The organism is Vampirovibrio sp., assembly GCF_041737375.1.
Lineage (GTDB): Bacteria > Cyanobacteriota > Vampirovibrionia > Vampirovibrionales > Vampirovibrionaceae > Vampirovibrio.
The window spans coordinates 55326-98771 of record NZ_JBGSRV010000002.1 but is presented as its reverse complement, the minus strand read 5'-3'; the positions used below and the strand labels follow the sequence as shown (position 1 = coordinate 98771).

39 protein-coding genes, 1 rRNA gene and 1 pseudogene (1 of these 41 cut by a window edge) are annotated in these 43446 nt (G+C 51.2%); 20 read left to right on the top strand and 21 right to left on the bottom strand.

Annotated features, from left to right (window positions below; genetic code table 11):
- Positions 1-93 (top strand): 5S ribosomal RNA (gene rrf / locus ACEW81_RS13865); the annotation flags it as partial.
- 99 nt (positions 94-192) lie between these two features.
- Here the strand turns inward: rrf and uvrC are convergent.
- Complete coding sequence (gene uvrC, locus ACEW81_RS00745; protein ID WP_373531045.1) at positions 193-2031, bottom strand: excinuclease ABC subunit UvrC; 1839 nt, start codon at positions 2029-2031, stop codon at positions 193-195.
- A gap of 438 nt (positions 2032-2469) precedes the next feature.
- Entirely contained in the window at positions 2470-2775 is a 306-nt protein-coding gene (locus ACEW81_RS00740) for a hypothetical protein (RefSeq protein ID WP_373531044.1), read from the bottom strand.
- A gap of 439 nt (positions 2776-3214) precedes the next feature.
- Here ACEW81_RS00740 and ACEW81_RS00735 point away from each other — a divergent pair, with 439 nt between their 5' ends.
- Positions 3215-3550 (top strand): DUF6812 domain-containing protein, encoded by a 336-nt coding sequence (locus ACEW81_RS00735; protein ID WP_373531043.1) that lies wholly within the window; start codon positions 3215-3217, stop codon positions 3548-3550.
- On the opposite strand, the gene ACEW81_RS00730 is transcribed toward ACEW81_RS00735, so the two are convergent.
- The 3 genes from ACEW81_RS00730 to ACEW81_RS00720 all read right to left on the bottom strand — a co-directional run bounded on the left by ACEW81_RS00730 (position 3481) and on the right by ACEW81_RS00720 (position 7024).
- Positions 3481-4356, bottom strand: a complete 876-nt coding sequence (locus tag ACEW81_RS00730) for an alpha/beta fold hydrolase (RefSeq protein WP_373531042.1) — start codon at positions 4354-4356, stop codon at positions 3481-3483. The genes ACEW81_RS00735 and ACEW81_RS00730 overlap by 70 nt on opposite strands.
- A 62-nt stretch (positions 4357-4418) precedes the next feature.
- A complete protein-coding gene (locus tag ACEW81_RS00725) occupies positions 4419-5261 on the bottom strand; it encodes a formyl transferase (protein WP_373531041.1) in 843 nt (280 codons plus the stop codon).
- A 260-nt stretch (positions 5262-5521) separates the two neighbouring features.
- Positions 5522-7024: a menaquinone biosynthesis decarboxylase gene (locus tag ACEW81_RS00720; protein WP_373531040.1), complete on the bottom strand. Its 1503-nt coding sequence runs from the start codon at positions 7022-7024 to the stop codon at positions 5522-5524.
- Positions 7025-7226: 202 nt separating this feature from the next.
- Between ACEW81_RS00720 and ACEW81_RS00715 the strand changes: the two genes are divergently transcribed.
- The 4 genes from ACEW81_RS00715 to ACEW81_RS00700 all read left to right on the top strand — a co-directional run bounded on the left by ACEW81_RS00715 (position 7227) and on the right by ACEW81_RS00700 (position 10042).
- Entirely contained in the window at positions 7227-7808 is a 582-nt protein-coding gene (locus ACEW81_RS00715) for a GerMN domain-containing protein (RefSeq protein ID WP_373531039.1), read from the top strand.
- A 252-nt stretch (positions 7809-8060) separates the two neighbouring features.
- Positions 8061-9056, top strand: coding sequence for a phosphoribosylformylglycinamidine synthase subunit PurS (gene purS / locus ACEW81_RS00710; RefSeq protein ID WP_373531038.1), 996 nt, complete (start codon positions 8061-8063; stop codon positions 9054-9056).
- Positions 9057-9066: 10 nt separating this feature from the next.
- The gene (gene purQ, locus ACEW81_RS00705; RefSeq protein ID WP_373531037.1) at positions 9067-9762 is read left to right on the top strand and encodes a phosphoribosylformylglycinamidine synthase subunit PurQ; all 696 of its coding nucleotides are present in this window, start codon (positions 9067-9069) and stop codon (positions 9760-9762) included.
- 136 nt (positions 9763-9898) lie between these two features.
- The gene (locus tag ACEW81_RS00700; RefSeq protein WP_373531036.1) at positions 9899-10042 is read left to right on the top strand and encodes a hypothetical protein; all 144 of its coding nucleotides are present in this window, start codon (positions 9899-9901) and stop codon (positions 10040-10042) included.
- Between the two features lie 6 nt (positions 10043-10048).
- Here ACEW81_RS00700 and gltX read toward each other — a convergent pair whose 3' ends face one another.
- Both gltX and ACEW81_RS00690 read right to left on the bottom strand, forming a co-directional pair.
- Positions 10049-11530, bottom strand: a complete 1482-nt coding sequence (gene gltX / locus ACEW81_RS00695) for a glutamate--tRNA ligase (protein ID WP_373531035.1) — start codon at positions 11528-11530, stop codon at positions 10049-10051.
- A 132-nt stretch (positions 11531-11662) separates the two neighbouring features.
- Positions 11663-12607 carry a septal ring lytic transglycosylase RlpA family protein gene (locus ACEW81_RS00690; protein WP_373531034.1) on the bottom strand — a complete coding sequence of 315 codons (945 nt, stop codon included), beginning with the start codon at positions 12605-12607 and terminating at the stop codon, positions 11663-11665.
- Between the two features lie 371 nt (positions 12608-12978).
- Between ACEW81_RS00690 and ACEW81_RS00685 the strand changes: the two genes are divergently transcribed.
- Positions 12979-13923 carry a cation diffusion facilitator family transporter gene (locus ACEW81_RS00685; RefSeq protein ID WP_373531033.1) on the top strand — a complete coding sequence of 315 codons (945 nt, stop codon included), beginning with the start codon at positions 12979-12981 and terminating at the stop codon, positions 13921-13923.
- Between the two features lie 119 nt (positions 13924-14042).
- On the opposite strand, the gene ACEW81_RS00680 is transcribed toward ACEW81_RS00685, so the two are convergent.
- Both ACEW81_RS00680 and ACEW81_RS00675 read right to left on the bottom strand, forming a co-directional pair.
- On the bottom strand, positions 14043-14822 hold the full coding sequence (locus ACEW81_RS00680; protein ID WP_373531032.1) for a hypothetical protein: 780 nt from the start codon (positions 14820-14822) through the stop codon (positions 14043-14045).
- Between the two features lie 317 nt (positions 14823-15139).
- Entirely contained in the window at positions 15140-15700 is a 561-nt protein-coding gene (locus ACEW81_RS00675) for a LysM peptidoglycan-binding domain-containing protein (RefSeq protein ID WP_373531031.1), read from the bottom strand.
- A 358-nt stretch (positions 15701-16058) separates the two neighbouring features.
- On the opposite strand from ACEW81_RS00675, the gene ACEW81_RS00670 reads away from it, so the two are divergent.
- Entirely contained in the window at positions 16059-18758 is a 2700-nt protein-coding gene (locus tag ACEW81_RS00670; protein WP_373531030.1) for a valine--tRNA ligase, read from the top strand.
- Between the two features lie 78 nt (positions 18759-18836).
- On the opposite strand, the gene ACEW81_RS00665 is transcribed toward ACEW81_RS00670, so the two are convergent.
- Together ACEW81_RS00665 and ACEW81_RS00660 are read right to left on the bottom strand one after the other, a co-directional pair.
- The gene (locus tag ACEW81_RS00665) at positions 18837-19085 is read right to left on the bottom strand and encodes a hypothetical protein (RefSeq protein WP_373531029.1); all 249 of its coding nucleotides are present in this window, start codon (positions 19083-19085) and stop codon (positions 18837-18839) included.
- Between the two features lie 242 nt (positions 19086-19327).
- The gene (locus ACEW81_RS00660; protein WP_373531028.1) at positions 19328-19495 is read right to left on the bottom strand and encodes a hypothetical protein; all 168 of its coding nucleotides are present in this window, start codon (positions 19493-19495) and stop codon (positions 19328-19330) included.
- 577 nt (positions 19496-20072) lie between these two features.
- Between ACEW81_RS00660 and ACEW81_RS00655 the strand changes: the two genes are divergently transcribed.
- The 3 genes from ACEW81_RS00655 (at position 20073) to ACEW81_RS00645 (ending at position 22850) form a co-directional block, all read left to right on the top strand.
- Positions 20073-20318 carry a FeoA family protein gene (locus ACEW81_RS00655; RefSeq protein WP_373531027.1) on the top strand — a complete coding sequence of 82 codons (246 nt, stop codon included), beginning with the start codon at positions 20073-20075 and terminating at the stop codon, positions 20316-20318.
- A gap of 2 nt (positions 20319-20320) precedes the next feature.
- Positions 20321-22180: a ferrous iron transport protein B gene (feoB, locus tag ACEW81_RS00650; protein WP_373531026.1), complete on the top strand. Its 1860-nt coding sequence runs from the start codon at positions 20321-20323 to the stop codon at positions 22178-22180.
- 166 nt (positions 22181-22346) lie between these two features.
- Positions 22347-22850 (top strand): EF-hand domain-containing protein, encoded by a 504-nt coding sequence (locus ACEW81_RS00645; protein ID WP_373531025.1) that lies wholly within the window; start codon positions 22347-22349, stop codon positions 22848-22850.
- A gap of 52 nt (positions 22851-22902) precedes the next feature.
- On the opposite strand, the gene ACEW81_RS00640 is transcribed toward ACEW81_RS00645, so the two are convergent.
- Positions 22903-23619, bottom strand: a complete 717-nt coding sequence (locus tag ACEW81_RS00640) for a ComF family protein (protein ID WP_373531024.1) — start codon at positions 23617-23619, stop codon at positions 22903-22905.
- 217 nt (positions 23620-23836) lie between these two features.
- On the opposite strand from ACEW81_RS00640, the gene ACEW81_RS00635 reads away from it, so the two are divergent.
- Positions 23837-24283 (top strand): hypothetical protein, encoded by a 447-nt coding sequence (locus ACEW81_RS00635; RefSeq protein WP_373531023.1) that lies wholly within the window; start codon positions 23837-23839, stop codon positions 24281-24283.
- Between the two features lie 18 nt (positions 24284-24301).
- On the opposite strand, the pseudogene ACEW81_RS00630 reads toward ACEW81_RS00635, so the two are convergent.
- The 3 genes and pseudogenes from ACEW81_RS00630 to ACEW81_RS00620 all read right to left on the bottom strand — a co-directional run.
- Positions 24302-24868 (bottom strand): annotated as a pseudogene (locus ACEW81_RS00630) (type II secretion system protein); the annotation flags it as partial.
- 123 nt (positions 24869-24991) lie between these two features.
- Positions 24992-25591, bottom strand: coding sequence for a type II secretion system protein (locus ACEW81_RS00625; protein WP_373531022.1), 600 nt, complete (start codon positions 25589-25591; stop codon positions 24992-24994).
- Positions 25592-25692: 101 nt separating this feature from the next.
- Complete coding sequence (locus tag ACEW81_RS00620; protein ID WP_373531021.1) at positions 25693-26022, bottom strand: hypothetical protein; 330 nt, start codon at positions 26020-26022, stop codon at positions 25693-25695.
- Between the two features lie 165 nt (positions 26023-26187).
- On the opposite strand from ACEW81_RS00620, the gene ACEW81_RS00615 reads away from it, so the two are divergent.
- The 4 genes from ACEW81_RS00615 (at position 26188) to ACEW81_RS00600 (ending at position 31945) form a co-directional block, all read left to right on the top strand.
- The gene (locus ACEW81_RS00615; protein WP_373531020.1) at positions 26188-27780 is read left to right on the top strand and encodes a peptide chain release factor 3; all 1593 of its coding nucleotides are present in this window, start codon (positions 26188-26190) and stop codon (positions 27778-27780) included.
- A gap of 226 nt (positions 27781-28006) precedes the next feature.
- Positions 28007-28957 (top strand): malectin domain-containing carbohydrate-binding protein, encoded by a 951-nt coding sequence (locus ACEW81_RS00610; RefSeq protein ID WP_373531019.1) that lies wholly within the window; start codon positions 28007-28009, stop codon positions 28955-28957.
- Positions 28958-28974: 17 nt separating this feature from the next.
- Positions 28975-30558, top strand: a complete 1584-nt coding sequence (locus ACEW81_RS00605) for a PulJ/GspJ family protein (RefSeq protein WP_373531018.1) — start codon at positions 28975-28977, stop codon at positions 30556-30558.
- A gap of 646 nt (positions 30559-31204) precedes the next feature.
- Positions 31205-31945, top strand: coding sequence for a hypothetical protein (locus tag ACEW81_RS00600; protein ID WP_373531017.1), 741 nt, complete (start codon positions 31205-31207; stop codon positions 31943-31945).
- A gap of 21 nt (positions 31946-31966) precedes the next feature.
- Here the strand turns inward: ACEW81_RS00600 and uvrA are convergent, their stop codons facing one another.
- Positions 31967-34873, bottom strand: coding sequence for an excinuclease ABC subunit UvrA (gene uvrA / locus ACEW81_RS00595; protein ID WP_373531016.1), 2907 nt, complete (start codon positions 34871-34873; stop codon positions 31967-31969).
- Between the two features lie 150 nt (positions 34874-35023).
- Here uvrA and ACEW81_RS00590 point away from each other — a divergent pair, with 150 nt between their 5' ends.
- A complete protein-coding gene (locus ACEW81_RS00590; RefSeq protein WP_373531015.1) occupies positions 35024-35890 on the top strand; it encodes a hypothetical protein in 867 nt (288 codons plus the stop codon).
- A 53-nt stretch (positions 35891-35943) separates the two neighbouring features.
- Positions 35944-37332, top strand: coding sequence for a tetratricopeptide repeat protein (locus tag ACEW81_RS00585; RefSeq protein ID WP_373531014.1), 1389 nt, complete (start codon positions 35944-35946; stop codon positions 37330-37332).
- Positions 37333-37414: 82 nt separating this feature from the next.
- Here the strand turns inward: ACEW81_RS00585 and ACEW81_RS00580 are convergent, their stop codons facing one another.
- Both ACEW81_RS00580 and ACEW81_RS00575 read right to left on the bottom strand, forming a co-directional pair.
- Positions 37415-38902: an MptA/MptB family glycosyltransferase gene (locus ACEW81_RS00580; RefSeq protein WP_373531013.1), complete on the bottom strand. Its 1488-nt coding sequence runs from the start codon at positions 38900-38902 to the stop codon at positions 37415-37417.
- The gene (locus ACEW81_RS00575; protein WP_373531012.1) at positions 38899-40173 is read right to left on the bottom strand and encodes an amidohydrolase family protein; all 1275 of its coding nucleotides are present in this window, start codon (positions 40171-40173) and stop codon (positions 38899-38901) included. Before ACEW81_RS00575 ends, ACEW81_RS00580 begins: the two co-directional genes overlap by 4 nt.
- 221 nt (positions 40174-40394) lie before the next feature.
- Here ACEW81_RS00575 and ACEW81_RS00570 point away from each other — a divergent pair, with 221 nt between their 5' ends.
- Together ACEW81_RS00570 and ACEW81_RS00565 are read left to right on the top strand one after the other, a co-directional pair.
- Positions 40395-40535: a hypothetical protein gene (locus ACEW81_RS00570; protein WP_373531011.1), complete on the top strand. Its 141-nt coding sequence runs from the start codon at positions 40395-40397 to the stop codon at positions 40533-40535.
- Positions 40536-40601: 66 nt separating this feature from the next.
- A complete protein-coding gene (locus tag ACEW81_RS00565; protein WP_373531010.1) occupies positions 40602-41915 on the top strand; it encodes a lysophospholipid acyltransferase family protein in 1314 nt (437 codons plus the stop codon).
- Positions 41916-41981: 66 nt separating this feature from the next.
- Here the strand turns inward: ACEW81_RS00565 and rpsI are convergent, their stop codons facing one another.
- The 3 genes in view from rpsI to truA are tightly spaced (each overlapping or abutting the next) and all read right to left on the bottom strand, a layout consistent with a single transcriptional unit that may run on beyond the window.
- Positions 41982-42389, bottom strand: a complete 408-nt coding sequence (rpsI, locus tag ACEW81_RS00560) for a 30S ribosomal protein S9 (RefSeq protein ID WP_373531009.1) — start codon at positions 42387-42389, stop codon at positions 41982-41984.
- Positions 42389-42835 carry a 50S ribosomal protein L13 gene (rplM, locus tag ACEW81_RS00550; RefSeq protein WP_472922799.1) on the bottom strand — a complete coding sequence of 149 codons (447 nt, stop codon included), beginning with the start codon at positions 42833-42835 and terminating at the stop codon, positions 42389-42391. Before rplM ends, rpsI begins: the two co-directional genes overlap by 1 nt.
- A protein-coding gene (truA, locus tag ACEW81_RS00545; RefSeq protein WP_373531008.1) for a tRNA pseudouridine(38-40) synthase TruA crosses the window boundary here: on the bottom strand, positions 42807-43446 show its 3' portion. It continues 278 nt past the right edge of the window; 640 of the gene's 918 nt are visible here — the last part of the coding sequence; the start codon falls outside the window, past its right edge; the stop codon is at positions 42807-42809. The genes rplM and truA overlap by 29 nt, the downstream gene beginning before the upstream one ends.

The window sequence follows — 43446 nt, the reverse complement described above, 5'->3', positions numbered from 1 at the left end:
ACTCCCGTTCCCATTCCGAACACGGCCGAAAAGACTGCTCACCGCCACAATACTCGGACTGTAAGGTCCCGGGAAGATAGCGCTCTGCCAAGGGTTTATTTGAAAAAAACGTCCGTTACTTCTCAGTAGCGGGCGTTTTTTGCGTGGGGAACATTTGTCTGTCCCGTTGGTGACCGATAGTGACCGGCAATGCTATTGGTGCAGGGCCTCATAAATGCTTTGGGCCACAGTGTCGTTGAATCCTGAGATAGCTGCCAATTCTTGGGCGCTGGCTGCTTTAATGTTGCTGATACTGCCAAAATGGCTCATCAATTTTTGTTTTCGCTTTTCTCCAATGCCTGGAATGTCATCCAGAACAGAGTGAGTGGCTCGTTTATCTCTTAAGCCACGGTGGTAGGTAATGGCAAAGCGGTGCGCTTCATCCCGAATTTGCTGGAGTAGAAACAGGGCGGCAGAATCTCTGGGCAAGAGGGTGGGACGGGATTCTCCCGGAAAATAAATTTCCTCAAACTTTTTTGCCAGAGAAATGATGGGTTGATCTTTAACCCCTAGAACGTCCAATGCCTCTGTGGCGGAAGAAAGCTGTCCTTTACCCCCGTCAATAATGACCAGATCCGGTTCTTCCCAGCCTGGTTCCTGTTGTATTGCCCGGTTGAAGCGCCTGCTAATCACTTCATGCATGCTGGCAAAGTCGTTGGGCTCTCCTTCGGCAATTTGGATTTTAAAACGCCGATAGGCTTTTCGATCGGGAACCCCGTTGGTAAAAACCACCATGGAAGCAACTGTTTGAGCGCCCTGAAAGTGTGAAATATCGTAGCATTCCATGCGAGCCGGAAAGACCGGCAGATTGAGGGCGCTTTGCAATTGAAGTAGGGCTTTGGCCGGATCGTTGCGATGACTCTTTTCGTCCTGACTTTGGGCCTGCTCCAGAGTTTCGGTGGCGTTTTTTATGCCTAAATCCAGTAAATCCCGCTTGATGCCTTTTTGGGGATGGGTGAGGGTGAGCTTTTTGCCCCGTTTTCGGTTGAGCCATTCCTGAAACAGGTTCTCGTCTTCCATGGGGTGATGCAAAATAATCTCATCGGGTAAATCTTCCGCTTCCTCATCCTGATAATACTGGCTGAGGAAAGCGTTATAAGCTTCTTCCGGGGTGGTTTGATGGGTGAGTAAAATTTCATGCGGTCTGCTGCCAATCAGTTTCCCACGGCGGATATTCAGCACCACAATGGCACAGCGTCTCGCATCATGGGACATGGCCACAATATCCTGACTGACGCTGGCATCCGGGTAATACATTTTTTGTTGGGCCACCACTTCCTGCACCGCCAGGTAGCGATCCCGCAGCTTGGCCGCCAGTTCAAAATTCATGGCCTCACTAGCCCGCTGCATTTCCTGCTCCAGGCGTTCCAGCAAATCATCGGCCTTGCCTTTCAGGAACAGTTCTACCTGTTTCACCACCTCACTATATTCCTTGGGTGTTACCAGCAACTGGCAAGGCCCGGAGCAGCTGCCAATGGAGTAGTTCATGCAGGGTCGGTTTTTAAACAATGGCTTTCGTCGTTGGCGCAGCGGAAAATGCTTGCGAATGACCTGCAATGTTTTGTACATGCTGCCACTATGGGCATAAGGGCCAAAAAAACGGCCTCGCCCGGTGGGGTCACGGGTAATGAACAGTCGGGGGTAGGGTTCCGCGCTAAGTCCAATCCAGGGGAATTTCTTGTCATCTCTGAGCAAAATGTTGTACTTGGGCCGGTGTTGCTTGATGAGATTATATTCCAGAATCAGCGCTTCAATTTCGGAGTCGGTCACTATGTAATCGAAACGGGTCACTTGCTGCATTAACGCCGCCACCTTGGGCGCTAGTCCGGCAGGATTCTGGAAATAGCTGCGCACCCTGTTTTTAAGCACCTTGGCTTTCCCTACATACAGTAAGGTGTTGTTGGCGCTATACATTCTATAAACACCCGGCTGATCAGGCAGACGGGCCAAGGCGGCTTTGAAATCAAAATTGGGATGGGTGGATGAAGGCATAATGATGGGCCACTTCAAGGCATTGTTCAGGTGTCGAGGTTGGGCATGACGATGGTTCTTTTCTATTATGACCGACTGTTAGGCGCTTGTCAGTGCGTAAGTTGTTTTTTAATTTGCTTCGCAAACGAAAGGGCGGTCCTCGACAGAGCGGGAACCGCTTCTTGGTAACTCTTTTAAAAACCCATTCTTAAGACACAGACAGCTAAAGGAGCCCGTCTGTTTTTGTTCTGTTTTTTGAGACCACTTGAACTGACATCCGCACAAAGAAAGCGAATGAATCAGCCCTGTTTGAAGTTAGAGCCGTTATTCGATTCGTTCCACTTGAACACTGTTTTACAAACGGTTTTTAGAAGCGCCATTTTTTCATGTGGCGTATTCCGGTTTCACCGTTATTTTTTCACGGTCATCCGCCGGGATAACCCCGATATCAGGCAGGGCTTATTCTAGAGAACCTGCCTGCACCAGCTTTTTGCTGACTTCAGGATTTAAGGCGGCTTGTGCGTCAGCGGCGCTCATTTGGCTCACATTGCTGATGATACCGGCAATGTCGGCGTTGGCTTTCTGCGGAGGGTTAGATACTTCCGCCAAGCGACCAAATTTAATTTCTACGGTATCAGCCGCAGGGCCTGTTTGAGCGGTAAAGCCAGCTTCCTGTTTAATCTTTTCAGCATCGGAGCCTTTAGTATTGATGCTTTTGCCACCAATCAGGTTGTTTAGTTTGGACTGAAATCTTCCGATATCCATATTAGCTCTCTCCTTTGGGTGTTTCTCTCTGGAAAATTTGGATAATTAAATATTTCTCTATCTATAAGCATAAAACCCGAATGTTGGGTTTTGATGTCAGTTTGAATCAAGTTTGTTTAAATAAGTTTACAAGTAAGCTGGATTGCCAGTCCGGACTGGATGGCATGAAATGATGGGGGTGGCCCATCCACTTTGGCAGCCCTGATCATAAGGGCTTCATCCTACGTCCGCAATTATAGAAGGGGGAATCTTTACGTTTGGGCCTACGCGCTCAAGGTTTATATCTTGGCTTGCGCGCATTTGCCCGAATAGCGGCTGTGCGCCTTGTTGTGAAATATTAGGGGCCTAATGGCTTGAAAACCCTGTTTTTGGGGGATACAGGCGTAGTCAAAAGCCTTCTACAATTAAAAGAAGGCAGCATGAGCAGTATTGGAGCCTAATGGTGAGCGATTTGATTCGAGCGGTTCAGTCTACTTCCGGCACGGTTCAGGCGTTGGTGGTGACCCGTTTTTTTAACCTGGAAGGGCGCATTCACTTCCCAAAGCTGGGCAAAGAAGGGCGCCGTCTCTCCAATATGCTGAATGGTACCCGCCGGTTCATTGCCATGACCGATGTTCAGATCACCCATCGGGCCGATGGGGTGAAAGATCCTAAGATTCACCCCTTTATTGAGATCAACGTAGAGGCCATTGAGTTTATTCAGCCTTACGGGGAGGATGCTTCGCCTGAGGATGGCGGCGGATCCAGCGATAGTAGCCATTTCAGGGTTTCCTGAGCCAGCCGGGGATGTTCCGCTTCAAACAGAACATCGTGATAGAAATCGGCGTATTCCAGCAAGTGTTTGGGGGTACTGCCCGGAATTTTACGATAGGCTTGCCGCATAATGTCCGGATCGCAAACAATATCCTGACCGGGAACCACCATCAGACAGGGGAGTTGCAGGGTGCTTATATTCTTCATGGCCCGGTTGCACAAATCTCGTACGCTTAGTAAAAAGCCGGGGGTCAACACCAGATTTAAGGCCCCCTTGTACTGAGGATCGTTCAATATGGTGGCATTGCCGGTCACTGCTTCAAGGCCGTAGGGGAGACAGGTGCGGGCTTTGGGGCCTAACAGCAAATGGCTCATGACGTTTCGCAAAATGTAAGCCACACTGAATGAACGTTTGTGGGGTTTAAAGGCTGGGGCAAGCAGGGTTAAGCTGGTGTATCGTTCCGGGTGCTGGGTGGCCAGTAAGGTGGCCAACACCCCACCCAGGCTAATGCCTGATAACGCCAAATGCGGATGGCCTGCCGGGGCAATCACCCCTTGATAAAACGCTTCCAGATCGCTGGCGATAATATCAGCCCGGAGCAAAGGGCTTTGGATGGGGTTGATGCCAAACCCCCGCAGGTCTGGGCTGTAAATGGGGCTGTATTCCGGTAGCAATAACTCTAAAAAGTGTAGCGCCCCTTTGACCGAGCCACCCAGCCCCGGCACAAATAAAAGCGCCTTGCCGGTATCCGGCTGATTGGGATTATAAAGCCGCCCGTATTTTAAGGGCGCACCATCGCTAGCGGTGTAGGATAGGATTTCAAACATAACCGTATCTTACGTTCACCACTCGGATCAGGGCAAGCTGTTTTAAAACACGCTTATAACCGTTAGGCTGGTAGTATTTCAAAAACAGAATGGGGTTGGCTTTCATACTGCTGGAGACAGTGGTAATAAGCCTCCCGATTGAGAATGGGAAAGCCTTTGGTGATTAGTTGCTCAAAATCTTCAGGCTGGGGCAGGGTGTAGTAGCCGCTTTCTGTTTCATTTTGAGGCTGATGGGGAGGCGTTTGCCCACTTCGGTAGTGGTCAATGGCTTTTAAAATGCTTTCTGCTGCGGGTAAGTAAAGGGCAACGGTATGCTCAAACAGGGAACTGCCCGCTTTTACCGCAAAACTGCGCCGATCCAGAATAGGCCCCGTGTCAATGGAGGCATCGGTAATGGCATGCAAGGTATAGCCGTATTCCAGGCGTTCATGCAGCAGGCTCCAGAAGGTGGCCAGAATGCCCCGGTATTCGGGCAATAAGCCAGAATGCAAATTGATGACCCCCTGCTTGGGCAGGCTTAGCACCTGCTGTTTAAAAATATGCCCAAAGCGAATGGAGACAATGAGATCCGGGGCGAATTTTTCAATGGCCGAAACCGTTTCAGGGTGATTGATATTTTGAATGACCTGCATGGGAAAGCCATAAAAATGGCTGAGCTGCTGAAATGTTTTAAAAACCCCCGTGCCATCCGCAGAACGGGCTTCCTGCTGCGGAAAAACATGCTCGTTTAGCAAATCCTGCTCGTAAAAGCGTAAATAGGTCAGGGCGGCCCCGGTGGCCCGATTTCCGGCCACGGATTCCGAGAAGAATACCTGGGCCTCATCATCCGGGGCCAGGGCTGGAAAAATTCGGTTTAAAGCAATGTTGGCGTAAATATCCCGGTTCACGCAAAACAGAATTTTCAAGGGAGAGAAGCCTTTCTAAGGATTGTCTGAGTTTGAGGATTGGGTCATCTTTTTATTCAAAAATCCCCAAGGCCAAAGCGTTTAGTGGAACATGGGGTCCATGCGGTAGCAAATCAGGGTTACGATAAAAATAACGGCGAATAACACTAAAATCGAAATCATAAGGCTCAATCTCCTGAAGTTGACATCTAATGGATATATTAGATTAAAGGTTCACGATGATTGAAAATTGCGGGCGGTATCCGATTATCGAAAAAAACTTATCGGCTCATCACGGGCGATGGGCTAAAGTACTCTTCCCAACGGGCATCCACCTTGGCTCTGATGTCAGCGTCCATTTCAATTTCATCGGGCCAATCCCGGTTAAAGCCTTCGGTGGCCCATTTTTTGGTGGCGTCAATGCCCACCTTACTGCCGTAAGCCCACAGCGGGGTGGCGTGATCCAGAATGTCCATGGGGCCATCGGCAAACATCATATCCCGCTTGGGATCGGTGTTATTAAACACATGCCATGCCACCTGGGAGGGATCATGCACGTTGACGTGCTTATCCACCACAATCACGTATTTGCTGAACATCATTTGCCCAAAGCCCCATACGCTGCTCATCACCTTTTTGGCGTGACCGGGATAGCGTTTATCAATGCTGAGAATGACGCAATTGTGGAACACCCCTTCCCAAGGCAGGTTCATATCCACAATTTCGGAAATAAACAGCTTCAGCAACGGCAGAAAAATGCGCTCGGTGGCCTTGCCTAAATAGCAGTCTTCTTGCGGGGGTTTGCCCACAATGGTGGTTTGGTAAATGGGATTTTTACGGTGGGTAATGGCGGTGACATGCAACACCGGAAAATTATCGGCCAGCGAATAATAGCCGGTGTGATCCCCAAATGGGCCTTCCCACCGAATTTCATCCAGCAACACATAGCCTTCCACCACCAGTTCGGCGTTGGCAGGCACTTCGTTGTCGATGGTTTTGCACTTCACCATTTTAACGGGCTCACTGTGCAAAAATCCGGCCAGAATCATCTCATCAATGCCCGGTGGCAAGGGGGCTGTGGCGCTATAGGTGACATGGGGCGCACAACCAAAGGCGGCGGCCACTTCTACCCGGTCTTTGCCCAATCGGCGGGCATTTTCGTAAATGCGGTTGCCGTCGTGGTGCTTGTGCCAGTGCATGCCGGTGGTGGTGTTGTCGTAGCGCTGCATGCGGTACATGCCTACATTGCGCTCACCGGTGGCCGGATCTTTTAAAAACACGCAGGGATAAGTCATAAACGGCCCCCCGTCATCGGGCCAGCAGGTAATCACCGGCACGGCATCTAGCATGGGTTGGCTCGGATCGGTAATCACCACCTCCTGGCAAGGGGCGGGGCCTTTGTGTTCACGGGGAATAAACCGGTTCAGCTCGGCCAGTTTGGGCAGCATCTGGATTTTTTCCCAAAAACTGCTGGGAATATCCGGCTTAATGAAAAACTCAATGCGCTTTTGAATTTCTTCGTAGCGCTCCACGCCCAGGGCCAGCATCATGCGGTTGTGAGAGCCCATGGCGTTAATTAGCACCGGCATATCGTATTGTTCGCCATTGGGGCCGTGCACGTTGGTAAACAACAGGGCCTTGTTCTGATTTTCTGGCGCTTTGCTCACCCGGTCCGCGATTTCCGTAATTTCCAAATGGGTGCATACGGGCGCTGAAATCTCTACCAACTCACCCGATTTTTTCAATAACGCAACATAGCCACGCAAATCCGTAAAACTGGGCATGGAACAGGCTCCTTTACAAACAGGGCAAGCATTAACGGGGTGGGTGGGATCACTATTTTCTGCTGCTAACCATAGCACAAACAGGGCTTGCCGCCGATGCTCCCCCGGTAAGCCCTATTTTTATATGTTGTGCGCTTCTGATAAAATATAAAAAAGAGTTGCAGATTGTTTTAGGGGAATTGTTGAATTGAAGGGATACCGTATGCCTGCCGCATCCAGCCAGAATCGTTTCACGTTTTATGACCGTTATTTAACGGCTGGCGTTCTTTTGCTTCTGCTCTCTGCCCCGTCCATGATGTTAAGCGGCTGCGGCTGGTTTAACCCGCCACCAGCGCCCAAGCCTCTGGAGCGCGCTGCGGTGGATCAGGCAGTTGTGGCCGTCTATTTCAGCAAATACCAGGGCAGCCGAAGCATTGTTGAGGATGTGATTCGCAAGGTGCCGGAAACCGCCAAGGCGGAGCAGCTTCAGTTTGCCTTGAGCGAACTGCTGAAAGGCCCCAGCGTGGAAGAGAAATCTCAGGGTTTTTATACGGAAATCCCGGCTGGTACCAAGTTAATTGCGGTTCATCAGGAGCCCAAGCGGGTTCGTATCAATTTGTCTCAGCCTTTTTCCGGCGGGGGTGGCTCCACCAGCATGACCCAGCGTTTAGAAGAATTGAAACGCACCGTGAAAGCAGTCGATGCCGAGCGGGAAGTGATTATTGAAGTGGACGGCAAGCCACTGGAATTGCTGGGCGGAGAAGGGCTGGAAGTCCCCGGCTCTATGCAGGGTGAGCCTCAATAGCAGCCCCGGCCAGTCTGTTTTGAATTTGAAATATTTGGCCTGCGTCCTGAATTTGCCCCCAATCTCTGAGTCGGTTGACCGGGTTTAGGCTTGCTTTGTTTATACTTCCTTGGTTTACACAGGGGAATTTTGTTTGTAGAGTGATTATCGGCAGGGTTTCAAGAAACTGAAGGCCCGCTTTCGGAAAGCCGAAACAGTGGATCGTTCCCCGCCTTGTTTTTTCGTGAAAGCCGAAGCAGACAAGGGGATTCCATGACTGTAGCAACTGATATTCTGGCGGAAGGTAAAACCAAAACCCTGCGCCCCACCAGCCAACCGGATGAACTGCGGGTGGCCTTTAAAGATGCCGCCACCGCCTTTAATGGCAAAAAATATCAGGAAATGCCGGGTAAAGGGGCTTTAAACGCCCGTATTTCGGCCTTGCTGTTTGAGCTGCTCGCCGCTCAGGGGATTCCAACCTGCTTTGTGCGTGCCGGTAGTGAGCCTACCGAATTGATTTACAAGCGCCTCACCATGATTCCTTTAGAAGTGGTGGTTCGCAATTTCGCTTATGGCAGCATTGTAAAACGTTTTGGCTTTGATGAGGGCATGCCCTTCAACAAGCCTCTGGTTGAGTTTTTCCATAAAACCAGCGATGACCCCCAGATTACGGAAGATCTGATTCTGGAGCTGAATCTGGTGCCCACTGCCGCTACGCTGGAGGCCATTAAGCGCTTGACCTTGCAAATTAATGAAATTTTTGTGGCCTTTTTTGAAGCCCGTGGCATTCGCTGCGGGGATTTCAAGCTGGAGTTCGGGCTAGACCCGGATGGCACCCTGTTGCTGGGCGATGAGTTAAGCCCCGATAACTTTCGGTTGCGGGATGCGCAAAGCGGGGCGGTGCTGGATAAGGATGTTTTCCGGCTGGATTTGGCGGATTTGGTGGAAACCTATCAAGGCCTATTGGCCCGCATGGAGCAGCCTGCCCCTGTCAGTGTCTCTGTGCCCTCTGCCAAGTTAAAAACCTATCAGGCTGAAGTGTGGGTGCATAGCCGTAAAAGCATTTTGAACCCGGAAAGCAAGGCCATTCTGGAAGGCATTCACACCCTGGGCTATGGCAACGTTCAGGCCTTGGGCGCTGGAAAACGCTTTACCTTAAAGGTAGCAGCCGCCAGTCTGGTGGAGGCGGAGCAAACCTTGAACCAGTTGGCCCAAACGGTTTTAAGCAATCCGGTGATTGAAGACTACGAACTGAAATTCAAGAATTGAGACTTGTCTGATGAAATTTGGCGTTGTTGTATTTCCTGGTTCCAACTGTGAAAAAGATATGGCCGATGCGGTCAGCCTTTATCTGAAAGAAGAAGTGGTGTTTTTGTGGCACCACGACGCCGATTTAAAAGGCGTGGACGCCGTGCTGTTGCCCGGTGGGTTTAGCTATGGCGATTATTTGCGCTCTGGGGCCATTGCCCGCTTTTCCCCGGTGATGGAAAGTGTGCGGGCCTTTGCCGATAAGGGCGGCCCGGTGCTGGGCGTTTGCAACGGGTTTCAGGTTTTAACGGAGGCCCATCTGTTGCCGGGTGCCTTAATGCGAAACCAGTCGCTCAAATTTCAGTGCCAGCAAGTGCAAGTGGTGGTGGAAACCACTCGAACCGTTTTTAGCGGTGCCTATCAGGCCGGGCAAACCCTGCAACTGCCCATCGCTCATGCTGATGGTAACTTTTTTGCCGACCCGGACGTGATTCGTCAATTAGAGGACAATCAGCAAGTGGTTTTGCGCTACACGCAAGAGGTTAACGGTTCAGTCAATCGTATTGCCGGTATCTGCAATGAAAAAGGTAATGTGGTGGGCATGATGCCCCACCCGGAACGCAATCTCTGGCCCACTAGCCCCACCCAGGGGGCCAACTGGAACGGGGATGGCCGTGGCGTCTTTGATTCCGTTTTAAGCTTGGGCTTGAGCTTGCTGAAGGCTTGAACTCGGTTCAGGGGTTCAGGCAGGCCCTGTTGAGCTGTTGAAATTCGTGGCGTTTGAAATGGGCTTACCTATCGGAACGTTGAACGGTCATTATGTTGCCAGACCAGCTATAAATTAGGGAAAGGGTTCATCCGCTGTGAATCGTCGATTTCGGATTTTGGTGTTTGCCGTGATTATGGGGTTTCTGGTTTTTAGCATGCTGTTTCAAATGATGTTTAAGGTGCAGCAAAACAAAAGAAGCAGCGTTCATCTGCCTGGTGCCGAACAAGAGGCCCGTTGAGCGGGTCTATGCGGGGCTGGCTGTGGTAAGGGTTAAGGCGCTATCTACTCGATGACTAACCACATCCTTGCCCAACAGGTGCATTGCTTTGGATAAATCAGCCCCGTGGGTGCGTCCGGTTACGGCCGCCCGAATGGTCCACATGACGGTTTTGGTTTTGAGGGGTTTCATGCTTTGGGTGAAGGCCTTCATGCCCTCTGCCAGGCTCTCGACCGAGCTGAAATCAGCGGCGGGCAGCCATTCGTTTTTAAAGGCTTGCAGCACTTGGGCTGGCTCTGGGCCGGTCAGGACGTCTCCCACCAATTGGGCGTCAATAATCACCATGCGACCAAAGAAGTAGCTGACCGCATCGGGCAAATCCGACAACACCGTAATGGGTTCCCGTACGGCGTCCAGCATTTGGTGCAGTTGCTCAGTGCTGTACTGGGTTAAATCAAAGGCGTGCAGATATGGGCGGGCCAGCGTTAATAAAACATCCAGCGGCAAGCTGCGAATGAGCTTGCTGTTGATAAAATTCAGCTTGTCCTTTTCAAAAATAGCGGGGCTGTGCGTAATGCGTCCCAGTTCAAACTGTTGGGCAAAGTGATCCAGGGTGCCAATTTCTTCGCCATCGGGCGGGGACCAGCCCAGCAGGGTTAAAAAATTGCAGAACGCTTCCGGCAAATAGCCCTCTTTAATGTAATCGGAAACGGCCACTGCCCCATGGCGCTTGGACAGTTTAGTGCGATCGGGGGCCAGAATCATGCCCACATGGGCAAATTCGGGTGGGGTAACCCCAAAGGCTTCGTAAAGCATGATTTGCCGGGGGGTGTTGGAAATGTGATCTTCGCCCCGAATGACGTGCGAGATCTTCATCAGCATGTCATCCACTACCACCGCAAAGTTATAGCTGGGGCTGCCGTCAGACTTCATGATCACAAAATCGCCCAGCAACTGGGTGTCAAAAGAGACCTCTCCACGCACGGCATCCTGAAAGCTTAAGGCGCCTCGATCATCGGGAATGCGAAACCGAACCGACGGTTTGCGAGGGCTGCCATCCTCGGCGGGCTGAGCGGCCAGAGCGTCTCTTTTTTGCGGGTCCCGGCAGGCGCCACTGTAAATGTAGGTTCTTTTTTCCGCTTGAGCCTTGGCTTTTTCGGCGTCCAGCTCGGCCTGGGTCAGGAAGCAGTGGTAGGCATGGCCTGAGGCCAGCAGTTTGTCCACCCACGCCTGATAGATTTCCGTCCGTTCTGATTGGGCGTAAGGGGTATAAGGGCCACCAATGTCCGGGCCTTCATCCCACTGGAGTCCCAGTGCTTTCAGGCTGTCAAAAATATTTTGGGTGTAAACCGCTTGAGAACGCTCCCGATCCGTATCCTCAATTCGCAAAATAAACTTGCCGCCGTGGCCCTTGGCATACAAAAAGTTGAAAAGGGCCGTACGGGCAGTGCCTACGTGTAAAAAACCGGTAGGGCTGGGGGCAATGCGAACGCGGATTTCGGAAGTCATTAGAAACTCTTTAACCATGAAAACGATTGGCATTATTATACCCGATACAAGGGGACAAATAAGACCAAAGCCCCTATTTCTTAACAGGGGCTTTGGTTGAAGCTGATTCAAAGGTTGAAATGGGGCCGGGTGTTAGCCGGGTTTGCGAACCACTTCCACGGAAACTTTGGCAACCCCGGAACCCAGCATGCCAATGTTGCTGGCCGCTTTGCGGGAAAGGTCGATAATGCGACCGTGAGCAAAAGGTCCCCGATCGGTGATTTTAACCATGCAGCTTTTGTGGGTGCGCTGGTTGACCACCCGAACCATGGTGCCAAAAGGCAGGGTGCGGTGGGCCGCAGTCAGGGCGAATTGGTTGAAACGACTTCCATCTGCGGCTTTACGCCCGTGGAAGTGAGGGCCGTACCAGGAGGCCATGCCGGTTTGCACTTTCCCGGTGCCTTTGTAAGTTGGGTTGGCGGCGGTGATTTGATCCAGCGCACTGTCATCTAAGCGCTTAACACCCAGTACTTGACGAGTGCGGTTGCTGTAAAGCAGTGAAAGCTTGAGCGGGGACTCGTGAGCGGCTTTGGCGGTTTCGGTATCCACGGTGGCCAGAATGGACGGTCCTGCCTGTATAACCGCTTGTCCGTTAACCAAGCCGGGGTGAATATCCTGAGCGGCTTTGGGGTTGCGTTCCAGCAGGGTGTTGAGTCTACTGGCAATGGTTTTAACCCGTGTGTAAGAGTCCATACCCGCGGCTTGACCGGAATAGCGTAAAACTTCGGTGCCATTGATAAACAGGCTGGTGGCGTCATCATCCTGAGGGAGGGTTTGAATGACGGTAGGCAGGGTGCCTGCGCCGTTGCCAATGGTGTACACATCGGGAATTTCAATCGGTGAATCCGTCTGGGCGTCTTCGGATTCAATTTTATTGAGGTGAGAACTGCCACCAATCACGGAGGCTAACTGAAGTGTTTCTTGCGAGTCAGAGGACGTTTGTTGGGCATCGGTTTGAGCGAATACGCCGCTCATTAAACCGGCTTGTCCTAGCATTACTGCTGATGCCAGCAGTGCCGCCAGTTTTTTATTCATCATACGAGTTGCTCGCTCCTGTTACTACATCAACGGGGTTTGAGAGGAATTGGGTTAGAATAAATTGCCTTACCACAATGGAACCACTCAACGTTTCAAGTTTCCCTGAGCGCTTCAAAACTTACACCGATTAAAACCTGTCTCGCAACCTCTGGGAACACCGTCTTTACATTTTGCTTATATTTTTTGAGGCTGTTTTTAATTTTTTGGTTTCAAAAGTATATAGTAATGAGTCTGATGGAATATCGAGAGTTGGATCAGTGTGGTGTGTTTAGTATATAAAAAGGGCAACTGCAAAAAATTTACACAAAATTGGCATTTTTTCTTTTTTTAGATCATATTTGTTACATTATTTTAGTTTGGATGTGATAACAATGTCTCAAGATTGCCATCACGGGCGTCAACATATACATCACCATCATCACCATGTTGGATTGGCTGAGGGGTTGACGCCAAAGTACGTTAAAAAGCTACAGTGGGTGATGGCTTTATCAATACTCTATCTGGTGATACAGAGTATTGGCGGGTTTTACTCAGGCAGTTTGGCCTTATGGGCCGATGCGGGGCATAAACTGGCCGATACTGCTTCTATTGGTTTGGCTTTAACTGCTGCCTGGTTTGCCAACTTATCTTCATCGCCTCGCAAAACCTTTGGCTTTTACCGTTTGGAGATTTTAGCGGCCCTGATCAACGCGCTGGGTCTGGTGTTTGTTTCCGGCTTTATTCTTTGGGAAGCGCTGCAGCGGTTATTTCACCAGGGACATGGCCATATTCATGGGGATGTCATGCTGGGGGTGGCGGTGCTGGGTTTGGTGATCAACCTGATTTCGGCCTATATTTTGTACCCTTCCCGAGAGTTCAATCTGAATGTGAAAGGCGCTTTGCTGCATATCCTGACGGATATCGCCAATTCGGTGGGAGAAATGGGCGCTGCCATCGCCATTTTGTGGTTTGGTTTTAACTGGATGGATGCCCTGATCAGCCTTTTAATCGCCATGTTGGTGCTTTATAACGCCTTGCGGGTAATGAAGGAGGCGCTGCATATTTTAATGGAGGCTGCCCCTTCTCGCTTGAGTGTGCCTCATATCCGCGATTTTATTTTGCGCCGCCCCGGTGTGCAGGATGTGCACGATCTTCATGTGTGGACCATTACCACCGGTAAAGAGGCATTGCTGGCCCACGTGCGGGTGGAAGAGTCTTTGTTTCACTATCAATCGGCCCAACAGCTTGAAAAAGAGTTGAGGGAAACCTTTGACTTGTGCCACATTACCGTTCAGTTAGAGCCTCCTGAGTTTAATGAGGCAGAAATTCCTTTTTAAACCTGTACATATAAAGAGGCAAAATTGAACCGCAACCAAGACCTTATAAAAAACATCCAGTCAAAAGACGCCCTATGAAGTCATAAGGCGTCTTTTTTAGATATTGGATGCCAATTAGTTTATGAAACGGCTTGGCCGTTCTGCGGTGCCGACATTAATTTTTCAATCATGGGTAAAATGGCCGCAATCATAGAAAAAAGGGCTTTTATAATATCGCCGTTGCCGGGTTGCTGACTGGTGGCGGCGGGGGGTGATGTCTCCTCCGTTGATGTCTCCATGGTAGAGGTGGCAGCCGGTTGAGTAACTGCCGGTGCTGCCACCGCCGCTGTTGTCGCCTGTGATGCGACCGGTGTCTGGCAGGCTGGCATTTCGGTCTGGTCGGCGGCTACTGGCGTTTGGGTCGCTGTTTGTGGCTTTCCTAAGGAGATTGCTTCCAAATCGGCCAGGGTAAAAGCCTTACCGCTTGCAACGAAGGCCTCCCCAAATGCGGCGCTGAAGTCTGCCACTGAAAGGGTTTCCGCATCCTCATCACCACGGGCTACCAAGGCCAGTTCATTAGGGCTAATGCCGCCGTCTTGGTCAACATCCGGGAAAAGGCCACTCCCGTTTTGTCCACCCATTACCATGGTGGCAAACAAACTGCCAATCCCCTGCATACCCGAAGAGGATTCCTGACTGAGGAGTTGGAACGAGGCTTTCGCCAGTTCCTGCTTATCCACAATGCCATCCAGATTATCATCCGCCATGATCAAGGCCTGACTGGCCGCGCTTAAACTCACCGAATCAATGCTGGTACTGTCATTACCCTCAGTGGTACTGTTTTTGGGCAATGCGCCGCTGGAAGTATAGTTGGAATAGCCGGATCCAGCCCCATAGCTTGAAGGATTGCTCTGTATCATGATGATTACCCTCTCTCCTACTCAACATTTCGCAAACGCATCCGCAAATTCAAATGCGTTTGAATGCGATTTTGCGATGTTTAAATCCTCACACCATATATAATTTTAAAAACAATTAATTGCTGGGAATTGCCTTTTTACCAAAAAAACATCCGGCCACCGGCGATAATTGAGTGGGCGCGGGGGCCGACTGCATTGGGTTTTCTTAATAAAAACCTCAAAAAAATTAAAGGTTCCCAATAAATCAGGAACCTTTAATCAGTGTTGTGCCTTGCCGTTCTTCTTTATATTAAAAAAGAGGGCAGGGTCGTCGAGGGTTAGTAATCTTTGGGGGGAATGATCAGCTTTTGATCCAGTTGTAACTTATCAGGGCTGCTCATATTGTTGGCCCGCTGGATTTTATCCAGATAGGTTGGGGCGCTGGTGCCGTAAACCTTTTCCGCGATTTTGCCCAGCGTATCACCGCTAACAACGGTGTAAGTGGTGCTTTTGCTAGCGGTTAAAGATTTGGGCTTTCCATCGGCCTTATCGCCAGCCGTTTCATCGCTGGTGGTGGCCGAGTCCGCACCGCCTTGCAGTGATTCCTCATTGGCGGGGGCCATCAAGCCATTGTCTCCGGTTTGCACCTGGGGGCGCATAACCAGCAACAGGAAAACGGCGGTGGTTAATACCGCGCCTACCAATAGCCCCGCCAAAAAAGAAATCAGCGGGTTTCGCTCTTCCTTATGATAGGGGCGAGCGTTGGACCATAACATGTCCAGTTCCTGTGGCAGTTCATTGTCGGCCCGAACGTAAACGCCCGGTGTTTTTTCTTGTGTATCAGAAGGCATTTCGTGATTTTCTCCGAAATCTTGTCCAAAATCTTTGGGCACCATCATATAAAACCTGTCCTTATTAATACGGCGAGCTTTCGTTCCTATATATAGAAGAGGAACCCAGACAACAGTGATGCTCCTTCAATACTGCTTCTGCCCTGTTTAAGGGGGTGTCAACTCTCTAACGAAACGCTTGGCGTAATAGGCGAACTACGGGTCGGGAAACAGGATTATTGCTGACAGTAACGGAATGATTGGCTCCCGACAGCCGATTTTGATATTGTACTATAACTTATTCCACCCTCTAACAGTCCTTAAGCAGTCGCCATACTTTTTTACACAATGTTCCGACCCGCTGAGCCTTTTGGCTGTCAGATCCTTGATAAAATGGTTGGCTCTATAAAAGACAGGAACTTCTCCCATGTCCTCCCAATCCCTTCCCAAGGCTTTTGAACCCAAAGATGTAGAAGCGCGCATGTATCAGTTCTGGGAAACCCAGAAATTGTTCAAGCCGGAAGCCAATGTGGCCCCCCACGGCAAATTCAGCCTGGTGATTCCTCCCCCCAATGTAACCGGGGTGTTGCACATGGGGCATGCGCTGGATTCCACCATTCAGGACATTCTGATTCGCTGGCACCGCATGTTGAACCACAAAACCTTGTGGATGCCGGGGATGGATCATGCCGGTATCGCCACCCAAAACGTGGTGGAGCGGAATTTGAGAGAGCAAGGCGGCCAAACCAAGGAAGACATGGGCCGGGATGCTTTTGTGTCTCACGTTTGGGATTGGGCCAACGCCCGCAAATCGGACATTGCCAACCAGTTCAAGCGCTTGGGCGTTTCCCCGGACTGGGAGCGGCAGCGCTTTACCCTGGATGATGGCCTGTCCAGAGCGGTTCGGCAGGCCTTTGTGCATTTGTATAATAAGGGTTTGATTTCTCAGGGCACTTATATTGTAAACTGGTGTCCCCGGTGCGTTTCGGCTATTTCTGATATTGAAACCGATTACGGGGATGAGGACAGCTTTTTATGGGAAATTTCCTATCCGCTGGCGGATGGCCATTCGGTGAGGGAGGCGGGGCATCCGGCCTTGGTGGTAGCCACCACCCGCCCGGAAACCATGTACGGGGATGTGGCCGTTGCGGTCAACCCAAAAGACTCCCGCTACAGCCAATACATTGGCCAAAAAGTAAAATTGCCGCTGACCTCTCGGGAAATTCCGATTATCGCCGATGAATATGTGGATGTGAGCTTTGGTACCGGAGCGCTGAAAATTACCCCCGCCCATGACCCCAATGACTTTAAAATTGCCCAGCAACACGGGTTGGATCCCTTGTGGGTGATTGACGAGCGGGGCCGCATGAAGTCTGAGGACTTTATGCCCGAGGAGATCCGGGGACTGGATCGCTTTGATGCCCGCAAGCGAACCGAAGCCTTGCTGGAGCAGCAAGGTTATTTGGTGCGTAAAAAGGAGCATTCTCATCGTGTGGGCCATTGCCAGCGTTGCAGCACCACCATTGAGCCTTTGTTGTCCAAGCAGTGGTTTGTAAAAACCAAGCCTTTGGCCGAGCGTTGCATTCAATCGCTGGAGGCGGGCGATATTCGCTTTATTCCAGAGCGGTGGACCAAAGATTATTTGCGCTGGCTGACCGATATTCAGGATTGGTGTATTTCTCGCCAGTTGTGGTGGGGGCATCAAATTCCGGCCTGGCATTGCCTCAGTTGCCGGGGGGTCACGGTGGCCATGGAGGATCCCACCCAATGCGCGCATTGCGGCGCTGCGGACATTGAGCAGGATACCGATGTGCTGGATACCTGGTTTTCCTCGGGCTTATGGCCATTTTCCACCATGGGCTGGCCCGATACCCAGGCTCAGGACTATAAGGATTTTTATCCCACCGATGTGTTGGTGACCGGTTTTGACATCATCTTTTTCTGGGTGGCCCGTATGACCATGTTTGGGCTGGAGCTGACCGATCAGTCTCCGTTCCACACCGTTTACATCCATGGCCTGATTCGGGATGAAAAAGGCCAGAAGATGAGCAAATCCAAGGGCAATACCGTGGATCCGGTGGAAGTGATTGACGAGATTGGATGCGACGGCTTCCGTTTTGGCCTGACTTCTCTCATTACTTACGGCGGTCAGGATATCAAGCTGAACAAGGAAAAGCTGGAGCAGGGCAAGCTGTTTGGCAACAAACTGTGGAACGCCTCTCGCTTTGTGCTGATGAATATTGATCCTGAAGCGGCGGAAGGCGTGGATGATCAGCCCATTGATATCCACAGCTTGTCTTTAATGGATCGCTGGATTTTAAGCCGTTACAACACGGCGGTTAGAGAGGCCAACCGCTTGCTGGGCGAGTACAAATTTGGCGAACTGGCCGATACCTTGTATGAGTTTATCTGGAATGGCTTTTGCGACTGGTATGTGGAATATGCCAAAAAGCAGATGCAAGATCCTCAGCTGCGGGCCAATACCCAGCGCATTCTGTTGCATGTGCTGAGTGGCATTTTGCGCCTGATGCACCCCATTATGCCCTATATCACCGAGGAAATTTTCCAGAAGCTGCCTCACCGCAAGCAGGCTTCCATTATGATTGCCCCTTACCCCCAGGCGGATGAGGCGCTGATTGATGAAGGCATTAGCCAGCGCATTGATTATGTGCTGGAAGTGGTACGGGCCTTGCGAAATATTCGCCAGCAGTACACCGTGCCGCATCAGCAGCCGGTGAAAGCCCATATCGTAACCACCGAAGCCATGGAAAAAGAGGCCATTCAAACCGGCCATGGCATCCTGAACCATTTCGTCAAACTGGAATCGCTGGATGTGCGTGACGTGGTGGATGCCCGTCAGGAGCATGTGGCGGTGAACGTGGTGGGCCACAGTCGCATTGTGGTTTCTCTGGAAGGGTTGATTGATATTACCCAGGAGCTGGATCGGGTGCGTAAAAAAATGGACGCCCTGATTAAAGAAAAAGAACAGCTGGATAAAATGATGATGAATTTTGAGTTTTTAGAGCGCGCCCCGGTGGCGGTGGTGGAAAAAAACAAGGCCCGCTTGCAGGAAGTAAACAAGCAAGTAAAAGCCCTGGAAGAACAACTGTCCAGCTTAGCCAACTGACCCCTGTTTTTTAAAACGCTAAAAAGCGGGATGGAAATTAATCCATCCCGCTTTTCATTGGATTGGGGTAGGGACCTTTTAAACGCCTGATTTGGGGCTGGGGCCAAACAATTCCCGAATTTTTTGACGGAGGAAGCTTTCCTCTGCAATGGCCGCTTCCGTCTTTTCAGCCATTTTAGGGGCTATTTTTGCGCCTGCCTTAAAACTATCTTGAGCGGGTGGTAAAAATAAGCGGGATTTCTGGAGTGTGGGTAAGGTGGTTGCCATAAGGCTTTTTTGAAGCAAAGGTGTGTGCAAATGCTTGATAGCGCCATTGATAATGGACATAATTTTAATTCCCCTTTATTTTAAATACGACTAAAACCGGCTACAGGTTTACAAGACCCCTCTTGTCTGTAGCGCCAATTGGCTGTTTTAAACCCAAATAACAACATACAGCGGACAAAGCTGTTTTCCAAGCCATTGGGTTAGATTGAGGTTTGGATGTTTAAGTAATGATGTTGAAGCAACAAGGAGGCAAACCGGTGTGGTTGCCTCCTTGAAAAGAGATAATATCGCTGTAGAAGCGATTATTTTTTGGATGCAGGATTAACCGATTTTTTAAAGGTATCTGCATTTAATTGTGGTTTCATGCCTACTTGAGGTTTTGCGGCCATGGCTTTTTGGGCCAAGGTTTTCGCGCCGCTAACAGCCTGCTTTGCGGAAGGTTGTGCACCACTAAAACTAATCACTTGCATGATTCTCCCTTCTAAACAAATAACGTGATGAATTGAATTGAGCGACAGACCCCTCGGTCGCTTTCCCAATTCCTGTCTGAACCTAAAATGAATATAACAATTTCAATTTACCGCACCCAAAATTGATGTAAAGCGCAGATTAGTGAGTGTTTATTAATTTTATGGTTTTTTTACTACTCACCATTGCAGGGTGCAGGCTTAGAAAGGGGTTAAAACCCCTTTGGTTAAAACTTAGCGTTCATTCAACACCATCAATTAAAAAACAGTATTGCTTTTAGGTAAATTTTTGTTAAGGCTCGGCGGGGAAACATGCCATTGTGCGGATTTTACCGATAAAAGGCTCAGATCGGAATTCAAAACCAGATTCTTTTTAAGTATTTTGTTTAATGCCACGGTTTAAATAAATCGCTAAAAAGTGAATGACCTTGGCAATGGAGGCGGGTGTGTTTTTTTAAATCGTATATGTACCAGGTAGACTCGATTTGAACAGGCGCTTTCAGGTTGGGCCTGCTTTTGATAAAATTTCTCAATAGCACCTCATTTTACGTCACACCGGTTAATGCCGTGGAAAAACAGAATGACAACTTCCTTCACCCTGGAGCAAGCCAAAGTGGGCCAGAAATTGCTCATTAAGGCGATTCTTGATGATGAAACCGCCACCATTGCCATGCGCCTGGGCGTTTCTGCGGGCGAATTGATTACAGTGGCCTCTAAAATTCCAGGTGGCCCCGTGGTCATTCGGCAAGGGGGTATGGAAATTGCCTTGGGTCGTGATTTATGCCGGGGTATTGAAGTGGAACCCTTTGAAGGGCCAAGGAGATGACGATGGCCGCCTTACCGGAACCCAATCTCATGCCAGTCACTCCGTCTAAAGCGCTGGCCGAAGCCGCCATGCGAAAAGTGGTCTTGGCGGGCAATCCCAATGTGGGCAAGTCTCTGTTTTTTAACGCTTATACCGGTATGTATGTCAACGTTTCCAACTTTCCGGGAACCACCATTGATGTGCCCAAAGGGCAAATGGATGACACCACCCGCCTGATGGATACCCCCGGCGTTTACGGGTTATCGGGCCTGAGTGAAGAAGAGCAGGTGGCTGAGAATGCCATTTTGGAAGCCGATATTATTATCAATGTGGTGAGCGCCATTAGCTTGAGCCGGGATTTGTTTCTGACCCAGCAAATGATTGATTACGGCAAGCCCCTGATTGTGGCCGTAAACCAGATGGATGAGGCGGAAGCCCGCCATTTAAGCGTAGATTTATCACGGTTGGAAAAATTGCTGGGTGTGCCGGTGCTGCCCACCATCGCAGTGCAGCAGCAGGGTTTGAATGAGGTTCGAGAAGCGTTGCGAACGGCCCGGTTGGGGAACGTCACCCCCGGCTCTCCTGCCCCTGAGGAAATTAAGGCGCTGGAAGCCAATATGGCCCACCGCATGAAAATTTATGGCCTGCGCCGTCAACATGTGAACGCCTTGGCTTTTCAGGTGGTGACAGACAATAGCCAGCCCGGCTCAGTCCGTCAGCTGCTATCCCAACGGGTAGGACAAGCCTTGTTGAATCCGCTGGTGGCTTTTTTGGCCATGCTGGTGGTGCTGTACGCCTTGTATCAGGTTATTGGCATTTGGGTGGCGGGCGATTTGGTTTCCCTGACCGAAGATGTGTTTATGCTGGGTCAAAACGCCGGAGCCTGGCCCGGTTTGATTCCGGTGCTACAGGGCTGGATCGCTCAGGTTTTTCCGACGGATAGTTTTTTATATACCGTTTTTGGCGGTGAATTTGGCGTACTGACCATGAGCATTCGCTATATTTTTGGGGTGCTTTTTCCGTTGGTACTGGGCTTTTATGTGTATATTTCCATTTTGGAAGATTGCGGTTACCTGCCCCGAGTGGCGGTGATTTCCGATGGGCTGTTAAACAAAATTGGGCTGAACGGGCGGGCGGTTATTCCGCTTATTCTGGGGTTGGGCTGCGTGACTATGGCCACGGTGTCTACCCGTGTGCTGACCTCGAATCGGGAGCGCACCATTGCCTCTACCATTTTGGCCATTACCATTCCGTGTTCGGCGCAATTAGGGGTCTTAATTGCCCTCATGGCCAAAGCCGGTGGGGTCAGGGCCTGGGCCGTCTACATTGCGGCCCTGTTTGCGGTGCTGATTGTAATGGGAACCATTTTAAACAACATGTTGCCGGGGCGTTCTTCCAGCTTAATTCTGGATTTGCCGCCCATGCGGATTCCCAATTTTAAAAATATTGCCCGTAAAACCTGGGTACGCACCGTGGTTTTTTTAAAGGAAGCCGCCCCCTTGTTTGTGCTGGGTTCTTTGCTGGTGGCGGTGTTGCAGGCCACCCATCTGCTGGAGGCTATTCAAAATGGCTTGGGGCCCGCCATTAAAGCCAGTTTGCACCTGCCTTACGAAACCGCTCAGGTGTTTGTGATGGGTCTGGTTCGCCGGGACTTTGGGGCCGCAGGCCTGTACCTGATGGCGGATCGCATGAGCGAGGCCCAGCTACTCACCTGCCTGATGGTGATTACGCTGTTTGTACCCTGCTTTGCCTCTGCCACCGTTATTTGGAAAGAGCGGGGCATTAAAGAGGGCTTGACTGTGCTGGCCGGTTCCTGGGTGATTGCTTTTGGGGTCGGGGCCTTGATTGCCCGCTTGCTGGAAATGTTTCCGGTTTTGGGCTAAGTCTTCTTTTTAGGCGAACCCTTCTTTTTAGGCGAACCCTGTTTGGCCTAATCCGGTTTTGTCGTTTTGCGGCGGCTTTCCGGAATCGGCTGTTCAGTGGAGGAAATGCCGGGTGGGCAGCGGTTACAGTGAAGGGGTGGAACAGAGAGTTTGATGGGGTATTTTTATGAACTTTGGAACTGCCGCTTCCGTGGGACTGGAATTGCTTCAAAACAACCCCAATACAGGGGCCGCTTTAAAGGGGTCCATGGGCGCTAGCAAGCTGGCTGGACAGGGTTTTTCTCAAATCGCCAAAAAACTGGGACTATCTGGCTCACTGGGACAGCAAGTGGGCCAAGCGCTGGAGCAACTGGCCGAGGGCGCTAAAAATACCGGGGGACAACAGGTGTTAAGCGGCTTGCAATATTTTGACGCCGATAAGAACGGGCAAATCAGCCGGGAAGAGTTAAGCCAGGGCTTGCAAAAATTACAGGATCTGGGCTTGTCCCAATCCGGGCCCAACCGCAAGTTGTATCAAATGGGCGATCAGATGCTGCAAAACTACAATCGGCTGGCCTTGCAGGATGGTAACGCAGCCGCCATCAGCTACAAGGATATGGGAACCCTGATGGCCAAAGATGGCAAGCAGGCCGCCTTGTCTCAGGCCGACTGGCACGGATTAAACCCTTGAGACAACCCTGAGAGCCATTGGGAACGGCTGGACTGACTCATTCATTAAGGGCCTAGTCCACTTCGGCGGTGCGAATTTGCGCCCCCAGCGGCACCCGTGCCACTGCCAGACAGACCACGTTGTGGCGTTCCGGCTGATGGTGGGCGGCTTCGTTACCAAAGGCCCTGCTTGCCTCCAGTAAGGTGGCCCCGGTGGTGGTAATGTCATCCACCACAATCACTTTTTCATAGCCGGACACAATGCCGCTTTTTAAATACAGGCTTTGGGCAATATTGGCCAAACGGGTCTGTTTATCGTGGATGCGATGCTGCGGTTTGACCTCCCGCATCCAGGTAAGGACATCGTGGCGGTAATCGTAGCCAAAATGGCGGGCAAACTGGCTGGCGAACATATCCACCCGGCTTGCCTCTCCCCCATGGGGAGGAATGGGAATGACCAGCACATTTTCGGGGTGAACCACCTGAAAGCCAACCCCCGGCGGGATGTTGTTCCAGTATTGCACCAACAGGGCCGCTAGTTGGGGAACATGCTCTACCTTGTTATGAAATTTATGGCCATACAAAACACGTTTAATATGGGGATTGAGGTTGGTGGCGGCATGAATGGCACAGTTGGGGGTGCTTAAAATGGGTTCTGGCTGGCGAATGCCCAGTTTTTCGTGACAACGGGCGCAGAATTTGGCTTGGGTGTGCAGTTTTTGCTGGCAAGCAGTGCAAGTTGGATTGCGTAAGGCAATTTTTACTTTGTCGATGAACGTATCAATAAACATGCGTTACTCACTCCAGCCCCCAACGTGGAGCCGACCTTGATTTTGACGATAACTGGGAATCTGACGATGACTACTGGGGATGAATGGGGTCTAACCGGTGGCAATAAACTTGATTATCACTCGTAACCAATACTTATACCACCGAAGTCATGCTGACTTTCTGAAAAAACTCAATATGATTTGAATATCAAAGTATGACACCTTGGGAGGTCCGTCAATGCTTGTTTTTAGTGTGTTTTTTTGGATAGTGCAGCGGGCGTTCTCCTGCAATCACCTCAGAACAACGGTGAACGAGGGCAAATGCTACTGCCCGGATTGCGGGCGGGGATTAATTTACCACTGGGTGGTTTTGCGCTGCGGGGGGTGTCGGGCTCGGCTGGACAGTCGTACCATTTTAAGGCAAGTGATGCCGTTGCATCGCTGCTGCCCTCAATGCGGGGAAAGCGCGACGCAAATGGATCGACTGGAATCGCCCGCCTATTTTCATTTGCACAAGGCGCAACTGATGGTGCAGGAGGAGGCGGATTACCTGCAATCTCGCTTTGGCTGGGGCTTGCGTAGCGTGGCAGAGGTGGTGCGCCAAACGGTTGCCGATACCTGGGTACTATTGCAACCCGCACACGCTCCCGTAAAAATGCTGGCCTGTTTCTCTACCGAGAGGTAAGGGCAAAAAGCTTTTCAATTACCAGCGAAACCAGGGCGGGTCTTGAGCCGGATCGGCTGCTACTGGCGCTCCGGCATAAAGCGTGCCTGCAGCAATTTCTCCTCTCGTACTAATCCGCCCATTGTAATAGATATAAAAAGTCACAGCTTTTCCAGGCCCATTGGTAGTGCCAGAATCTTGCCCATCCGGATCGACTGTGAACATAATTGCGTTTGTTAATGCTGTTCCCGAAAAGGCACCACTGCCGCAGCGAATTGCGGCCCCACTCGCTAAGCGTATACAAGGGTGAGAGGCCGCACAGGGTACAGAGCCTGTGGTTTGGTTGCTATCAATGGAACTGCCGCTTGTATCAACACTAACATAGTTTAAATACTGGGTAATGCTCCTTGCGCCGGTACTGGTTGTTAATAAGCCATTGAGCCGGTACTGCTCAATGGCCGCTGACATAGCGGCTGCCGCTTCTTTCGCAACGGCGTTGTTGCGCCCATCCTGCTGGGCGCTCAGTATTTTGGGAATGGTAAAGGTGGCAATCACGCCCAAAATGGCCAGAGCAATCAAAAGTTCGGCTAAGGTAAAGCCCTTATTGCGTTTCCGGGATTTCGGGGGGGGGGGGGGGCACTAAACCGCTCCTGTGGTCATAATGCTTGTTGAATGAATATCGACCCCCCTGCCAAAACCTTGAATAAGAAAGCTGATTGCAGGCGCATTCTACCAGCTAAACCAGGGCGGGTCTACAGTGGGGTCGGGGTTATAAGTACCGGGGTGATAATAGGTGCCGGTGGCTGCGGCGCCACGTGTGGTCAGGCGTCCGTTGTAATAAATGAAAAACTGAACCGACTTTCCGGGGCCGTTGGTGGTGCCATCGGTTACTCGTCCGTCTGGGTCCACGACAAAGGTGATGGCCTGTGTGGTTTGGGTTCCAGAAAATGAATACTGTCCAGTATAAACAGCAGCACCATTGGCAAGTTTGATGCAGGGGTGTGGGGCATCGCAAACAAGGGTGGTTGCGGTTTGGACGCTATCAATACTTAAAGAGCTATCGGCGCTTATACCAAGGTAATTGATGTATTGGTATAAATCAATGGCTGTGGTGCTGGTACTTAGCCTGCCGTTGAGTTTATGTTGCTCAAAAGCGGCAGAAAATGTGGCTGCCGTTTCTTTAACAATGGCGTTGTTACGCCCGTCCTGCTGGGCGTTCAGTATTTTGGGAATGGTAAAGGTGGCAATCTCCGCTAAAATGGCCAGCGCAATTAAAACTTCGGCCAGCGTAAAGCCCGCTTTGGATTGTAAGGGTTTCAAGCCCGGCATAAACGCTTTCCTTCACTGAGGCGAAACTCTACTTATTATAGTGTCGATTTATAATATCGACCCAAAGCCCACAAACTTGAGGAAAGCCATTGAGTACCCCGTTAACCAAAGGTTTTGAAGGAGAGCTCAATGTTTTTGTCGATGACTTTTTGCACGGCTTCAATTTCGGTTTGCACGGCCTGTTGCTGGGTATCCACCCGGCGCAGTTGTAATTCCAGCGATTTATCCAGCGATTGCAGGGCGTTGATACGCAGCTGAAGTTGCACCGCCTCCGTGGAGTCTGGCTCCAGGTTGCTGACGGAGGTGAACAGATTATTGGTGACATTGGCCAGTTGAAGCCGGGACTGGTTGATTTGCTGCCCGGTTAGTTCCAGATCGCTCTTGCGGGCGGTCAGGGCCAAAAATCTGGCTTGGCTTGCTCCTAAACCCAATGGATGTGTCCTTCTGCTTAAAAATAGGCGGGGTGCCTGTTTGGGTAATCGGCTGCCATGGGTTGAACCTTTAAAGATGTAAACGATTGTAACTTTTTAACAGGCCAGCAAAAGGCGCTTCGTGCTAGGATAAGGCCCTTATCCCCCCTTTAATTTGATTGTGGAATGCCCACCATGAGTTTTGCCAGCCAGGTTCAAAAACGTCGCACGTTTGCCATTATTTCTCACCCGGATGCCGGGAAAACCACCCTGACCGAAAAGCTGTTGCTGTACGGGGGGGCTTTGAATCTGGCCGGTTCTGTGGCGGCCAAAAAACAGCAACGCCAAGCCACATCCGATTGGATGGCGCTGGAGCGTCAGCGGGGAATTTCCATTAGCTCTACGGTGCTAAATTTTGAGTATGACGGCTTCCACATTAACCTGCTGGACACGCCGGGCCACCAGGACTTTAGCGAAGACACCTATCGCACCCTGATGGCCGCCGATAGCGTGATTATGCTGCTGGACAACGCCAAAGGGGTTGAAACCCAGACCAAAAAGCTGTATCAGGTTTGTAAAAAACGGGGCATTCCGGTAGTCACCTTCATTAACAAGCTGGATCGCCCCGGGCGGGAACCGCTGGAACTGCTGGATGAAGTGGAAAAACTGTTTGCCATTCGCACCTGTGCCTTCAACTGGCCCATTGGGATGGGCGATACCTTTAAAGGGGTTTACGATCGTCGGGAAAAACAGTTGCACACCTTTGAGCGCACTAGTCACGGCAAGTACAAAGCCCCGGTTTCGGTGGGCGATGTGCATGATGCGGCAGTCAAGGCCAGCATGCCCGAGTATGTGTACGATCAGCTGGTGGAAGAAATTGAAATTCTGGATATGGCGGGCGAGGAATTTTCCACCGATTTATACCTCCGTGGGGAAATGACCCCCGTTTTCTTTGGCAGTGCGGCCAATAACTTTGGCATTGAGCTGTTTTTATCGCAATTTTTGCAGTTAGCGCCCATGCCCACCCATCGCAAGGCCAGTGTGGGCGAAGTGGACCCGGCGGCGGACAATTTTTCCGGCTTTATTTTTAAAATTCAGGCCAACATGGACCCCCAGCACCGGGACCGCATTGCCTTTATGCGGGTGTGTTCCGGCCAGTTTGCCAGAGATATGCAGGTAAAGCACCCCCGATCCGGCAAGATCATTCGGCTCTCTCACTCTCACCGGCTGTTCGGGCAAGATCGTGAAACCATCAACGAAGCCTATGCGGGCGATATTGTGGGCTTAAGCAGCAACGATCAATTTGCTATTGGCGATACCCTTTGCGTGGGGCCGGTGGTTGAATTTGAGCCCATTCCCACCTTTTCGCCCGAATGTTTCGCCTTGCTGCGAAACCCCAACCCCTCCAAGTACAAGCAGTTCCAAAAAGGCATTGATCAGCTGCGGCAGGAAGGGGCCATTCAGGTCATGTACTTTCAGGATTCCGGTCAGCGGAACCCGGTACTGGCTGCTGTAGGCCGTTTGCAGTTTGAGGTGGTGCAGTACCGCTTGCAAAGCGAGTACAACGTGGAAACCCAGATTGAACATTTAATGGAATACACCCATGCCCGTTGGCTGGTGGGTGAGCCTGCCGATTTGGACAAGGTGGAATGGATTGTAAACGCCCGCAAAACCGAAGACGCCGACGGGCGGCCCGTAGCCCTGATTAAAGGGGAATGGGCCATGAATTACATGGTTGAGAAAAACCCCCATATTCGCCTGCAAGATACCCCGTATTAACCCCGCTGAAGACGGAGCTTTAGCCATTCGTCGCCCATTTTGTCGCAAAAATGGTAGGCGTGGCCCAAGCGCAGGTTGTTTGGGTGCGGGTGGGCGGCCCTGTTTGGGGCAGTGGGGCTTTGGAATGCGCTGGGCTGGGGGAGAAAAAACTTAAACTCAAGATTTGGGAAAAACCCCCGATAATAGGAAGAGATCCATCCACCCCAATTTTGAGTGAACTTGCCGCATGCGATTTTCAATCCAGAATTTATTCGCCGCTTTGGCCCCCGCCGCTCCACGGGGCCAATGTCGCACGGCGGCCGGGTTTTCCCTGATTGAGGTGCTGCTGATTGTGGCCATGCTATCCATTACCATACTGCCTTTTACGGTGCTAATGAGCCAAACCGCAGGCAACGCCCGTGGGGCCTATTTGCAATCCAGCCGCAGCATTTTAATGAACAGCATTATGGATGAGGCCAATGTGGATCGGGATTATTTTGTGCAGAGCTACAGCAACGCTCTGGTCAGCACCGTTACCGAATCCGGGCAGGCCCTGCCCTATCGGCGGGTGGTGGATACCGCTGCTTCCAGCGTTTTTGAAAAAGTGGTTTATTTTTACCTGTACAACAACGCCGCCGATGCCGCCAATGCCCCCCGTTACAAAACCCGGATTAACTTTAAGCGGGATGTGATGCGGGTTCGCTTTAATAACCCCGCTAGCCGCTTGGGATGGGTAGATGCTTCCGGTCAGTGGTGGGAGCCTTCCAATAATTATGATGCCGCCAACCTGGTACCTGGCCTGATGGTTGTTCCTACAGGCTATGGGGACAATACCAGTATTGTTAATTTGCCCTCTCATCCTGATGCGGAAATGTATCAATATGGTGTTGTTAGAACTGCCGCCGCGTTTAATTACAACGCCAATGTTTCAAACGGGCTTTACACCGTTAAATTATATTTTGTAGAAAATAACCAACCGGGGCGTTTGATGGATATTACCATTGAAGGCAAGTTGATGAACCCTGGCAACCCTTCTAACGCCTATTTACGTTGTGGCAACCGGTATTATTGCGGCAATGTGCAAATGTTTGATGTGATGGTAAGCGATGGGGTTTTAAATATTCAAGTAAGCGCCGCTAGCGCTGCGACCCACACCAGCTCTTTTATCAATGCCATTACCATTATTAAAAGGACATAACGGTGGAGATAGGACTGTTGACGTATTTAAAAGCCCAATTTAAACAGCCTGCCCTGCCGGGTTTAACCCTGGTAGAAATTTTGGTGGGCATGGCCTTAATGGGTTTTGTTCTGCTTTCCATTTCCAACTTTGTGGTAAAAAGCAACGTGCAATCCAATTCCCTGAGCATGCGCTTTAAGGAAGCCAGCGAAGTGCACTCGGTTCTGCAGGATATTCGGGATGATTTGCACCGGGGAGCCTATATTAGCCCCAATTCCTTCAACCGACGACTGGAATACACCACGCACGATCTTAATACCGGCAACGCCCTTAAAAAAGTATACGGGCTCTGCTATTACAGTGCCGTACAAACCACCGGTACCGATACCACCTGCCCCCTGTTTGGGGGCGCTAACACCATTCCCTATCTCAAGTTGTCTCTGGATGGGGGAGCCTCCTGGGAGTCGCCGTATCGGGTGTCTGGCTTCAATAAATATCGCCTGTCCGGTACCCCTAAATTTTTGTATGCCCATGCTTCCAACGATTGTTGGGATTTTACGGATACCAATGCCAACGGCGTTTTGGGCAGTGGAGACGCCGCGCCTGCCTCGGTAAGCTGTTCGGCAAACAGTTGGTTCGGTGTGGCGACCTCTGCCAGGGTTCCTCAAACGGCCAGCAAGGTGGTGTTGGCTAACTTTTCGTTCACCACGGGCACGGGTAGCCCGGAGGCTATAAGAGCGCTCCCCACCTATATTTTTATTGCGGCGGCTCCAGGTTTGGTACGCAGCACCTTGCCCGCCGTGGCGCCGGGGGTTAAAGATAGCCAACTGGTGCAAAGCTTTTCCACCGATCCGGCGGTCAATGTGGCTTTCCCCACGGGGTATAACCCACGTGGGCTGTCTTGGGACAAGGCGCATCAGGTTTTGCTGCTTACCTCTTCAGAGCATTCACAAATTTTTCGCACCGAACGCAACGGGGTGTTTGTGGATATTCCCTTCACCATTAACGATAACACTATCAAACCCTATTGGCTGGCGGTGGAAGGCAATGGCGATACGGTATCTTGCTTTACTTTAGGGTCGCATTACTATCGGTTTAACTTGAATAATGGCCCCCTGTTGACGCCCCTTATAAAAGTTGCTCCCGGTAGCATCGGCCACTACCGAGGCTGGGCGTATAACTCCAATTATCCCGATTATATTTACAACCTGAACCATACTCCCAGTTTTCGCATTGAGCAAAGAAGCAAGCTGACCGCTGCTGTGACCGGGGCGGTGCTGAATACCGATTACTGGAGCATGCCTGCCGCCTTTAGCGATGGACTTTACATGAGTGGCTTATTTATTGAGCCGGTGAGCGGTAATTTTTATGTGCTGTTGAATTCGGTGTACACCAGCGGTGGCCGCAATTATGTGGATGTGTACAAAATTGCCCGTGCCACGGGTGCCACCACACTGGATTTTTCCATTGACCTGACGGATTTGGGCAGTTCTGCCACTGGCACTGTGGGCCAATTTCAAATGGATTATGATCCGGTGCTAAACCGTATTTTCTTGTTAGATAACCCCTCTCAACGGGTTTATGAGATATCTCCCCCCAAGTTGATCGCCCCCCGCACTTAGTTAGCGGATCGGGCTGGGTGGATGGAGCTTTCGTTTACAAAACTTTGTAAGCTGTTCCGGGCTGTCAAATAATTGTTTTTATATAATCACAAGGGCAGGGCTGAATAAAAAGACTAGGCTGGGTTTTAAATTTAAATTTCAATCTCTCTTTCAATCTTTCTTTCTCTCTCTCAAATTTCTTAAATATTGCGCTAGCCGCATTTTCTGGATTATTTTCAGAAAATGCGGCATTTTTATTGGAGTGACTTGCCTCTAGGCGTGGGTGTCTCTCCATCCTGAGCGCCAACGGAGGGTGGGGCTCTCATCTAAGTTGATTTTGCCCCCGTAGTGAGCGGGTAGGGCTGGGTGGATGGGGCTTGTATTTACAAAACTTCGTAAGCTGTTCCAGGCTGTCAAATAATTGTTTTTATATAATCACAAGGACAAGGCTGAATAAAAAAGACTAGGCTGGGTTTTAAATTTAAATTTCAATCTCTCTCTTTCAATCTTTCTTTCTCTCTCAAACTTCTTAAATATTGCGCTAGCCGCATTTTCTGGATTGCTTTCAGAAAATGCGGCATTTTTATTAGGGACGGCCTCTATGCCTGATTACCCACTGCCCTTACAATAAACATCATTGGTTGTTGGCATGGGTGAGAAATAGGCAATGTCTGTAGAACTGGTTTCTTCTGAGCAACCCGGTGGGGGGATGAGTACCCGTAAAAAGTGGCTGATTGGCTGCGGCGGCTGTTTGGGCTTGCTGGCGGTCATTTCGGTGGTGCTGGTTATTGCCATGTCCATGGGCTGGAACGCCTTGCAAAAAGCCAGCGGCGGTTCGGTTAAAAACATTTTTGGCTCCACTTATCCGGCCTCTGGCTATGTGGCCATGGGGCTGCCCTTGAATCAGCCCAAAATGAAAAATCTGGCCGTGCTAATCGCCACCGATCAAAGCAGTGTGGTGCTTGCCTTTGATACCGAAGCCAGCCCCGCCGAAATGAAGGTGTTGCAACACGGATCGAAGGCGCAATTGCAGGCTTATTTCAAAACGCTGGCCGCCCAGCTTTTAAAAACCGCCGCTGCTCAGGCCAGCAGTAGCCGCTTGCAGGAACTTCAGTTTACCAATCCTCGCCCCGTTACCGTGGCGGGGAACAAGCAATATACGGTGGTGGATACCACGGTTCAAACCACTGGCCAGCAGGCCGTTACTACCGTTATGCCCGGTGCCGTGGCCCTGTTGCCTCAGGCCAACAATCGGGTAGTGGGGTTGGTGGCGCTGGCCCCCAACGCTGCCGCTGAAAGTGTTTCGCCCTCTTTTGGGGAAGAACAAACCCGGCTGGCCACTGAGCTGAACGAGATGATTCAGGACAGCGAGCTGGATGACCGCTTGCTGCCGCCCATTAAAAAATAGCCAAATAATAGCAGGCAGCGTTTATTTAAAATATCGCTTTAAAAACTGCCCGGTGTAGGAATCTTCACAGCGGGCAATGTCAGCAGGTGTGCCTTCCGCCACCACATACCCGCCCCGAGTGCCCCCTTCTGGCCCCATATCAATGACATGATCGGCCACTTTAATGAAGTCCAGGTTATGCTCAATCACCACCACCGTGTTACCCTGATCCACCAGCCGGTTCAGGATATGCAGCAGGTTTTCCATATCCGCCCAGTGCAGGCCGGTGGAGGGTTCATCCAGCAGGTACAGGGTTTTGCCGGTGCTTCTGCGGCAAAATTCGGTGGCCAGCTTCACCCGCTGGGCTTCTCCCCCGGATAGGGTAGGGGCAGGCTGTCCCAGTTTAATGTAATGCAGGCCCACGTCATTCAACACGCCCAGCATTTTCTGGATGCGGGGCAGGGTGTGGAAAAATTCGTAGGCCTCGGCCACGGTCATATCCAGCACATCGGCAATGTTTTTGCCGTGGTACAGCACTTCCAGCGTCTCCGGGTTGTAGCGTTTGCCGCTGCACAGCTCGCAGGTAATATGCACATCCGGCAAAAAGTTCATTTCTTTTACAATGACCCCATCGCCCTTGCAGGCTTCGCAGCGTCCGCCGGACACGTTAAAGCTGAAGCGTCCCGGTTTATAGCCTCGCACCTTGGCTGCCTCGCTATTGGTAAACACGTTGCGAATGGGATCAAAAATGCCGGTATAAGTGGCCGGATTACTTCGGGAGGAGCGCCCGATGGGGGACTGATCAATATCAATAAGCTTGTCCAGATGCTCCAGCCCGGTGATTTTCTGGTAGCCGTCCGGCTTCACCAAATGCTCGCCAAAGTGATAGCGCACCGCTTTGTACAGCAAATCAAACACCAGCGTGGATTTGCCGGAGCCGCTCAGCCCGGTGACGCAAATCAGTTTTTCCAGCGGAAAGTGAACGGTAATGTTTTGCAGGTTATGAAAATGGGCCTTGTGGACGGTCAGATTGTTTCCGTTGCCTGCCCGCAAGCTTTCGGGAATTTGAATGCTGCGCTTGCCCGATAAATATTGCCCGGTCAGGGATTCCGGGTTTTTCATCACCGTTTTGGGAGAGCCTTCCGCCACAATGCGCCCTCCGTGTACCCCGGCTTGCGGCCCAATATCCACCACCCAGTCCGCCGCCCGGATGGTGTCCTCGTCATGCTCCACCACAATCAGGGAGTTGCCCTGATCGCGCAGCTTTTGCAAGGTTTGAATCAGCTGGTTGTTGTTGTGCTGGTGCAGCCCAATGCTGGGTTCATCCAAAATATACAGAATACCAGACATAGTGGCCCCCAGCTGGGAGGCTAACCGGATGCGCTGGGCTTCTCCCCCACTCAGGGTGGCCGCTGGACGTGCCAGAGAGAGGTAATCCAGCCCCACTTCCAGCAAAAAGCGCAGCCGTTGCTCGACCTCGTGCAACGGTTGCCGGGCAATGGTCAGTTGAAACTCGCTAAGGGTGTCCGGCACGCTTTGCACAAACAGCAAGGCATCCCGAATGGACAGTTCACAGAGTTGATGGATATTTTTGCCCTGCTGATGATTGCCCAGAGTTACCGCCAGACTAAACGGCTTGAGTCTGGCCCCGTGGCAGGCCTCACACTCTCGCTCTCTCATAAAGGTGCGGATATACGACTTGGTGCTGTCGCTACCATGTTGCAGGCGGCGCTTCATAATGCTAATCACCCCGTCAAATCCGCCCACAAAGTCAAACCAGTCCGATTCATCCTCGTCTTTTTCTCCGGCAAAGCCAAACCCTTCGTGAACCAGGGTATCGCCGCTTACTTTTTTACTGAATTCTCCGTACAGTAAAAAGTTTTTCTCTTCTGCCTTTAGCTTGGCAAAGGGAATGGTGGTGGAAAATCCGTGTTTTTTGGCCAGTTTTTTAATGAAGGTGGCGTAGTAGCGGCCTGTAAATTTTTCAAAGGGTGCAATGGCCCCTTCTTCCAGTGTTTTATCGGGTTCTGGTACCAGCAAATCTTCGGCAATCTCAAATTGTACGGCCAACCCTTGGCATTGCGGGCAAGCCCCGTAGGGCGAGTTGAAACTGAACAGCCGGGGCGACATTTCCTCAATGGCGGCCTTGCCCTCGTCGTCATCTCCACCGCTGGAGAGGTGCATGGAAAAGCTGTAATCCTGAGTGGTGGCCCCATCGGCCCCCACCAGTTGAACCTGCACATAGCCATCCGATTTTTTCAGGGCCGATTCCAGCCCCTCCATCAGGCGCTGTCCGGTGGTATCATCTGGCTTCAGCACCAGCCGATCAATGATCAGTTCAATATCGTGGCGCTTGTTGCGCTCGAGCCGGTAATCTTCCGGTAGTTCTTCCAGCAGGTGCATTTGGCCATCAATGCGTACCCGCACATAGCCTTCTTTGCGCCATTGGCGAAACTGGGCGTTGTATTCGCCTTTTCGGCCCCGCACCACGGGAGACAGAATTTGCAGCTTGCCCCTTTCCGGTAAGCGGCGAACCGCGCTGTAAATGCTTTGCAAGGTGTGAGTGGTTAAGGCTTCCCCGGTGTCCGGGTTGTGTGGGGTGCCAGCCTTGGCGTAAATCAGGCGCAGGTAATCGTAAATTTCCGTCACGGTGCCCACGGTAGAGCGGGGGCTTTTGGAGGTCGATTTCTGGTCAATGGCAATGGCGGGGGATAAGCCTTCAATGCTCTCCACATCAGGCTTTTCAAATTGCCCGATAAACTGGCGGGCGTAAGAACTCAGGCTTTCCACATAGCGCCGCTGTCCTTCCGAAAAAATGGTATCGAAGGCCAAAGAAGATTTGCCAGAGCCGGACACCCCGGTAAATACCACCAGTTTGTCTCTGGGAATCGTCAGGCTGACATCGGACAAATTATGCTCATTGGCGCGCCGAACCCTGATTTCATTCATAAAGTGATTATCCTGCTCTGTAGGTATGCTGCTTTGTGTTTGGAGGACGCTTAACCCGTTCACTTGTTCTGAAACGGGTCGTGCTTAGTTCACCATTCAAGTTTGGTGACCGGGTGCCGATATCAGGAAGGTGCGCCCACAGGAGTTTCCATGACTTTTTTCCAAAACGATCGACCCCCTTCATCAAAACCGGGTGAGGAAGAGCGTGTTCTTCCCCATTCTCCCAGATCCGCCCCGCTTTTCAAGCAGGAGGCAAGTCCATTGGGTCCCTTGGGCGGACATCCTGTTTCTTTGGGGGCTTATGTGGCCCAGCATTTGAACGAACAAAAGCAGGCCCCTCCAGCGCCGGTGGCTCCGACTCCGCCACGAGGCAGCTTTGTGAATGCCGCCAAGCCACGGCGTCAGCCCTCAGAACATGCCACCACCGGACAGTTTCTGAACAGTCTGGATGTGGATTTGCCCTCCGGGCTGGAACAGTATTTGCCCACCCCGGTTTTTCGGCTGCGGGTTGTTAAAAAGCGGTTGGATGGTGAGATTGCCGAACTACAGGGCTTACTGTTTAAGTATAAAAGGCTGGATCAGCCTTCACCCGATTTGCGAGAGCGTATTTCGGCGGTGCAGCACCGGCTGCGGGTGCTGGAAAATCATGAACGCCGGGTGAGCTGGCAGTTGGCGGAAGCGATTCCCATGGGTGTGTTGTGTTACCAGCTTTCTCAAATGATGGGTGGACTTCAGCAGCAGTGGAGCCGTTCTTCTTCGGCCTTTTGGCAACGGTTGGTGCGGTTTTTTTACGGGCAATCCTATTGGGTTATTTCGGCGGCCAGCGTTGAATTGATGGCTTTGGAGAGCATTTATAGAAAGCGAATGGGAGACAGTGGCACGCCCAGCGCTGAATTGGGGCAGTTGGTGAACCGCTATGAAAGAACCTTGGCCATGGCTGAAAAGAAAGCAAAAACGCTTTCTGCAAATTCCTTTTGGCGTCAGCTGTGGCAACAGGCCCGTGGTCTGGTAGAATAAATGAAAGAGATAGAGCAGCCGTTGACAGAGCGGAAAGTTCATCAAGAGAGGCTATGAGTAAATACAGCCGTCGGCGTCGGCCACGACAGATATTTTTGGGTAATTTTTACCTGAATCCCAGTGTTCAGTACCTGACCACGGTGATTAGCGCCATCGCATTGGCGGGCTTTGTGTTTTCCGGTTTTCTATTGTTCCGCTTCACGGATGAGGAGGACTTGATTAACCGGGGCAAAACCCAGTTGATGGAAGGCAAAGTGGCTTGGGCCGCCAAAACATTCCAAACCCTGGTTACCCATCACCGGGATAGCTATGAGGGTCACTTGCTATTGGGGCAGGCTTACCTGCAACTGGATGAGCGGCGCAAAGCCGAGCAGGAATTTGAAATTGCCGCTTCCTTGAAAAACAAAAGCAAGGATACCGCCCCGGAAGTGGCCATGAGCAAAGTGGCCATGGCGCAAAGCGATTTTGGCCGGGCCGAAAAAATTCTGACCCAGGCTTGGCGTAAAAACCGGGATGACGTGGCCTTGAAGCAAGCCTTGTTTGAACTGTACGAGCATTGGGGCAACACCCTGTATGAGGCGGATGCCAAGGATTATGCCCAGATTATTCAAAAATATCAGACCGCTTTGTACTATGTGAACGACTATCAGGCGCAACAAAACATTGAAGAGCGTATGGTGGAAGCCATTCAATCTTATACCGAGCGCTTAATCGCCATTCGGGAATATGATACGGCCATTCAGCAATTGAAAATCTCCTTGCGCTACAAATATTTGCCGGATACCTTGGTGCAAATCGCCGAAATTTACTCCCGCACCAACCGGCTGGATGACTCCATTACCTGGTTCCGTAAGGCGTTTGATGTCAGCCCCAACGTGGTGGGCTTGCGTTTAACCAATGCCTTGCTGGAAAAAGGCCAGCAGTTAAGCAAGGCCAAACAGCCGGAAGAGGCTAAAAAATATCTGGATGAGGCGGATAAAATCAGTCAGGATGCCAAAATTTCTCTGGATTCCTTGTATCCGGTCAGCGTTTCCAGCGTGAAAATTGACAATGACATGGATGAGGTGACCGGCGAGTTTGAGCCAACGGTCAGCGTTCAGCTTTCCAATGACTCTACCCGTGATTTGAATTTTCTGGCGGTGAAGGCGGAGTTTGTGTCTGGCAACAACACCATTGCGGTGGTTACTCAAAAGCTGGCCACCCCGGATAAGCCCTTTCCTTCCCGATTGTTGAAAACCTGGCGCCCCGTGAACCGGGTTTCGCTGGATTTAAAACCAGACAACAAGCTGAACGTGCATGCCTTGCAGGACGGCAAGCTGACTGTTAAAATTTCCATTGCTTATCGAGATGGCAACGAGGCGGTCTGGAAACTGAAGTCCATTCAGGAAGCCAGCATTTCCACCGGCACCTTACGTCCGGTTCTGGAAGCCAAGCCGGTTTAGTCGGTCTTAACGCCCTCTAATTCAGCGCTGCTGTTTTTGTTGGCGTCGTCTCGCTGCCTGTTTCCAGTTGAGCCAATGCGTTTTAGTCGGTTGGGCTGGAGCGGAACAGCCGTGTGTTTTTCCAGGCCAGCCACGCCGGAACCAGTGTGAGTATGACCACGTTGAGTACCGGCAGGTTTTGAAAAACGGTGAATCCTGCCAGTTGAAACAGGCAAAAAATCAGGGTAAATTGCCGCAGTTTGCTTTTTTCGGGGAGAAGCAGGGTGAGCGGCAAGAACATAACCGGGTACCACGGGTGGAACTTGGCGCTTACAAAGGCAATCATCACCAGCGTGACCAGCGCAATTTCATAAAATACAGCGGCTTCGGTTATTTTGGCCCGCAGGCACTGAAAAATTCGCCATCCATAAAATCCAATGAACAGCGACCAGAACAACGGCTTCAGAATTTTGAGGAAGCCCTCACTGAGGGCTTTGGCTGGCAAATGCAGCCATTTGAGGGGGTAATAAACAAGGGATTCCAGCATGCTGATGATGGAATGCTGGGGTTTTCCGGCGTTATCCAGCATATCCCGCCATTGCCAGGGTTGATGGGCATCAATATAGCCATTGGCCAGCCATCCGGTTAACAGAAAAGACAGCGCAGCACCCAACAACAACGCCTTATAGGCTTTTTGCCGAAACAGGTAAATCACCACAAAGGGCAGCGCCAGCAGCGTGGCGTATTTGGTCAGAATGGAGAGGGTCAGCAGGGGTAGGCTAATCCAGCGGAATCGCTCACTCAGTAGACAGGCCAGCGATGCCATCAGCAAAAAGGCCATGGCGATATCGTTATGGCCATTGCCCATGGCATGCAGCAACACCAGCGGATTGGCCCCAAACAGATAAGCGGCCAGCCAGGGGCGCTTTAATTCCAGCCGAGCGCCAATGTGAGCAATGAGGCCGGTGGTGCCTAGTAAAAGAAACCAGTTCAGGGTTTTAAATAGTAAAAAGGCAGAGATAAAAGAATGACCCGCCCAACCAGTTAGCCACTCGGCCAGCCGGGCAAAGAAAAAGCCGTAGGGGCAGGGGTTGTCAATCCAGTGGGCATGCAAAAGGTGGCTGTCTTGCCAGTGCGGGATTTGGGCAATGGTGGTGACGTAGGGGTTGGTGTGAAACACGCTCTGCTGGAAGCCCCGGTTCAGGTAGCCAAAAATATCGCTACTGTGAAACGGCGTGACCCAAATTAACAGTCCCCCGCAAAGGGCCGCCCATAGTAGCACGGTGACGGCTAAAGTGGGGTTTTTGTCCTGTTCCTGTGTGGGTGCCGCATTGAGGCCAAGAAATCCCCGGTAAAATAGCCAGCCCAAGGCGGCAATGGCAACGGCTTCCAGCGCATCCAGCAGCACCCGGCTGGGCAACTCTTCCAAGCCCGGAAAATGCCACAGGGTAGCCTGCCAGCTTTCTCCCATGTGGGTGGATAGGCCGCTATCGGTGGGGCCTGCGTAGTAAAGCAGCAACAAAGAGGGCAGTAAAAACAGGGCGTAGAGGCTGATACTGCCAATGAGAAAGGGGCGTAAGGGCTGGTTCAAGGTTCTTCTCCCGTCAACAGGCTTTCCCCGTCCACCATCACGTGAATCACCCGGGTGTCAGCATCAAAGATCATCGCCGCTGGCAAGCTGCCTTGTGCCGAGGCGGTGGCTTGCCAAACCACCAAATCCGCCTGCTTACCGGCTTCTAAACTGCCCAGCGCCTGAGCCATTTGCAACACCTTGGCCCCACCCATGGTGAGGCTGTACAGGGCTTGTTCAGGCGTCCAGTGGTGCTGCCCAATGGCACAACGGGCCTCGTCTCGCAAATCCAGATTGGGAGTGCTGAGGCGGCCATCGGTTCCCAACCCCATGGGAATGGGGCTGTCTTGCCAGTGGGGCCAATGCAGGGTTTGGTTGTGCAAGGCCAGGTTACTGCGGGGGCAATGGGCAATGCCCACCGGAAAAGAGGCCATCAATGCTCGATCGTGGGCGGTGGTGTGAATGGCATGCGCCAGCACGGTGGGGGTTTCCAAAAGGTGATGGTTGAGCAGCGTTTGAATGGGAGAAGAGGTAGGCTGTTTGGGCTTGAACGTTTTATTCAGTACTTGCTGATGCAACTTGTCGATATCAGAAGGGTTTCCGGCCAGGTAATGGGTTTCCGCCTCAAATTCGGCCATATGGGTATGGATTAGGGGCGGATGAAGCGCTGCTTGCAACGCTTGCCATGCCTGAGGCGATACATTGTAAAGCGAGTGCGGGGATAGGCCAACTTGAACGCGGGGATGGCCTTGGGCGCTATCCTGTAGCGCTTGGTATTGTTTAAGCCAATGCTCAATCTGGATCGGCTCAAAGCCGGGGTGAAACACTTCCAGAGAGACGAAGCCTTTTAATCCGGTTTTTTGAAGCGCGGTTAAGCTCTCAGCACCTGAAGCGATATCGTTGAGGAAGGTGGTGCCGGTTTTTAACGCCTCTTCAGCGCCCTGTAGGCAGCGATTGAACTTGGCTTCCGGCTCGTTTTGGGGACGAGTGGTCTGGATGACATTCAGCAACCAGTCTACAAACGGTTCGGTTTCCGCCTTGGGTATCGGCTTTGGAAAGCTTTGCTCCAGGTGAACGTGGGTGTTGATTAGCCCCGGCGTGATTAGACTGCCTGCTTGCGGCGGCGGAACGGCCCATGATTCCGGCAGTTCGTTGTAATGACCTACGGCCTGAATCCGCTCCCCCTGAATGGCCACAAAGCCCCATTCAATGGGTGCGCTGGAAACGGGCAAAATCCATTGGGCTGTTAAATAGTGGATTTGTCGGTCTGAGGTTTCAATCATTGCGCTCATGCTCTTTGTAATCCAGCATAGACCGAGCATTGCCCCGCGTAAACCAAAGCGTGTAACTTGGCGGGAATAAATGGCCTCTGATGGCTGCCCTTGTTATAATGCATTCAGGTTTGCCCTTTGCCTGAGTCATCGGGTATCTGTGGTTTCCTTGAGCCTATAGTTACGGCCACTTTTATTGCATTCTATTTTCCAGTCGCTGAGAGAAAGGTAACTCTACCGCCATGAGCGTAAAAACCAAACCCGGCTTTTGGGCCGCCAATCCCGAAAGAGCCATGATCGTGATGTTTCCCCTGATTTCCTTTTCCCTGTTTTTGGTGGGCGCCATTCTGTGGTGGCTGGTTCAGCTGCTATTGTCCTTTTAAGCAACTGGCAGAAAGATTCTTCCACGGCATTGATGGGCTAATTGAATGACGGGAGGGGGAGCGGGGATGTCTGGTCGTGCTTTTTTATCGCCTATTATAAACCCTCTGGTGGTCAATGCGGTGCGCTGGCTGCTACCCTTTATGATGCGTAACCAGTTTGGGGGGCTGAAAGTCCGAATTTCAGACGCGGATTTGGCAAAGCTCAGGCAGTATCGAGGGCGGCGTATGTTGCTATTGCCCAATCACCCCACGGGTGAGGAACCGCTGATTCTTTTTGAGGTGGCCAAGCGGCTGAATGAGGTGTTTCACTTTGTGGCCGCCCGAGAGGTATTTGACTGGGAGCATGGTTTCAGAGGCTGGGTTTTACGCCGGGTGGGCGCTTATTCCGTCATTCGGGGGGCGGCGGATCGGGACTCTTTCATGATGTCCCGGAAAATTTTGATGGAAGGGCTTCATCGTCTGGTTATTTTTATTGAAGGCGAAATTTCCCGAGGCAATGAGACGTTGATTCCGTTTGAACCCGGTGTAATACAACTGGCCTTTTGGGCGCAGGAATGCTTGGCCAAGGAGGCTGCCAAGCTGGCCAAACTCAGTCCGCATTTGGCGGAGGCCACCTATCCTCCGGTTTATGTGGCGCCGATTGCCATCAAGTATTTTTACGCGCCGGGCTATGATCCGGCCATGGCGCAGGCCCTGATTGATTTGGAAAAATCGGTGGGACTCCATCCCGATCCGGCGGATGATCGATATGTCCGCATTCGGGCGGTGGGTGAGGCTGTGTTGAAAGTGCAAGAGGACTTGCATCAAGTGGCGGCTTTGCCCCAAGCCACTTTTACCGAACGGGTGGATGCCATTCGCAATCGAATGCTTCAAAAAATGGAGCTGTTTTTAGGCCTGAAGCTTGATTTGGAGGCCCCTGCCCTGAATCGTTTACGGGAAATCCGCAACACCATGGATCATATGATTCATAGCTACGATGATCCGGCTGACCTGAGTGATTATGAAAAGCGGATGGTTGAGCATTTGCGCCTGACGCTCAGTGAGTTCTACAAAGACTTGGACCGGGTGGTTTATTTTTTAACCTACGATGAAACTTACCTTCGTGAAAATCGTTCGCCCGAGCGGTTTATTGAAATGATTCGCCGCCTGGAGCGAGAAATTTATGGAGAGGCCCGCCTCAACCATCCACGTATCGCCATGGTTCAGTTGGGTAAGGTACTCAATTTACAAACTCACTTTCAGGCGTATGAAGCTGATAAAAAAGGCTTCGTCCGGCAAATCGCGGCGAATCTGGAAGAGGATATGCGCCAGTTAATTCTGAATATGCCCAATCCCTTTCACCTTCATCCCGATTCCTCTTCCGAGCCCTGCCAACAATAGCGCTATAAAAATGCCTCCGGGAAAACCCTGGAGGCATTTTTTGAAGTCCTGCGGAATCGGTGCGAATTAACGCTTGGAGAACTGGGAAGCTTTCCGGGCTTTTTTCAAGCCGTATTTTTTCCGCTCTTTCACACGCGCATCACGGGTTAAGAAACCTTCTTTACGCATGACCACTTCGTACTCTTTGCTAATGGTTTTCAAAGCACGGGCAACACCCATACGAATGGCGATGGATTGACCCACAATGCCGCCACCGGTTGCGTTAACCAATACGTTGTAACGATCTTCCACACCAGCAGCCACCAAAGGTTGCTTAACTGGAATGTGAAGCGTTTTACGGTTACCCAGGTACTGATCCATGGACTTGCCATTGATAATGACCTGGCCATTGCCGGGAATCAAACGGACACGAACAATGGCTTCCTTACGACGGCCAGTGCCACGAGTACCTACTTTAGGATATGCGGCTGCCATTATTTAGCGCCCTCCTTTACGAACTGGTAAGAAACTGGTTTTTGAGCGGCATGCGGATGCTCAGCGCCAGCGTACACAAACATTTTTTGGAATTGCTGACGGCCCAACGTATTGTGAGGCAGCATGCCTTTGACGGCGATTTCCAAAACCTTGTGCGGGCGGTTGGCAATCATGTCGCAAAATTTAACGGTTTTCAATCCACCGGGATAGTGAGAGTGACGGCGGTACAGCTTGGTGGTGTTCTTGCTGCCAGACACTCTGACTTTTTCAGCGTTAACCACGATGACGAAATCACCGGTATCAACGTTAGGGGTGTACTGAGGTTTTTGCTTGCCACGCAGTATGTTGGCAATCTCGCTGGCAAGGCGGCCCAAGGTCAGACCTTCGGCGTCAATTACCCACCAGGTACGCTCAAGCTCAAGAGGCTTTGCGGAATAGGTTTTCATTTTGCAGGGACTCCATTTGGTTCAATTTGAATAGTTGGGTGAGCTGTCGGACGCGTAAATCCGACTCGAAGTAGTTGAACGGGGAGGGGTAGATAATTGCCATCAGGCTTAAACCTTCAGGACGAGCCGTAAAAGCCGCTTTTGAACGGTCTTGCTCGGCCAGCACGTCTAAAATGTTTTCAGGAGACTGGGAAGTTTCGGTATTCCCAATGAACAAAAGCTGACCTGCTATATTCCTGACCATTTTATACAGAAAACGGTCGGCGGCAACGTCAAAATTAATAAAATCCTGATCCCGGCTAACCTGAATATGGCGAATATCGCAGATATCATTGGTAATCGGGCTGTCTGAATCTTTGAAACTTTTAAAATTATGAGCGCCTAGCAACAACTGGGCGGCCTGATTCATGCGCTCCGCATTCACCGGCTTGGCATAATGCATACAATCAGGACCCATTAAAGCGGTACGATTCCGACCGTTATAGATACGGTAGCGATACCACTTATATTGTGCGTCCCGGCGACTGTGAAAATGCTTGCTCACAGTCAAACAGCAGTCACGAATCGCTACACTGTCTGGAAGCTGGGCGTTGAGCGCAGCAGGCAAGTTC

What these genes read in the sequence shown, in the direction of transcription:
- uvrC (WP_373531045.1), bottom strand. Translation starts at nt 2,031, where the DNA reads ATGCCTTCATCCACCCATCCCAATTTTGATTTCAAAGCCGCCTTGGCC.
- ACEW81_RS00740 (WP_373531044.1), bottom strand. Translation starts at nt 2,775, where the DNA reads ATGGATATCGGAAGATTTCAGTCCAAACTAAACAACCTGATTGGTGGC.
- ACEW81_RS00735 (WP_373531043.1), top strand. Translation starts at nt 3,215, where the DNA reads ATGGTGAGCGATTTGATTCGAGCGGTTCAGTCTACTTCCGGCACGGTT.
- ACEW81_RS00730 (WP_373531042.1), bottom strand. Translation starts at nt 4,356, where the DNA reads ATGTTTGAAATCCTATCCTACACCGCTAGCGATGGTGCGCCCTTAAAA.
- ACEW81_RS00720 (WP_373531040.1), bottom strand. Translation starts at nt 7,024, where the DNA reads ATGCCCAGTTTTACGGATTTGCGTGGCTATGTTGCGTTATTGAAAAAA.
- ACEW81_RS00715 (WP_373531039.1), top strand. Translation starts at nt 7,227, where the DNA reads ATGCCTGCCGCATCCAGCCAGAATCGTTTCACGTTTTATGACCGTTAT.
- purS (WP_373531038.1), top strand. Translation starts at nt 8,061, where the DNA reads ATGACTGTAGCAACTGATATTCTGGCGGAAGGTAAAACCAAAACCCTG.
- purQ (WP_373531037.1), top strand. Translation starts at nt 9,067, where the DNA reads ATGAAATTTGGCGTTGTTGTATTTCCTGGTTCCAACTGTGAAAAAGAT.
- gltX (WP_373531035.1), bottom strand. Translation starts at nt 11,530, where the DNA reads ATGACTTCCGAAATCCGCGTTCGCATTGCCCCCAGCCCTACCGGTTTT.
- ACEW81_RS00690 (WP_373531034.1), bottom strand. Translation starts at nt 12,607, where the DNA reads ATGATGAATAAAAAACTGGCGGCACTGCTGGCATCAGCAGTAATGCTA.
- ACEW81_RS00685 (WP_373531033.1), top strand. Translation starts at nt 12,979, where the DNA reads ATGTCTCAAGATTGCCATCACGGGCGTCAACATATACATCACCATCAT.
- ACEW81_RS00680 (WP_373531032.1), bottom strand. Translation starts at nt 14,822, where the DNA reads ATGATACAGAGCAATCCTTCAAGCTATGGGGCTGGATCCGGCTATTCC.
- ACEW81_RS00675 (WP_373531031.1), bottom strand. Translation starts at nt 15,700, where the DNA reads ATGATGGTGCCCAAAGATTTTGGACAAGATTTCGGAGAAAATCACGAA.
- ACEW81_RS00670 (WP_373531030.1), top strand. Translation starts at nt 16,059, where the DNA reads ATGTCCTCCCAATCCCTTCCCAAGGCTTTTGAACCCAAAGATGTAGAA.
- ACEW81_RS00665 (WP_373531029.1), bottom strand. Translation starts at nt 19,085, where the DNA reads ATGTCCATTATCAATGGCGCTATCAAGCATTTGCACACACCTTTGCTT.
- ACEW81_RS00660 (WP_373531028.1), bottom strand. Translation starts at nt 19,495, where the DNA reads ATGCAAGTGATTAGTTTTAGTGGTGCACAACCTTCCGCAAAGCAGGCT.
- ACEW81_RS00655 (WP_373531027.1), top strand. Translation starts at nt 20,073, where the DNA reads ATGACAACTTCCTTCACCCTGGAGCAAGCCAAAGTGGGCCAGAAATTG.
- feoB (WP_373531026.1), top strand. Translation starts at nt 20,321, where the DNA reads ATGGCCGCCTTACCGGAACCCAATCTCATGCCAGTCACTCCGTCTAAA.
- ACEW81_RS00645 (WP_373531025.1), top strand. Translation starts at nt 22,347, where the DNA reads ATGAACTTTGGAACTGCCGCTTCCGTGGGACTGGAATTGCTTCAAAAC.
- ACEW81_RS00640 (WP_373531024.1), bottom strand. Translation starts at nt 23,619, where the DNA reads ATGTTTATTGATACGTTCATCGACAAAGTAAAAATTGCCTTACGCAAT.
- ACEW81_RS00635 (WP_373531023.1), top strand. Translation starts at nt 23,837, where the DNA reads ATGCTTGTTTTTAGTGTGTTTTTTTGGATAGTGCAGCGGGCGTTCTCC.
- ACEW81_RS00625 (WP_373531022.1), bottom strand. Translation starts at nt 25,591, where the DNA reads ATGCCGGGCTTGAAACCCTTACAATCCAAAGCGGGCTTTACGCTGGCC.
- ACEW81_RS00615 (WP_373531020.1), top strand. Translation starts at nt 26,188, where the DNA reads ATGCCCACCATGAGTTTTGCCAGCCAGGTTCAAAAACGTCGCACGTTT.
- ACEW81_RS00610 (WP_373531019.1), top strand. Translation starts at nt 28,007, where the DNA reads ATGCGATTTTCAATCCAGAATTTATTCGCCGCTTTGGCCCCCGCCGCT.
- ACEW81_RS00600 (WP_373531017.1), top strand. Translation starts at nt 31,205, where the DNA reads ATGTCTGTAGAACTGGTTTCTTCTGAGCAACCCGGTGGGGGGATGAGT.
- uvrA (WP_373531016.1), bottom strand. Translation starts at nt 34,873, where the DNA reads ATGAATGAAATCAGGGTTCGGCGCGCCAATGAGCATAATTTGTCCGAT.
- ACEW81_RS00590 (WP_373531015.1), top strand. Translation starts at nt 35,024, where the DNA reads ATGACTTTTTTCCAAAACGATCGACCCCCTTCATCAAAACCGGGTGAG.
- ACEW81_RS00585 (WP_373531014.1), top strand. Translation starts at nt 35,944, where the DNA reads ATGAGTAAATACAGCCGTCGGCGTCGGCCACGACAGATATTTTTGGGT.
- ACEW81_RS00575 (WP_373531012.1), bottom strand. Translation starts at nt 40,173, where the DNA reads ATGAGCGCAATGATTGAAACCTCAGACCGACAAATCCACTATTTAACA.
- ACEW81_RS00570 (WP_373531011.1), top strand. Translation starts at nt 40,395, where the DNA reads ATGAGCGTAAAAACCAAACCCGGCTTTTGGGCCGCCAATCCCGAAAGA.
- ACEW81_RS00565 (WP_373531010.1), top strand. Translation starts at nt 40,602, where the DNA reads ATGTCTGGTCGTGCTTTTTTATCGCCTATTATAAACCCTCTGGTGGTC.
- rpsI (WP_373531009.1), bottom strand. Translation starts at nt 42,389, where the DNA reads ATGGCAGCCGCATATCCTAAAGTAGGTACTCGTGGCACTGGCCGTCGT.
- rplM (WP_472922799.1), bottom strand. Translation starts at nt 42,835, where the DNA reads ATGAAAACCTATTCCGCAAAGCCTCTTGAGCTTGAGCGTACCTGGTGG.